Below are 48,187 nucleotides of genomic sequence, written 5' to 3'. Positions count from 1 at the left end.
TGGCAAAACTAACCTCGATGCATTTTTATGCATGGAAAAGCGGTTTAAAAACAGGAATGTACTATTTAAGAACAAAATCTGCCGTAGATGCCATTAAATTTACACTTAAAAGTGAAAATAAAGAAGCACCACAGCCAGAAAAAGTAGCTGTAGCCGCTGCGCAAGTTATGGAAGCTCAAGCTGTTAAAGCAGAGCCAAAACCAGAACCTGTTGCAGTAGAAGGAACTGCGCTTACTCCAGAAGAACTTCGTGCAATTATAGCACAATCTAAAGAAGCGCAAGGAGATGATTGTTTAATGTGTGGGTCTTAGACCTCGGTTTATATAAGGTAAAAGGGGAAGTTTTCTTTACAGATGCTTCCCTTTTTTATTATTTTTGGACGAATTCTCGAAATAAATCGAGAGTTGGTTATTATACCAATATGACAGTGTTTTTTTTATAAATCCAAGGGGAGCATAAAATAATCACTGTTTTTATTCTTTTGCGCAAATTGTAAATATACATTATGATGAACTGGGAGCAACTCCTGTCCTTAAAGCGACAAGGAGATAAAAATAAGAGATTACGTAAAGAGCAAGATGAGACCCGATTAGGTTTTGAAGTAGATTATGATCGTATAATATTCTCCTCGGCATTCAGGAGCTTACAAGATAAAACACAAGTTATTCCCCTATCCAAAACTAGTTTTGTGCATACCCGATTAACTCATAGTCTGGAGGTTTCTGTGGTGGGACGTTCTTTGGGCAGAGTAGTAGGAAAACAAATTTTGGAAAAACACCCGCATCTGGCAGCAGTTTATGGATATAAGTTTAATGATTTTGGAGCTATAGTAGCTGCAGCGGCATTAGCACACGATATAGGAAACCCCCCTTTTGGACACTCTGGAGAAAAAGCCATAGGAGAGTATTTTAAAACAGGTAGAGGTAACCGGTATAAAGAACAATTAACAGCAAAACAGTATCAAGATTTAATTGATTTTGAAGGAAACGCCAACGGGTTTAAAATCCTTACTGAATCCCGAAAAGGAATCGAAGGAGGTCTGCGATTATCTTATGCTACACTAGGAGCTTTTATGAAATACCCAAAAGAGTCCTTACCCAAAAAACCAACAAAACATATAGCACATAAAAAATTTGGGTATTTTCAAAATGATATTTCTTTTTTTAAAGAAGTAGCAGAAGAAGTTGGATTGTTATCATATAAAATAGGGAATGAGTATACTTATAGCCGACATCCATTAACCTTTTTGGTAGAAGCGGCAGATGATATATGTTATACTATTATTGATTTTGAAGACGGGATTAATCTGGGATGGATCGAAGAGGAGTATGCTCTCGAATATTTGATTAAACTGGTTAAAGACTCTATCAATACCTCAAAATATAATAATTTGGTTACTACAGCAGATAGGCTGAGTTATCTTAGATCTTTGGCTATAAATACGTTAATACAAGAAGCAGCAAGTGTTTTTATCGCAAATGAAAAAGAAATATTATCAGGTACTTTTAATATTGCATTAATAGATAAAAGTAAATACGAAGCACAGATTAATGATATTATCAAAATAAGTATCGATAAGATTTATCAAAGTAAAGAAGTTACCGAAAAAGAAATTGCAGGATATGAGATTCTTGCAACTCTTTTGGATAGATATTGTGTAGCTACAGATAATTTTAATGAGGATATAAGCTCTAATTATGATAAGTTAATTCTTAGGGCAGAAGGAAGTAATTTTGATTATAAAAATGAAGATTTATATACCCGCCTTATTGGTATATGTAATTATGTAGCGAGCTTAACAGATGGCAATGCACTACTAAAATTTCAAAAAATACGAGGGTTACAGATATAAAAGATTACATCTCTGGTTTTGTAAAAGCCGATCAAATACCAATTGGTATTTGATCGGCTTTTTTTATTATATTTGTATAAATCAAATTGAAGATGGAGACCACCTCAGAGTATATTCTTGAAAAAGTATCACCAATTTTTAATAAAAAAGGATATGTAGGAACAACTCTTTCTGATATTACCAAAGCAACAAATCTAACAAAAGGAGCACTATATTGTAATTTTAAAAATAAAGAAGAGTTAGCATTGCAATCTTTTAAATTAAATGTAAGAAAAGCAATATGGCCTTTACAAATTGAATTAGAGAAAGAAACGAATACAATTAAGAAATTATCTGTATTAACAAATTATTACCGCAACTATTTTTATTTGGCAAAAAAAATAGGAGGTTGCCCTGTTTTAAATGTTGGAGTAGATGCCAAATATAACAACCCGAGATTATGGGATGCTTCCAAAAAAGTAGTGGAAAGGTTAATTTCTGGATTGGCAACAATAATTGAAGACGGAATTGAAAATAAAGAAATACGAAGTAATATAGATGCAAAAGTCTATGCTCAGAATTTTTTTGCGATCATAGAAGGAGGTATTTTTATGGCTCTTTTACAAGATGATGTAATTTGCCTGAATAATGTTTTAGATGTAATTGATGCTATTGTTGTAAATACGCTTAAAGCTTAATTTTTTTTGCTCAAACAAATACCAATCGGTATTTGTTTGGGCAAAAAAACAGATAGATGCTAAGGAATCATAAGAGTAGGATATCTTTTTTTATCATTATTTGAACACTATTTTTTTAATTTATATGCTAAAAAATGAAAGTAATAAATATACATGAAAGAATTATTAGCCAACCCAAGGCAAGGTTAGAAGAGTTGTTAGAAACTCTGTCTTCAAAAAACGATATGGTTTTGGCAACAAACAAGTGGTCTCCAATGATCTTGGATAAAGGGCTTCAAGTTGGATCAAAAGGAGGTCATGGTCCAATAGGGTATAATGTTCAAAAATATGAAAAAGGAAAATGTATTAAATTTAAGTTCACCAAACCCAAAGGATTTGATGGTTTTCACGAATTTAAAATAATAGAAATAGATAAAAACATCACAAAAATCAAACATATAATTAATATGAATGTTGATGGTTTTGCTTATTTAAAATGGATAATTGCTATTAGATGGCTGCATGATTGTTACATAGAAGACGCTTTTGATAAGGTAGAAAATCATTTTACATTGCATAATAAGGAAAGCACTTGGAGTATTTGGGTGAAAATTTTAAGAATGATATTAAAACCCAAGAAAAAAAAACTAACATTTTAAAATTAACAACATAATAAAAACTATAAATGAGATTAATTATTTTACAATCTATTGTATGTAATTTTTATGTGTATACTCAAGGAACCAATGGGAAATATTTTTTTCCTCAGGTGTTTTTTGATGAAGAAGATGCTAAAAATCGTTTACAAGAGGGCAATTCTACTATACGAGGAGTCTTGTTTCATGCAGAAGGTTCTATTATTACCAAAACAAAATATTATGGAAAAAAGCAAACAGTAGTTTTGTTTCCGTATACCAGCTATTTTTCAGAATGGTATAATCTCAAATATCAAAACCCCAGAGCGAATATTATTTTGCGCCCGGAAGTGTTTAGATATAGGCTAGAGGCCCAAACAGATGAGTATGGTAACTTTACTTTTAATAAAATGAAACCCGGTAAATATTATCTGGAATCTTCTATTGATTATATAGCCACAGGTGTTGGTCACGAAAGAGTAGCGACTATATATTATAATGCATATTGGTCTCAACCAATTTATGAATCTTATTATTATAACTATGATGTAACTAAGATAGCCAACAAAAGGTACTAAGATACAAAGTGGTGTGTTATAGATGTTAAAATACAATCCTTATTTCTTTTTGTATTTTTCTGTTATTTCATCAAAAGTTAAAGTAAGCTCATCATTTAAGATGTTAAACTTTGAAGTGTTTATTGTGTTTTCCCCATTTTCAATAAAATTAAGGGTTAATTGATTACCAGACTCTAACCATGAACCAGCAAATTCACCATCACTTACACAGTTACTGGATATTTCAACAAAAGTTTTTTCTGTATAGGTATTGTCAGATTTGAATTCTATAGTAGATGTTTTTTCGCAATTATCTAGAGTATTGGGAGAGGTGTTGTTATTTTCCTTTCTATAAGTAAGTTCCCAGACACCGATTAAATTAGACGTTTCTTCCTTTGATGTGTCATCGTCTTTATTACAGGCTATAAAAATAGTAGCAAAGACAAGAATAAGTAGATTTAGTTTTTTCATAATAATAAAGGTATTAAGGATAAAATTTCAGGAAAACATTTATAACCTGAGTCGATTAATATTTAGCGGGTTTTTAACAGCAAAAAAGATAAATTTTTAGTAAATTAAAGTACTGAATTTCAATTTTTTAATCTAAAAACCTATCTGTGATACTGCACTTTAAAATTACAGAAATATTTTGTGTTATTAACGAATTTTGTAAGGAATATGACCAAATAGCTGATAAGTCACTGCTTGGCAACCCAGCAAAACGCCCATCAGTAATATCTATGAGCGAAATTATAACTATTACAGTATTTTTTATCTGGGAGATTTAGAACTTTTAAACACTTCTATATCTACTATGTCCAAGAACACATGAAAGAGGAATTTTCTAAAACAATTTCCTATAATAGATTCACAGAACTGAAGTAAAGAAACCTGATGCCTATGACTCTGTTTTTGAAGACTTGCCGTTTGGGGGATTGTACCGGGATTTCTTTTGTAGATTCAACCCCTATCAGAGTTTACAAAAACAAACGTATTAAACGTAATAAAGTATTTAAAGGGATAGCCAATATAGGGAAGTCTACAATGGGATGGTTTTACGGGTTCAAGCTTCATATTATTATCATTAATGATAAAGGTGATATCCTGAATTTTACTATTACACAGGCTAGTGAAGATGATAGAGCTCCATTAAAACAAGAACGGTTTTTAGATAAAATATTCAGAAAACTATTTTCCCATAAAGGATATTTGGGGAGATTGAAAATAAATTAGTTCTCATTTCTAGTAATGTTAACTAGAAGAGTACTATGGATTAAACAGAAAATTATTCTGTTTAAAAGGACTCCGGGTCAAGTAATACCAATTATACTTTGGATTTACCGTAAAAGAAAGTAATGATTTTTTTCTTTTTATGAATTAGAAAATTAAAGCATAGTCTTAGTTACGGTTTCATTTTATGATGAAATAGAAAGGGAAAAAGGGTGTTTTATTGCGGTAAACTTAAAATGTAAATGGTATAATTACTGAAATTTCAGAAAATAGGAGGTTTGCAGATATAACAAAAACGAGGCTGTCTAAAAAGTAATTTTTGATAAAATTAAGCTGAATTATTTGTAGTATTTTCTAAAAAAAACTTTATTTCTTTCAGTAAAACCTTCTTTTAGAGTCGGTTTTTTGAAGTATTCATAATAAAAAAAGAGGGTGTCTGACTTTTTAGACACCCTCGTTTTTATTGGATAAAGAAAAGTGACTTATATTTTTTTGTAAGTATCTACATAAATATTTTTTGTAACAGTGCCATTTTGATTTATATCCTCTCTTGCAAATTCAATTTTTAAAGTAGTAGAATTTATTTCCAGAACGGTATATGTTTCAGGAACATCTGAACTATAGGTCGTGGTAAGTTGGTTGCCATTTAGATTCCAGTCAAATACAGATTCCCTATCCAGCTTACAAGTGTTTGTAGTTTGTCCATTGATAGTGGTTGTGTTAGTGAAAAAAGCAGCACTTTTTCCTTTGTGATCAGCGCTAAACTCCATAGTATCCATCAAATCACATTTATCTGATTCCAATAAGACTCCGTTTTCTGTAGAACTTAGATAATACCATTTTCCTATTAGCTTAGTTTCGTTTATGTTAGCAGATGTACTTGGTTCAATATCAGGTTTTCCGACATAGGTAAATGTTTCAATATAAACTGAAGTCTTTTCATTACCCTGATCGTCTTTGTAAGTTTCCTTTGATTCAAGTTTTAATATGGTTTTACTTAACTCTATTATTGTGTAAAAGTCTTCGTAATTCCTATTAGCATTTCCTAAAATAGAAGTAGAAAATTTGTTGCCAGATAGTTCCCAAGTGTAATCTGTACTCGTATAAGATTTACATACCCCATTGTTTTCAACATTCTCAATAAATATTGCTAATTTATTTCCATCCTCTGCTATAGAAAATTGTGAAATATCTTTATCCTCACAAGTATCTAATTTAATTTCTTTCCCATCTTCTTCAATTTTAGTTAATTGCCATTTGCCGATAAGATTTGTTTCTGTAATTTCAACTGTGTCAGAAGCATCGTCATCTTTTGAACAAGAAATAAAAATTGTAGCGACAAGTAGGATAAATAGGCTTAGTTTTTTCATAATAGTATTGATTTATATTTTGTTTATATATCGTTTATGTTTTGTTTCGATAAAATGTTACTCTTAATTTTGATAATTTTATATAAAAAATTCAATCCCTAATTAAGGATTTGATTCTCTGCAGATTAACTAGAAAAATATTTTAGGAAACATACCTTGTGAGCTTGCCCCAAGGTTATGGATTAAAAACTTGTTTTCGATTTTCTTTGTAGAAAGATTAATAACAAAAAAAGGTGCTATATTTTTCAGGCGCCTTCAAAATTATATTTTAGATAAGGTTATACCAGTTCTGATTTAAAAATACTCAAATAAAATACAGGTATTTTTTGTTTAGGCAAAAAAGAAAATGCAAGCATAGTCAAGGCTATGATTAAATTTTATTTTGAAGCATAAACTAAAAAGAGCAAATTTTAGGGGGTAATTTTAAATCAGAAATGGTATTTTATATTCTTTTGTAAGTATATGTATCTATGTACTTTTCTCCTCCATCTTCACCAGAAAATTGAATTTTTAAAATAGAAGAATTTATTTCCAGAATGGTAGATGTCTCAGAATCCTCTGATGGTCCAAATGATTTTGTAAGTTGATCTCCAGCTAAACTCCAGCTAAACAAAGAATCACCATCTATTTCACAGGTAGTTGTAGTTTGTCCGTTAGTAGTAGTTGTATTAGTGTAAAAAGTGTTGTTTTTTCCTTTGTGATCAGCACTAAACTCGATAGTATCCATTAAATCGCATTCATCTGGTTGATCGGCAACGCCGTTTTCTGTAGAGCCTGTATATTGCCATTTTCCAATAAGATTTGCTTCAGTAATGCTGTTGTTATCATCGTCACTGGTGCAAGAGGCAAGGATTGTAGAAATAAATAGGATAAGTAAAAATAGTTTTTTCATGATTATGATTTTGTAGGTTATTTTTCCGCAAAAAAACTACTTTAAAACCTTATGTCAAAATACTTCTTAAATAACTTTATGAATATAATTCTTGCTGAATTACTTTTAAAATTCCTTCTGTAGAAATACCACAGATATTATGTAATTCATTAACTGTACCATGATGGATAAAGATATCGGGTATGCCTAAGATTATGATTTTGCTCTTAAAATGATGTTGATTGGCATATTCAATAACAGAACTTCCAAAACCACCTTTGATAACTCCATCCTCTACAGTGATAATTGTTGAGTATTGTTGTAGTATTTGTTTTAGAGCGGTAGTGTCTAATGGTTTGATAAAACAAAAATGATAATGCCCTATTTCTTCTTCTATTTGTTTTAATGCATAGGTAACATCATGAGCAATAGTACCAGTAGAAAGTACAGCAATTTTAGATCCTGTTTTTAAAGAGGCAGCTTTTCCTAGTTCAATTTTTTTCATTGGCACTTCCCAATCAACAATATGGCCTCTGCCTCTTGGGTATCGTATGGCAATAGGATAATCTAAGCCTAAAGATGCAGTATATAACAAGTGCCTTAATTCGATTTCATCGATAGGTGCAGCAATGCTAATGTTTGGAATACAATTTAAGTAGGCTATATCAAAAACACCATGATGTGTAGCACCGTCTTCTCCTACCAAACCAGCTCGATCTATGCAAAAAATCACAGGTAGATTTTGTAAAGCTACATCGTGAATTACCTGATCGTAGGCACGTTGTAAAAAAGTAGAATAAATAGTACAAAAAGGAATCAGTCCTTGTGTCGCCATTCCTGCAGCCAGAGTTACCGCGTGTTGTTCTGCTATCCCTACATCAAATGCCCGGTCCGGCATTTCTTGCATCATATATTTTAGAGAACTCCCCGTAGGCATTGCCGGGGTAATACCTACGATCTTTTTGTTTTTTCTTGCTAACTCTAAAATAGTATATCCAAAAACATCTTGAAATTTAGCAGGCAGACCTGTGTTATCTTTAGAGATTAAATCTCCTGTAGCAGCATCAAATTTACCAGGTGCATGGTACTTTACCTGATTTTCTTCTGCTTGTTTTAATCCTTTCCCTTTAGTGGTGATAATATGCAAAAGCTTGGGGCCTTTAATAGATTTTAAATTCTCTAATGTGTTAAGTAACATTGGTAAATCATGACCATCAACAGGGCCAAAATAGTTAAAATTTAAAGCCTCTATAATGTTGTTGGTTCTGGGTTTAACCCCAACTTTGGCTTTGGTTAGGTATTCTTTAAGTGCTCCAACACTTGGATCGATCCCTATTGCATTGTCATTAAGAATAACGAGCATATTTGCATCAGTTACCCCGGCATGGTTAAGTCCTTCAAAAGCCATTCCACTAGCGATAGAAGCATCTCCTATTACAGCAATGTGTTGCTTTTGTAAATCCCCTTTTAGTTTAGAGGCAAGTGCCATGCCTAATATTGCAGATATAGAAGTTGAAGAGTGTCCTACACCAAAAGTATCGTATTTACTTTCTTCTCTTTTAGGAAACCCACTTATACCATTTAGCTGGCGATTGGTATGAAATATATCTTTTCTTCCGGTAAGGATTTTATGAGGATATGCCTGATGTCCTACATCCCAAACCAAAAGATCATTAGGAGTATCAAAAATATAATGAAGTGCAATAGTGAGTTCTATAACGCCAAGACTTGCACCAAGATGCCCCTCTTTGGTAGCAACAATATTAATTACAAAATCCCGAAGCTCCTTTGCTAGCTCAAGTAATTGATCCGGAGATAATTCTCTAAGATCCGAGGGGTATTGGATGTTGGATAATAACTTGTTTTGCATTCAAAATTAATTGATACACAAAATTACAACTTTAAAATATTATTCTTCTATTTTAAATACTATTGGTAGACTGTAAATTGTTCTTACAGGTTTACCGTTATATATTCCCGGAATTAGTTTTGGTATTTTTTGAATTACTTCTTTGGCTTCTCTTTCAAGTTCAGTATGGGGAGCTCTTACTTTTATGTCTTTAATTATTCCTTCTTTATCAATTTCATACTGTACATAGATTCTTTGCATCCCTCGTAGCCCAATATCTTTTCCTATTTGAGTATTAAAATGTTTAGAAACAATTTTTTTTATTTGTTTAAAATAATTTTCTGATGTTCTTTTCTCTTTTTTAGTTCCACTTAACGCAGGAAATGTGTCAAGCAGATGTGCAGGAACAGGGTTATTAAAGTTTGTTATTTTATTTGAAGTAAACAGATTACCCATTACAATTTCACCATCAACCTCAATTTCTTCAATAGGCTCAAAAATTTCTAGTTTTTCAGGAGGAGTTTCTGTTTTCTTTTTTGTGTTACAAACAGGTGTATTTCTGCTACATTTTTTTTGTGGGCTATTGGGGCGAATAATAACATCTTTCTTTGAATTTATGGTTTCTTTTATTTCTATGGTTTCAATTTTTTGTTGTTTTCCTTCATGATTCGTGCAGTTAACCAAAGTGGTTCCCATAGCAATTAGTAGTGCTAATAAAAATGACCTTCTAAAAGTATGTTTAGTTTTTATGATTTGAATCGGAATTGAAATGTGTATAGTATCTAGTTGTGTTTTTTTAAAATGACCACATATCTTTTGGTGTTGTTTGTTCCTAAGAAATTCGTGTATTTGTATAGAGGACATTTTTGTAAAGTCAACTACTGTTTTTGCGCAAGAATTACAAAACCTGCCTTTCTCTGAAGGGTTCATGGTATTCCAATCTTCATGACAAGGTTTTGGAATGGATATTTTGTAGAATTTTTCCATAAATCAAAAGTTAGTTTTTATTGATAATCAAGTTTCCTGCCAATTTGCTTAAGTTTGTGTATAAGCTTAAGTTGTAGATATGCTAGATCCATTAGATGATTCTTATTATATGAAAAAAGCCTTGCAGGAAGCAGCATTGGCGTATGAAAAAGATGAGGTTCCGATAGGGGCGATTATTGTTGTTGCAGACAGGATTATTGCCCGGGCACATAATCTTACCGAACTATTAAACGATGTTACCGCACATGCCGAAATGCAAGCCATAACAGCTGCAGCAAATTATCTTGGAGGAAAATACCTTAAAGAATGTACCCTGTACGTAACTCTGGAACCATGCCAGATGTGCGCCGGAGCTTTATATTGGAGTCAAATTAAAAAAATAGTATATGGTGCTGTTGATGAAAAGAGGGGGTGTGGTACAATGGGAACAAAGTTGCATCCAAAAACAGAAATAAAAGGAGGTGTTTTAGAAGAAGAATGTAAAGAAATAATAACTCGTTTTTTTGTAGAGAAACGCAATACAAATTAAAAATATGATTCTTGATAAATGAAAAATACCATTGCAGAGAGAATACAGGATTTTTTAAAGGAATTTCCGCCTTTTGATAGCCTGCAAGGAGAAGACTTGTTATCTATTTCGAGTCAGATTAGAGTTTTGTATGTACAGAAAGGAGAATATGTTTTTAAACAAGATAATCCTTGTAATGACGAGTTTTATATAGTTAGGGAAGGAGCTGTTGGACTGTATCGAAATTTTGATACAGATCAAAGCCTGGTAGATATATGTGATGCTGGTGATCTGTTTGGACTTAGAGTTATAATTATTAAAAAAGAATATAGAATGTCTGCAATAGCAGATGAAGAATCTATTGTTTATGCAATCCCGACGCAAGTATTTGAGCCTTTTATTGAAAAAAACAAAGAAGTAAATAAATTTCTTTTAGAAACCTTTGCCGCACATGCCAGAAATTATTTTACAGAAACGGATAAAGGGCAACGTATAGATAATACAATTTCTATAGAGGCAGCAAAAGATCTTTCGGCATTACGCAGTATTTCTTATTTAAAAAAGCCTGTAACTTGCTTGCCAAAAGATACTGTTAGGGATATTGCCGAAAGGATGACCAGTAATAAGGTAAGTTGTATTGTAATCATTGACAAGGATAAATGCCCTGTAGGAATAATAACAGACAGGGATTTAAGAGCAAAAGTTGCTACAGGAATATTTGCTGTTACATCTTCTGTGGATCAGATCATGGTATCCCCTGTAGTTACATATCCCAAAACAATGACAATTGCAGAGGCTCAAATAGCTTTAATAAAACACGATGTTAGCCATCTTTGTATTACCAAAGACGGAACCCAAAACTCAAAATTAAAAGGTATTCTTTCAGATCATGATCTTTTGGTTTCTTTTGGTAATAACCCTTCTGTGTTAATCAAAGAAATAAAGCGTATCAAAAAAATCCAGAAGCTCAGGTATATTCGTAAGCAGGTAGAAAAGCTTTTGAAAACTTATTTAGAGCAAGATATCCCTACAATTCATATTATAAATATTATTTCTGAAATAAATGATGCATTAACAATTCGAATAATAGATTTAGCAATAAAAAAAATGGTGTTTCCGCCCCCGGTCCCCTTTTGTTTTTTGGTTTTGGGAAGCCAGGGTAGAAGAGAGCAGTTGCTTTTAACAGATCAGGACAATGCTATTGTTTTTGAAAATGTGCCAGAACAGGATTACGAACCTGTACAACAGTATTTTATAGAATTAGCTGGCGAAATTACCAAAGGGCTACATTCTATTGGTTATGAATACTGCCCTGCCGAGATGATGGCTAGTAATTCGAGATGGTGTATGTCGTTGTCCAAGTGGGAAATACAATTCAAGGATTGGATGATAACCCCTACTGAAGAAGGAACTTTATTGTCTTCTATCTTTTTTGATTTTCAGTATATATACGGGGATGTATCTATGGCAGATAAACTATCCCAAGTTGTATTTGAAGGAGTTAATAAAAGCAATAGGTTTTTGGCATTATTAGGAGTTAGTGCTATTCAAAAACCATCTCCTTTAGGGTTTTTTAAACAATTTTTGGTAGAACAGAACGGGGATCATAAAGATACTTTTGATATAAAAATAAGAGCAATGATGGTTTTGATTGATGCTGCCAGGATCTTAGTGCTTTTTCATAATGTGAAAGGAGTAAACAATACTTTGTTACGATATGATAAACTTGCTGAAATAGAGCCTAACAACAGAGAGCTTTTTGAAAGTTGTGCAAAGGCATTTAGAGTTCTTATTAAATTTAGAACCAGACAAGGATTGATTAATCATGATTCGGGCAGGTTTATAAAATTAAATACGCTAAGTAAAAATGATAAATTACGACTTAAAAGGTGTTTTAGGCCAGTAAGAGATATACAAGAATTATTACGTGTTCGTTTTCAACTTAAGAACTTGATATAAATGCAATTTTGGTTTAAAAAAAATAAAGATTATCCTCTTTTTTGGCAAAAATATGGGAACCTTTTTAGTGAAAAGAAACAAAAACAAACGTTTCAGGATATCCGTTTTATTGCTTTTGATACAGAGACTACAGGATTTGATTATACCCACGATCGCATTTTATCTATTGGGGCAATAGCTATTAAAAATAATGCAATAGAGGTGTCAGACCAATTAGAGATATATTTGGATCAGGAAGTGTTTAATAAAGATACTGTACAGATTCATGGAATTCGTAAAAACAATGGCTTGTCCAAAGTACTAGAAAAAAAAGCTCTTGAGCTTTTTATAGAATATATTGGGGATGCTATTCTTATCGCGCATCATGCAGAGTTTGATAAAAAAATGATTAATAAAGCTTTGTCCAGACATGACTTGGGAATATTGAAAAACAAGATATTGGACACAGGTGTCCTTTTTAAGAAAACCAAACACCAAGTCTACCTTGTGGATAAATACAATATACATTATAGTTTAGATGAGCTATGTAATGATCTTAAAATATCCAAAAGCGACAGGCATACAGCATCCGGGGATGCTTTTATTACAGCAATGGCTTTTTTAAAAATTTTGCCCAGATTTAATAAAGGAAAAAAAATGGAGATCAATGATTTGTTTAAGGTAAGGTAATACTGGTTAAAAACAAAAAAACACTACCAAGTGTAGTGCTTTCAAAACTTAGAAATGATATGTTTTAGTCATGAATTACGCGTACTTTTGCAGCAATAATTCCTTTTCTTCCTTCTTGTTCTTCATAGGTAACCTTATCTCCTTCATTTAACGCTTCTCCATTTAATCCAGAGGCATGAACGAAGATGTCTTTTCCTGTTTCGTTGTTGGTAATAAATCCGTACCCTTTTGATTCGTTAAAAAACTTTACTATTCCTTCCATTGTAATAAAATAAAAAATTTGAATACTAAAGTTAATTTTAAATTTTTTACGATCTGTTATTAAAATGTGAATATTTTAAGGATTTATGGCTTGTTATTTTCTTTTTCGTAGTCTCTCATTTTATTAAGGTTTTCTTCGGTAAGCATATAATCTTTTACATTTTTGTTTTTCCATCGGTGATATATAAACAGAGGCATCAATATAAATGCAGAAACTAAAATACCGACCCCTACCAGCTTGTCTCCTGTTGCATGATTCCCGATGTTTTTATAATAATACCCGATACAAATTAAAAGAAGAATTGCTACAAAAAGTATTTTGATAAAGTATTTCATAATATTTTTATTTATTGAGTAATCTTGTACTTGAGCAGTACTTTTTATTGTGTAAAATTAATTAACTTTCGGCGGTAGGATGTTAAAAGTTTTGATTTAGAAATAAACCCAAAATATTTTCCATTTCTGATTACAGGAAGATTCCATGCTCCTGTATCTTGAAACTTTTTCATAACTGTTTTTACATTGTCTTCTTCATAAACAATAACAACGGGGGTCTCGGACATTAATTTTTTTACTTTAATTTTGTGGTACAAGGTAATATCAAACATAATGTCTCTTATATCATCCAAAGCAACCATACCAATCAAATGATCAAAAGCATCTGTAACAGGAAAAAGGTTTCTGTTGGACTTTGCTACTGCTTCGCTCAAAAGCTGTTTTAAGGTGTACTCTGGTTTTACAGACACAAAATTGGTTTCAATACAATCCTCCAGGCTCATAAGGGTCAATACCGTTTGATCTTTATCATGAGTTAATAGTTTTCCTTGTTTTGCTAACTCGCGGGTATAGATATTATGCTCGATTCTATTTTTAGAAATAATAAAGGATATTGCAGTAGTGATCATAAGTGGTACAAATAGCTCATAGCTAGAGGTAATCTCTGCAATAAGAAATATAGAGGTTAGTGGTGCATGCAGCACTCCTGCAATAAGCCCGGCCATTCCCAATAATGTAAAATTAGCTTCAGAAACTTCAAAACCTATTCCCAGGTTATTAATTACTTTAGAAACTACATTACCTAGTGCACTGCCCATTACCATTGTAGGGATAAATATACCTCCATACCCTCCTGCGGCAAATGTAGCAGTCATGGCAACAGCTTTAAAAATGGTAATACCGGTTAATAAAGCAATAACGACCCAGATATTATGTGTCATATTATCAAATGGTGTTTTGCCTATAGCCTTTATATGATCCCCATGTAACAGGTCGTTAATAAACCCAAGCCCTTCACCATACAGGGGAGGGATAAAATATAGCATGATCCCAATAGCAAGTCCGCCAATTAGTAACCGGTATATTTTTTTAGAAAAACGGCTAAAAAAATGCAGTATTCCAAAATACATTTTAGTAAAATAGATAGAGGCAACTGCAGTTCCTACTCCCAGAATGATGTAAAAAGGAGTGTCATAAATGTCGAATTTTTCTAAAACATTAAATCTGAATAAAACTTCGTCCCCCAAAAAGAAATAGGAGGTAATAATAGAGGATACAGATGCAAACAGAAGAGGTAACAGAGATGTTAATGTAAGATCCAGACTAAATACTTCTACAGCAAACACCAAACCAGCCAAAGGGGATTTGAATACTGCAGAAATTGCACCGGCAGAGGCACAGCCAATAAGTAATACCCGGGTTTTTCGGTTAACATGAAACAAGGTGCTAAAGCTGGAACTAAGAGCAGATCCAGAACTAATTGCAGGTCCCAAAAGCCCTACCGAACCCCCAAAACCAACTGTAATAGGGGCTAGTATAAGAGGTAAGTATCCATGTATAGATTTTATGCTTCCGTTTTTTTTAGAAAGAGCATGTAAAATTAAAGGAATAGCAGATTCCACATTTTCTTTAAATAAGTATTTTGTGAGTAAATAGACTATCCATAGACCTATTATAGGGATAATAAAATAAAAAGAAGTTTGCCAAGAAATAATATCACTCTGTAATACCACCTGAATCAGGTGGGTGATGTTTTTTAACAACAAAGAAACCAAACCAGCGGTAAAGCCAACAAGAATACTTAGGATAAGAATAAAATTCTTATCTGAAATATGGCGATACCGCCATTTAAGAATACGATAAAGTAATGTCTTTTTTTTAGAGGACATGTATACTTTTCTTAAGTAGTTTAAAGGTAGTAAAAATCCCGCTTATGGCGGGATTAATATTATACATCAAGTTTTATATGTAATTCTTTGAGTTGTTCTGTGTCAATAGTAGCTGGTGCATCGATCATTACATCCCGTCCACTATTATTTTTTGGGAACGCTATAAAATCTCGTATAGTTTCCTGACCGCCAAGGATAGAAACCAATCTGTCAAATCCAAATGCGATACCTCCATGCGGGGGAGCACCATATTGAAAAGCATCCATTAAAAACCCAAATTGTGCTTTTGCTTCTTCTGGGGTAAACCCTAAGTGATCAAACATTAATGCTTGTGTGGCTTTATCATGTATACGAATAGAGCCTCCCCCAATTTCATTTCCGTTTAAAACAAGATCATAAGCATTAGCACGTACCTCTCCAGGGTTGGTGTCCAACAGGACAATATCTTCTGGTTTAGGTGAGGTAAAGGGATGGTGCATTGCATGGTATCGTTTTGTGTCCTCGTCCCATTCTAACAAAGGAAAATCAAGAACCCATAATGGGGCAAATTCTTCTGGGTTTCTAAGTCCCAGTCGTTCTGCCAATTCCATTCTAAGGGCACTTAATTGAGCTCTTACTTTATTTGCAGAACCAGAAAGCACACAGATTAAGTCTCCCGGATTGGCTTCGGTGGTTTTTGCCCACTTGGCCAAATCTTCCTGATCATAAAACTTATCAACAGAAGACTTATAAGTTCCATCTTCATTACATTTTACATATACCATTCCCAAAGCTCCAACCTGTGGTCGTTTAACCCAATCAATAAGACTGTCTATTTCTTTTCTGGTATAAGAACCCCCGTTAGGAACCGCAATACCTACTACCAACTCAGCATCATTAAATACTTTAAAATCTTTATGCTGTGCAACTTCATTAAGTTCGCCAAATTTCATCCCAAATCTAATATCAGGTTTGTCATTGCCATAAGTTTTTATAGCCTGATCATAAGTCATTCTGGGAAAATTTGCAATATCGATTCCTTTTATTTCAGACAATAAATGGCGGGTAAGCCCTTCAAACACATTTAAAATATCTTCTTGCTCAACAAATGCCATTTCACAATCTATTTGTGTAAACTCTGGTTGTCTGTCGGCTCTTAAATCTTCGTCTCTAAAACATTTTACAATCTGAAAATATTTGTCCATTCCGCCAACCATAAGCAATTGTTTAAAAGTTTGCGGGGATTGGGGCAATGCATAAAACTGCCCTTCGTTCATTCTGGAAGGAACAACAAAATCTCTGGCACCTTCTGGAGTGGATTTAATTAAATAGGGAGTTTCTACTTCGACAAAATCTTTTGCAGATAAGTAGTTTCTAACCAACATTCCTACCTTGTGGCGAAACATCAGATTATTTTTTACAGGGTTACGTCTAATATCCAAATAACGATATTTCATTCGTATATCTTCGCCTCCATCTGTTTCATCTTCAATAGTAAAAGGAGGTGTTTGTGCTTCATTCAGGATAGTAAGTTCTGAAACTAAAACCTCAATATCCCCGGTTGGCATATTGGGATTTTTGGATTCACGCTCGATAACTGTTCCTTTAACTTGTATAACAAACTCTCTTCCCAGTTTTTTAGAGTTTTCTAAAAGTTCTTTAGCAGTACGTTCTTCGTCAAAAACTAATTGAGTAATACCATAACGATCTCTGATCACTACCCAATTTAAAGAACCTAAATCTTTTATTCTTTGAACCCATCCGGCAAGAGTTACTTCTGTATGGATATTTGCGGCTCGTAATTCGCCACAAGAATGACTTCTGTACATAGTTACATATTAAGGCTGCAAAAATAAGAAGTTTTATGGATTAGTTGATGTTTGGTTGTTGATTACTTAAAAAATAAATTCAATTTCTGTGCGCCCAATTTCAAAGTTAAAATGATATTATATAAGCTTGCCTGAAAATAAGTTTTTTTTAGGGGTATAAATGAGCGGGATTTGATTTTATTTAAGGATCGACAAATCATTGTGATTTTTGTAGTTTTTTTTATTTTTTATTGCGAACAATTGTTAGTTTTAACATTTTTATATCAAAATCTTTTAATAGATTTAACCAAACATTTAAACAGATCATTATGAAAAAACACACACATTATAGCAAGATAAAGATTTTGCTACTCTTAATTTTTGCTCCGGTTGTGCTGCTCGCTCAGGAGACTATCACAGGTAAGGTGGTCATCGAGGGTACCGGACAGGGAGCAGCTTTTATGAATGTTGTAGAAGAAGGAACAAATAATGGTACTTCTAGTGATATTGATGGTAATTTTAGCATTACTGTAAATAAATTGCCGGTTAGACTTAAAATATTTGCCTTGGGGTTTGCAGAAAAAATAGTACCTGTGGCAACTGCAGGAGATATCACTGTGCAGGTAAAAGAATCTACAGAATCTTTAGAAGAAGTTGTGGTAACGGGTTTGGCAACATCGGTAAAAAGAAGTAATGCAGCAAATGCTGTGGCTTCTATTTCATCTGAGGATTTAGCAGGATTAACACCACCCCAAACTCTGGATGGAGCTCTGGCAGGAAAATTTGCGGGAGCATTGATTACCAAAAGTTCTGGTGCACCAGGAGGAGGAATATCGGTAAAACTTAGAGGAGTTACTTCTATTAACGGTAATTCTCAGCCATTATATATTGTAGATGGAGTATATGTAAACAACAATAGTATTTCTGGTGCCGGATTAAATGCAGTATCCGGTGCGGCTAGTGGAGGTAATGCTTCTAATCAGGATAACCCGTCAAACAGGATTGCAGATATTAACCCGGATGATATAGAAAGTGTAGAAGTACTTAAAGGAGCATCTGCAGCAGCGATTTATGGGGCAAGAGCAGCAGCAGGGGTAATAATTATCACGACCAAAAAAGGACAACAAGGAAAAACCAAGGTTTCTTTTTCTCAGGATGCCGGGTTTAATACTATCCTTAATTTAAGGGGGCAACGAAATTACACAGAGCAAAAGGCATTTGATTTCTTTTTTAGTCCAAATCCAGGGGATCCTGTTGCTGAACAACAATCTAGAGATGCAGCTAATGCTCAGGTAGATTTGTTTCGTAGTGCAAGGGACTCAGGGAAACTTGTTGACTATGAAAAAGAAATTTTTGGAGAAAAAGGGTTTATCTCAAATACCAGTGTAAATGTTTCAGGAGGGTCTGAGAATACCCAATACTATGCAGCGTTTTCTAATAATGAAGAAAAAGGGATTGTTAAAAACACAGGATATAACAGAAAGTCCATGCGTTTAAATATTAACCATAGTTTTTTGGATAATAAAGCAAAACTATCTTTATCCAGTAATTACATTGATTCCCAATCCGACAGGGGGTTTTTTAACAATGATAATACCGGTACAACGATTGGGGTAGCATTAACCTCTACACTACCGTGGGCACAACTACAACCAGACGCGCTGGGAGTATATCCCGATAACCCGTTTGGTGCGTCAAATCCTTTGCAAACAAGAGATTTGGTAACAAACAGAGAAGATGTGAACAGATTTATAGTAGGGGGTACATTAGATATGCAGCTTTATGAAACAGAAAAATCCAATTTAAAACTTATATTAGGAGGAGGAGTGGATTACTATGAATTGGTAACTACTGCTATTTTTCCTAAAACCTTACAATTTCAAAAACCGCCAAGAGGATTAAACGGATTATCTGCCCTGGGAACAACAGAAAATAAGGACGCCAATTATTCTGCATTTTTAGTACACAATTTTACAACGGCTAGTGACCTTAATTTTAGAACACAAGCAGGACTTACAAAGCAAACTTTTAGCCGAAATACAGTTAGTAACATTGCGTCTAATTTAATTGCTTTTGAAACCAATTTGGATCAGGGAGCAAATGTAAGTGTATCCCAGTTTAGACAAGAACAAGAAGATCAGGGCTTTTTTGTGCAGGAAGAATTAAATTATCAGGATAAGATAATTGCAACTATTGGGGTTAGAGGGGATAAATCCACTAATAATGGGGATGCCAATGAGTTCTTTTATTATCCAAAAGCTTCTGCAGCGGTAAACTTGCATACTTTTGATTTTTGGAAAATCCCGGTTGTGAACCAATTTAAAATTAGAGCTGCGTATGGTGAAGCAGGAAATTTTGCGCCAAACGGGGCATTGTTTACTACCTATACAAATGCATTGATCGATGGTATAGCCGGTATAGTAGTACCTGTAAACCCACTAGCTTTGGGTAATCCAGATATTAGCCCAGAAAAACAAAAAGAACTTGAAGTTGGTTTTGATGCCAGTTTTTTGAATAGCAAAGTTAATTTAGAATTTTCATATTACAACAAAAGTGTAGACGATCTGATTTTACGATCTAATGTAGAGCCTTCTTCCGGATATACTTTGAAATTTTCTAATGCAGGTAATCTAGAAAACAGAGGGGTTGAGATTGGATTAAATGCAGATATATTCGAAAATGATAATTTTTCGTGGAACACAGGGGCTATATTTTTTACTAATACCTCTGAGGTAACTAAATTAGAGGTAGATCCATTTAACTTGGGTGGTTTTGGTACCGGTTTAGGAACTTTTAGAATTGAAGAAGGAAAAAGCGCAACTCAAATAGTTGGAACCAATGTAAATGGAGATTTGGTAGTTTTGGGAAATGCCGAGCCGGATTTTCAGGTAACTTTTACAAATAATTTACAATATAAAGATTTTACCTTGTCTTTTTTATGGCACTGGAAACAAGGAGGAGATAATATAAATTTAACAAGCCTTCTAACAGATTTTGGGGGAACAAGCGCAGATTATGATGATATTGATATAGATCCTGCAGGAGTAACACCAAATGGGCCATATAGAATTGGGGCTTTTAGAGGAGGAAATGCTACTCCGTTTGTAGAAGACGCTTCCTATTTACGTTTAAGAGAGGTTGGACTTTATTATACCTTACCAACTAAATTTTTGGAGCAGGTATTTAAAGGACATATATCTAATTTTAAGATTGGGTTCTCAGGGAATAACTTGATTAATATATTTGATTATAACAGTTACGATCCCGAGGTTTCAAATTTTGGGTCTAACGGGTTATCCACAGGGGTTGAAGTAACACCATTTCCTTCATCAAAACGTTATTTATTTCACCTGGCAGTCGATTTTTAATATAAAACATAAGAAAATGAAAATAATAAAGATTTTTTTAATAACGATCCTGTCTTCTGTGTTCGTATTATCATGCGATATTGAAGATGGACGAGATTTGAATGGCCCTAGTACAGAATCTATATCCAGTGATTTATCCAAAGGAGAATTACAAGAAACTATTGGAGGCGTACTAGCAGATATGAGACGTCAGTTAGGAACGCAGGTAGATGGACAGGCAGTAGCAGGAAGAGAATACTGGAGGTTTCAAAGTTCGGATCCAAGATGGACAGCAGATTTACTTACAGGAACATTAGATAATAATGCTTTTTATACTACTAATACCTATGCTGCCCGATATGGAACTATTAAAGATGCTAACCTTTTATTAGAAGGGTTGACGAATACGACAGAAACATTTTCTGATGCAGAAAAAGCAAGTATTAGGGGGTTTGTGAATACCATAAAAGCGCATGAGCTATTGATGGTGTTAAACCAACAGTACAAAAATGGGATACGGGTAGATGTGTCTAATCCAAATGCATTAGGGCCTTTTTTAAGTTACGAGGATTCCCTTACTGCTATTTTTACTCTGTTAACCAGTGCAGCTTCAGACTTATCTAATGGTGGAGGAAAGTTTCCTTTTAATCTTCCTTCTGGTTTTTCAATAGCAAATACTCCTGCGGATTTTTTAAAATTTAATAAAGCACTAACAGCAAGGGTAGAAACATACCGGGGCAATTATAGTTCGGCAAAAACATTACTAGAAAATTCTTTTATGGATAATAATATAGGTGCTGACTTGCAAAAAGGAGTTTATTTTACCTTCTCATTAACAGGTGCAGATGTTGCTAATCCATTGTTTTTTGCAAAAAATGCAACAGGAGGAAATGCCAGAATAGCACATCCTTCTTTTATTACCGATGCAGAAACTGGTGATGCAAGATTGAATAAAGTTTCTTTTAGAGAAGCTCCTAACTCTTCGGGGGTGGTAGTTCCTAATCCATTAACACAATCTAACTTAACAGGATCTCATGATGTATTTATCTATAAGAGCAATACAGACCCTGTTGCAGTAATAAGAAACGAAGAGCTAATCCTATTGTATGCAGAGGCTAATCATGTTTCTGATCCTGCTGCTGCCGTAACAGCTATAAATGTAATAAGAGCCGCAGCAAGTTTGCCTGCTTATACCGGTGCTACTGCACCTGCAGATCTGGTAAATGAAATCTTAAAACAAAGACGATACTCTCTTTATGCAGAAGGGGGACATAGATGGATTGATTTAAGAAGATTTAATAAATTAGGAGAATTACCTATTGATAGAACAGGTGATGCTACATTCGAGAAGTTTCCTACTCCTGCAAACGAAAATTAATGTATTTAATATAGTATAGAAAACGCCGCATCTTTGCGGCGTTTTTTTATAATGTTCCTCTTTTGTTTATTCTCTTTGGTCTGGAATCAAAATCATCATCTGGATTTTGTGGGATTCCTGATTTGTTGCTAATACCATATTTACCTTGAATTTACTGCAATAAATTATCTTTTCTGCCTGTGCTTCAAAATAAAAATTAGCCATGGCTATGCCGATAGCTCTGTACAAGTGTTATGCTCAACTTTTTTTTCTTTACATAAACAAAAAGACCTCACGGGTTTGATCCTGTGAGGTCTGCAATTTTATTTTATATTGTTGTTATTTTCCTGGAAATTCTGCTTTTCTTTTTTCCAAAAACGCGGTAGTTCCTTCTTTAAAATCTTCTGTTCCAAAGCAATTGCCAAATTGTTCTATTTCTGCTTCAAAACCATTTACACCGTCTTCATAGCCTGCGTTTACAGCTTTAATAGCTGCCCCAATAGCTACAGAAGAATTTTTCATTATTTTGGTTGCCAATTTTTCAGCAAATGATACTATTTCTTCCTGAGCAGTTATATGATTTACCAAACCATATTGTAATGCTTGGTTAGCATCAATCATACCTGCTGTCATAATCATTTCCATTGCACGTCCCTTGCCTACCAATTGTGGCAACCGTTGTGTTCCTCCATATCCCGGAATAACTCCCAAAGAAACCTCTGGCAATCCCATTTTAGCATTATTACTGGCAATTCTAAAATGTGCTGCCATTGCTAACTCTAATCCTCCACCCAATGCAAAACCGTTTATGGCCGCAATAACCGGGGTAGAAAGATTTGCTACAAAATCAAAAAGCAATTCTTGCCCTTTTGCTGCTAGTTTTGCGCCCTCAGACACAGAAAAGCCAGCAAATTCGCTTATATCTGCTCCAGCTACAAATGCTTTTTCGCCGCTTCCTGTAATAATAATAACTTTGGTATCGGGATCTATATCTGCTGCTCTAAAAGCAGCATGCAGTTCTTGTATAGTTTCTTTATTAAGTGCGTTTAATTTTAACGGGCGATTGATCGTAATCGTAGTTATTCCGTTATTTTGAGAGGTTAGAATGTTTGTATACATTATATAACGTGTGTTTATATCTTTATAGCTAAGCAAAACTTTCTTAAAAAGTTATTCTTTTGGAAATTTAACCTTAAAAACAGTTCCTTTTCCTTTTTGTGATGTAAAAGTAATACTTCCTTTATAAGTTTCTACAATATTTTTTACCATTCCCAATCCTAGTCCCATACCACTGGTTTTGGTGGTAAATTTTGGCTCAAAAACTTTCTTTTTATTGTCCTCAGATATTCCAATTCCATTATCTGCTACTGTAATGACCACTTCTTTATTTTCTGAAAAAACATCGACAATAATTTTTGGAGTTCGATTTTCAGGAATTGCCTGTATAGCATTTTTTACCAGGTTAGTTACTACCCTGATAAGCTGTGTTCTGTCAAATTTAGCGATGATTTCTTCTTTTTCTGATGGAAAAACAATATAATCTTCATTAAAGATATCTAATGCCAAACCAACTATTTTGATAACATCCAAAGTTTCATTTTTTTGTGCCGGCATTTGTGCAAAATTTGAAAATGCCGAGGCAATAGAACTCATTGTATCGATCTGTTGTATCAAAGTATTACTATATTCTTGCACTTTTTGAAATATATTAGGATCATTAGGATCAAATTTTCTTTGAAAACTTTGTACTGTTAGCCGCATTGGTGTTAAAGGATTTTTGATCTCATGTGCAACCTGCTTCGCCATCTCTCTCCATGCCGCCTCTCTTTCACTTTTGGCAAGCATTGCAGCACTTTGTTCGAGTTCATCGATCATACTGTTATATGCATTTACCAAAGAGTAAATTTCTTCGCTGGCATCCCCAATATCAATTCGTTTATTCCTCTTGTCCAACCTTGTTTGATCTATAGTTTCAGAAATTGTTTTTAAAGACCGGGTAATATATTTTGATAAAAAGTATGCTAGTATAATTGCAACAAGAAGCATTAACAGGTATACCTGCCCCAAACGCCTTAAAAACTCTATTAATTCTCTTGTTATCAAATCATCATCTTCAAGATAAGGCAGATGCAGGATTCCCAAAGGTTTGGATCTGGTATCTGTAATATAGGTATAAGAGGTTAAAAATCTTTCTCCGTTTTTTTCAGATTTCACCAAATACTTTTTATCATAAAGGGAAGCCAATGTATCCAAAATTAACGGACTAAGCTGTATATCTGTGGTATCTTTAAAAAATGTGCTTTCAGACTTGACCAATAATTCTCCAGAAAGGCCATATATATTTATTGGCAAAGAATGTTCTTCAGATATTTGATAAATTCGTTGTCTTTCTCTGAATATTAAAGGAAGGTTTTCTTGATTTACAGGATAGGTAGTGCTTTTTAAAGCATTATTAATTGCAATTTGAATTCTTTCTTCTTTTCGCTCCAATCGTTCCCTGTGATACTCTTCTGCTTCTTCTTTATATTGATAGATAGTAACCGCAGCAATCAATATGGATGCAAGAAACACCAATGCTGTCATAGAGATAAAGATACGGGTACGAAGAGAAAGTTTTAATAGCCTCATAATTATTTTTGAACCCTAAATATAGCAAATATCACACCAAAATAGTTGTGAAAAGAAATCTGTGAAACCATTGAATTTACTAAATTTACCTAGCTTTTAGGTTATGGACAATATTACACTACTTTCTGTACAAAATCTTTGTATCTCTTTTTTATCTGAAGGAAAAGAGACCCAGGTTCTCAAAGATATAACTTTTGATCTTCATAAAAACGAAATATTGGGAGTGGTTGGGGAGTCAGGAAGTGGAAAGTCTGTGACTTCTTTGGCTATTTTGGGGCTATTGCCTGATAAAATTGCTAAAATTACAAAGGGAGATATTATGTATAATAATTTTTCTTTGCCAGAGCTTGACAAAAAAAAATACCAATCGATTAGGGGTAATGAGATTGCCATGATCTTTCAAGAGCCTATGAGTTCTTTAAACCCCTCTATGAAATGTGGCGCACAAGTGTCTGAAATTCTTTTTAGGCACACAACCATGTCTGTAAATGAGGTAAAAAAAGAAATCCTTTCTTTATTTGAAAAAGTAAAGCTTCCGGATCCTGACCGCATATATAAATCTTATCCACATCAATTAAGCGGAGGTCAAAAACAACGGGTAATGATTGCAATGGCGATCGCTTGTAAACCAAAACTATTAATTGCCGATGAACCCACGACTGCATTAGATGTTACTGTGCAAAAAGAAATTATAGAATTGCTGAAAGGATTACAAAAAGAATATGAAATGAGTATTCTTTTTATATCTCATGATCTGTCTCTGGTATCTGAAATTGCAGATCAGGTATTAGTAATGTATCAAGGAAAAATAATAGAATATGGTAATCCGCAAAAAATATTCAATACTCCAGAAAAAGAATACACCAAAGCATTGATTAGTGCAAGGCCACCAATGCACATCCGGTATAAAAAACTACCTGTTATTGCAGATTTTTTAGAAGAAAAAAACCTGAATAAAGAAATTATTACTAAAAAAGACCGGGAACAAAACCATAAAATTTTATATAGTAAACCTCCATTATTAGAGGTTGTTAATGTTAAGAAAAGTTACTTTTCTAAAGTAGGATTGTTTAAAAAATCAGAATTTAAGGCTATTGATGATGTAAGTTTTAAGCTTTATGAAGGAGAAACACTAGGGCTGGTAGGAGAATCAGGATGTGGTAAATCGACCTTAGGCAATAGTATTTTGCAATTAGACAAGGCTAGTAGCGGAAAAATTATATATAAAGGCAGGGATATCACACAATTATCTTCTTTTGAAACACGAAATTTAAGAAAAGAAATTCAGTTAATATTTCAGGATCCTTTTGCTTCTTTAAATCCCAAATTAACTATTGGTAAGGCAATTATGGAGCCCATGCAAGCTCATAGATTATATGGTAATGATACACAGAGAAAACACAAAACGATCGAGTTACTGGAACGTGTTGGCCTTGTTCCAGAACATTTTAATCGTTACCCGCATGAGTTTAGCGGGGGGCAACGACAACGTGTTGGGATTGCCAGGACTATTGCTATACAGCCAAAACTTATTATTTGTGATGAGTCTGTAAGTGCTTTGGATATATCTGTACAGGCACAGGTATTAAATCTTCTTAACGAGTTAAAAGATAATTTTGGGTTCACATATATTTTTATATCTCATGATCTGGCTGTAGTAAAATATATGTCTGACCAGTTGCTGGTAATGAACAAAGGAAAAATTGAAGAGTATGGCGATGCAGATAAAATCTACGAAAACCCCGAAAAAGAGTATACAAAAAAGCTTATAGCAGCTATTCCAAAAGGAAGATAAATAACAAAAAAAACCTGTTAAGCTTATCAGTTAACAGGTTTCATTCATCGCGACTTGGGGATGTTGCGATTTAATTAACAATAAAAATCACATCAGCAAAAATACTTTTTTAGCTATATAAGCACAATTAGAAATCAACTCTATTGTAGGCTTTATTGATCTCTGTAAGTTATTTATACGCTTTTTCATAATAGGGGGAATTGTGTGGGTTAATATTTTTTTTCTAATTTATAAAACTAATTTTATAAGGTCTCATTTTTTATCGGGTTACTAATATGCAAATTATTTTCAACAAAAACGTTTAAATACACATAAAATAGACAAAATACACATAATTTTAACATTAAAATCAAAAAAACAGCTTTTTGGCGTTAAAGTAAAGCTTTAAGCAGCTTAACAACCTTTTATCTAGTAGTCTTTTTCCTTCAAAAAAGAAGTTACTGCTTTGAATTTTAATAAACGTTACTTTTGCTTATTTATTATCTGTAGAGTATTAATTATTATTCGTTAGGATATATATAGAATTAGATATAAATCAATCCAATATCATTTCAGGTATATTTCCTTCAATTATAAGATTGCCTTCGGTAGCATTTTTAATATCCTCGACACTTACTCCCGGAGCTCTTTCAATAAGTTTAAAACCTTTGTCAATTACTTCCAAAAAAGCTAAATTAGTAACTATCTTTTTTACACAACCTACCCCCGTAAGTGGAAGCGAACATTTTTTTAGTAATTTGGATTCTCCTGCTTTATTAGTGTGCATCATTGCTACAATAATATTTTCGGCACTAGCAACAAGATCCATTGCTCCGCCCATTCCCTTAACCATTTTCCCGGGTATTTTCCAATTGGCAATATCTCCTTCCTCAGACACTTCCATTGCTCCCAGAACTGTTAAATCCACATGTTGACCTCTAATCATACCAAAACTCATTGCTGAATCAAAAAATGATGCTCCTGGCATTGTGGTAATGGTTTGTTTACCGGCGTTTATAATATCTGGATCTTCTTCTCCTTCAAAAGGAAATGGTCCCATCCCCAAAACCCCATTTTCACTTTGAAACTCTACTTCAATACCTTGTGGAATATAATTTGCTACCAGAGTAGGTATCCCAATCCCCAGATTAACAAAATATCCGTTTTGTAATTCTTTAGCAATACGTTTCGCTATTCCGTCTTTATCTAACATAATTTGTCTCCTTATAATCTTATATGTAAAATGATTGGTTGATTGGCTTTATTGAACATATACTAATAATAGAGCCAAAAACGTTGTGGTTTTTGCTCTCAAAGTATACGTATTTCAATCTTATAAATGGCTGCTAATCTAAGTTGGGTTGCGGTGTCATTCTTAAATAAGGCTTAATTTCTTTATGCCCTTTAGGAAATAGTTCAGGGATTTCCTCGTTGGTCACGGATGGAGCAATAACGCAATCTTCTCCTTGGTTCCAGTTTGCCGGGGTAGCTACTTTATGATAGGCTGTTAATTGAAGCGAATCAATAACCCGCAATAATTCATCAAAGTTTCTTCCGGTAGATGCAGGGTATGTTATTGTAAGTTTTATTTTTTTGTCTGGTCCAATTATAAAAACAGAGCGTACGGTTAATTTACTATCTGCATTTGGGTGGATCATATCGTACAATTCGGATACTTTTTTATCATCATCTGCAATTATAGGAAAGTTAACTGTTGTGTTTTGCGTTTCATTAATATCCTTAATCCATCCATAATGAGACTCTAAACCATCTACACTTAAGGCAGCTACTTTTACATTACGTTTATTAAATTCGTTTGTGTATTTTGCTACTGTTCCTAATTCTGTAGTACATACAGGTGTATAATCTGCTGGGTGCGAAAACAGGATTCCCCATTTATCTCCTAACCAGTTATGAAAATTTATTTCTCCTTCTGTAGTTTTTGCTATAAAGTTTGGAGCTTCATCCCCTAATCGTAATACTGCCATAATTTGTGTGTGCTTTGTGTGTTTTTAAAAAAATGTATTATTGTTTTTTACGAACTGTTCTTTGCTCGATTCTTTTTTCGTAGTTTTTTCCTTGAAAAATCCTTTGCACAAATATTCCAGGGATATGTATATGATCGGGATTTAATGTTCCGGCCGGAACTAATTCTTCAACTTCGGCTACAGTTATTTTTGCTGCCCCGCACATACATGGATTAAAATTTCTGGCGGTTCCTTTAAAAATTAAATTTCCTGCCTCATCTCCTTTCCAGGCTTTTACAAATGCAAAATCGGCTTTGAATGCATGTTCCAGTACATACATCTTACCATTAAACTCTCTGGTTTCTTTTCCTTCTGCTACTTCGGTACCATATCCGGCAGGTGTGTAAAATGCCGGAAATCCTCCTTGTGCAGCTCTGCATCTTTCTGCAAGAGTGCCTTGCGGGATTAGCTCTACATCCAGTTCTCCACTAAGCATTTGTCGTTCAAACTCATCGTTTTCCCCAACATAAGAAGAGATCATCTTTTTGATTTGTTTTTTTTGAAGAAGAAGCCCCAACCCAAAATCATCGACTCCTGCATTATTAGAAATACAGGTAAGTCCTTTGATATTAGATTTTACAAGTTCTGTGATAGCATTTTCCGGGATGCCGCATAATCCAAATCCCCCAAGCATAAAGGTCATATCATCTTCAATACCAACCAAAGCTTCGGTAACACCTTGTACCGTTTTACGAATCATATTATACTATTTTATAAACTAAAAGTAGTAAAAAATAATACGATATGTTTTGAAATGGGATAGTTTTATCAAATAATTTAATAGACAGAAGCCTTTTGTTTAAAGACTAAATTCATCTATGTTTTCATCTTGAGAACTATTTTGTCTAAAAGCTCTGCAATCTACTTCGATAGTTAGATTTTCTGGTCTGGCAAATGCGTCTTTAGAAATATCCAATGTTTTATCTGTATAACATTTTTTCATAAACAATCCCCAAACAGGTAATGCCATTGTAGCTCCCTGACCAAATGTTGTGGTTTGGAAATGTGTTGCCCGATCATCTCCTCCTACCCATACTCCTGTACAAAGGTTAGGGACAATACCCATAAACCAACCATCACTTTGATTTTGTGTTGTTCCCGTTTTACCAGCTATTGGGTTGGTAAACTGATAAGGGTGCCCTGTAACCACATTTTTAATATCGTATCTTGAGGAAGGCCCGGTACGTAATCGTACACCCGATCCGGATTGGGTAACCCCCTCCATCAAATTAATAGTTACATAGGCTGCTTCTTTACTGATAACGTCTTTGGTTTCTGGTACAAATTGATATAAAATTGTTCCGTTTTTATCTTCAATACTTGTAATTGTTACCGGCTTGGTATAAATGCCTTGATTAGCAAAAGTACTGTAGGCTCCTACCATTTCTGATAGTTTTAAATCTACAGACCCCAACGCTATGGATGCAACTTCAAGAATATCTGATTCTACTCCCATTTTTTTTGCTAACCGAACAATCGGTTCTGGACCTATTCTATCCATTAACCGTGCAGAGATTGTATTTACAGATTTTGCCAACGCCTCTTTAAGGTTCATATACCCTGTGTAATCTCCGTCACTATTTTTGGGTGTCCAACCATTATCAATTACCCCATGGGATCCCGCAGGAATAGTAATCTGAGATTTTGGCAATGTATCACAAGGCGACAATTTAAGCTGGTCTATTGCAGTTGCATATACAAAAGGCTTAAAGGTAGATCCTACTTGGCGAGCTCCTTGATATACATGATCGTATTGAAAATGCTTGTAATTGATTCCTCCTACCCAAGCTTTTATATGTCCTGTTTGTGGCTCTACAGACATTAATCCAGAGCGTAAAAACTTTTTGTAATATAGTATAGAGTCTTTGGGGGTCATGATTGTATCAATTTCTCCTTTCCAACTAAATATGCTCATTTCGGTTTTTACGTCAAAAGATTTTCTTATTTCTTTTTCACTTTTGCCTTGACTAAGCATAATTTTTCTTCTTGCAGAAGATCGAATACTTCTATCCAATATTTTTTCTATTTCGGTTTTTGTTATATCCCTGAATGGTGTGGTTTTATTTTTCTTTTCTTGCTTATCAAATTCTTTTTGAAGATTTGACAGATGTTCTTCAACCGCTTCTTCTGCATATTTTTGCATTCTTGAATCTATAGTTACATTAATTTTTAATCCATCTCTATAGATATCAAAATATTCTGATTCGCCTTCTTCGTTTTTTTGTTTTGGATTGTTTTTTACCCAATCAGACATCCAGCTTCTAACGTATTCTCTAAAATATGTAGCTGTTCCATCATTATGCCCTTCAGGAGAATAATCTAATTTAAGGGGTAACTGTTTTAGACTATCTCTTTCTTTTTCTGTAAGGTATTCGTATTTTTCCATTTGGCTAAGAACAACATCTCTTCTGTCCTTTACCATGTCTGGTCTTCGTAATGGATTAAACAATGATGAGTTTTTTAGCATTCCCACCAATACTGCTGCTTCTTCCTTATTAAGGTCTTTTGGGTTTTTTCTGAAATAAATTCTGGATGCAGAACTTATCCCAATTGCCTGATTTAAGAAATCATATTTATTAAGGTACATTGTTATGATTTCTTTTTTGGTATATTGTCTTTCGAGGCGTATAGCGATAACCCATTCCTGGATTTTTTGTAAATATCTTTCTATTTTATTTTTCGACCCTCCTGTAAATAATTGCTTTGCCAACTGCTGTGATATGGTGCTGGCCCCCCCCTTGGTGCCTAAAAAAACAAATGCTCTTAAAGTCCCTCTGGCGTCAATACCCGAATGCTCATAAAATCTGGCATCTTCTGTTGCTATCAGCGCATTTACCAAATGCTCTGGCAAATCTTCATAACTAATAGGGGTACGGTTTTCTTTGAAAAAGGTTCCTATTTGAACCCCGTCTGAGGAGATAATTTGGGTAGCAAGATCATTTTGCGGGTTTTCCAACTCTTCAAATTTTGGCATCTCACCAAAAACTCCCCAACTAGCCAAAAGAAACAACATTGCTATTAAAAAAATTCCTGTGGCAAATAGTATCCAGAATCCTTTTATAAATTTTAAGGTATAATTAGCAGGAGTCTTTGCTCTATTTTTTCTTGCTTTAGGTTTTGCTTTTGCCATATTTTAGCTATTTAAATCTAATGGTTTATGGTTTACAGAAATAAAATCTTTTCTTTTAGGTGTTTTTTATGCTATTAAAGAATACCTGCCTTAAGGGTTTTGTGCGTTTTCTATTCTGAACCCGACATCTGTAATCCCTTCTAAGGATGATACTCCTTCTACCTCTCCATTCTTTCTCATTGCATGCTGCAAAGTTATTGTATAATTTCCTTTTTCTTTAAATTTTACATTTTCTTTATACCACAGTTTATTTTCTTTAAGATCAGAAAAACCTGTTCCCAACCATTTCCCGTCCGGAGTAGCAAAACGATACTCTAAAGTATCTGTAACCACCTTACCATTAGGAAATTGTATTTGGCTGATTAAAAACAAATTACTGTATTTGTAATCGTTGGTGTTGCGTATATTGATAAACAAGTTATAGGTTTTTGCTGTATCTAATTCTGGAAGTGTAAAACTTATTTTTTCGTTCATTTCCCATGCACCAGAAACATTTTGATAGGCATCAAAAACCTGTTTGTCATCACATGACATTAAAATTGTTACAATAAATGGTACTAAAAAAAACTTAAGTTTTGTCATTATTTCTGTTACGAGACCTACGTTTCTTATTGCGTTGATTATTTGATTTTTTGTTTCCAGAATCCCCACTTTTTGGTTTGCTTGAAGCTATTACTTTCTTTTCAGAAGCTTTGTTTTTTGGTTTATTTACTACTATTTGTTTTTCTGAAGTCCGGTTTCTTGGTTTGTTTGATACAACAGTTTCCTTTTCTGAAGTATCTCCATTTTTGTTTTTTCTCCTGTTACGACTTCTTCTTTTGTTATGTTTGGGTTGATCAAATCGTGTTAAACTATCTTGCCCTACAACGTTTTCAAATTCTGTTTTAGTATCTTCTGTAAGTTCTAAAGCAAATTCTTCTAAGCTGGGTACTTTTTCATTATTAGCATTTATAGCTATTATTTCATTAACATCCTCTACAGCGATTTTGTGCCAATTCATCCACTCTCCTTCGTATGCATACCACAATAACCCTTTAAAAATATCGATTTTTTGAAATACTGCTATTCCTTTTTCTGTTCTAAGTTTTATATCTGTTTTAGGAAAACTACTAAGTGCATCTATATAAGCATCTAGTTCATAATTAAGACAGCACTTTAATTTTCCGCATTGACCTGCTAATTTTTGTGGGTTTAAAGACAGCTGTTGGTATCTTGCCGCACTTGTGTTTACCGATCTGAAATCGGTAAGCCAGGTAGAGCAACATAACTCTCTTCCGCAAGAACCAATTCCCCCAAGTCTGGCAGCTTCTTGTCTAAAACCTACTTGCCTCATTTCTATTCTTGTACTAAACTCATGGGCAAATTCTTTTATTAACTGCCTAAAGTCTACACGTTCTTCTGCTGTATAATAAAAAGTAGCTTTGGATCCGTCTCCTTGAAACTCGATATCAGAAATTTTCATTTGCAGATTTAACCTTATAGCTATCTCTCGTGCCCGAACTTTCATGCTATCTTCTTGGTTACGAGAATTTTGCCAAAGATCAATATCTTTTTGAGTTGCTTTTCTATAAATTTTCTTTACTTCTTCACTATCAATCTCTACCTTCTTTTTTTTCATTTGAATACGAACCAACTCCCCGGTAAGGCTAACAATACCAACATCATGCCCTGGAGAACATTCTGTAGCAACCACATCTCCTATTGCCAGCGAAAGGTTTTCGGTATTTTTAAAGAAGTGTTTCCTTCCGTTCTTGAATCGTATTTCTACACAAGAAAAAGGCTCTGCACCACTTGGAAGAGACATATTGGATAACCAATCAAAAACTGTTAATTTATTACACCCATCGGTACCACAGGTACCATTATTTTTACAGCCTTTCGGTTGCCCGTCTTTTGCGGAGGAACAACTGTTACACCCCATATTTTCTATCTATATTGAAATTTGTTTGCAAATTTTTTAAACCGCAACAAATCGGATTCTTACTATAATTAGTAACAAATTTTTTGCTACCTAATATCTTAATCGTTAAAGATACTATGAAATGAGGATAAAAAAAATTATCTACTGAGTATCTTTAGTTTTCTTGCTTTACTTTTTGTATTTTAACGCTTCAGAGCGTCCTTTTTTAAATATTTTATTACTGTTTCCTTTTCCTTTGCGCAATGCCTTTTGTTCTTCGTGTGGGAGTCTGTTTATCTCCATGCATTCTGTCGAGCAACAGTTCTCTAAAGCTTTGGCGCATTCTTCGCATTGAATAAATAATAAGTGGCATGCTTCGTTTTGGCAATTTACATGAGTATCACAAGGCCTTCCGCATTGATGACAGCTAGCTATTATATCCTCTGTTATCCGCTCTGCGCGCCGGTGATCAAAAACAAAGTTTTTACCCAAAAATTTATTCTCCAAACCTTGTGCTTCTACTTGTCTTGCATACTCAATGATACCTCCTTCTAATTGAAATACATTTTTAAACCCTTTATGTTTATAATATGCACTTGCCTTTTCACACCGTATACCACCAGTACAATACATTACCAGTTTTTTGTCTTCTTTATGGTCTTTAAGATTTTCTTCTATAATATCCAAAGAGTCTCTAAAAGTATCTACATCCGGAGTAACTGCTCCTTTAAAATGACCTATCTCGCTTTCATAATGATTACGCATATCCACCAATACAGTATCGGGATCTTCAATAAGCTCATTAAATTTTTGAGCGTCCACATGTACCCCTTTATTGGTAACATCAAAAGTAGTGTCGTTTAACCCATCTGCAACAATTTTGCTGCGAATTTTCACTTTTAGTTTTAAGAACGATTTTGTGTCTTGTTCTCTGGCAATGTTAAGACGAACATTTTCCAGGAAAGAAATACTGTCCAAATGTTTTTTAAACGCTTCAAAATTAGGTGCCGGAACAGATAATTGTGCATTAATACCCTCTTTGGCAACATAAATTCGCCCAAGAACCTCAAGTTCATCCCAATGTATAAAAAGATGGTTCCTGAAAACCTGTGTATTACCTATATGTGCATATTTATAGAAAGATAGCGTAAGCCGGTCGGTACCAGCTTCATCAATAAGAACTGCTCTTTCCTTTGCACTTAATTTATTGTACAGTTGCATGCTATACCTCTATTTTAAGTTAAAAGAAATTTGTTTAATTGCGCAAAAGTACAAATAGCAGACAGATATCCAAATATTGATGTTAAAATAAAAAAATGCCTTGAAAGTTATTTCAAGGCATTTTTTGGGCTAATTCGTTATTATTTTTATTTAACAATTAAAAAATATAATAACGAAGCTAGCCTCCCTCTACCATACAATTACTAATCTTAGTAATTGTACACCCATCAAGGTTATGTCGGGTGACTCTTTTAAGAAATTTCATCTTTTGTCTTTCTCCAACTTTTTAGTTCATATTGCTTTTACATAATAGATGATAAAAATCAAATAAGGTTGCGTTACAGGTCATTATTTAACATACACGAATTATGAAAATAAAACATGATATTTTGTGCAAAACACAGTCTTAGCAGATTGCCTGAGGCTGTTGTCTGCATGATATTCAGCAAAAACTTTCTCTTTCATTTTGGAGGCGAGCTTTTCAGAATTAAAACCCACAGTGTAGATTAAATAATCCCGTTTTGTTGTTGATAATGATTTTATAATCCCTACCCCAACTACAAAAAGAAATAGTATTTTAGCCAAAAGTTAATATCAATGTCAAATCCCGATATATTTGAACAACAAATGAGTACAGAGAAAGACGAAAAGTTAAAAGTATTAAAACTTACCCTGGATAAATTAGATAAAGCTTACGGCAAAGGAACAGTAATGAAAATGGGGGATAAAGCTGTTCAGGAAGTAGAAGTTATTTCTACAGGATCTCTAGGTTTAGACCTGGCACTAGGTGTTGGTGGATATCCAAGAGGTCGAGTAATTGAAATATACGGTCCTGAATCTTCTGGTAAAACGACACTAACTTTACATGCAATTGCGCAAGCACAAAAAGCAGGCGGTATTGCTGCTTTTATTGATGCAGAACACGCTTTTGATCGTTTTTATGCAGAAAAATTAGGAGTGGATATTGATAATTTGATTATTTCTCAACCAGATCATGGAGAACAAGCTTTAGAAATTGCTGATAACTTGATTAGGTCTGGTGCTATTGATATTATTGTTATAGATTCTGTAGCGGCATTAACTCCCAAAAGTGAGATCGAAGGAGAAATGGGAGATTCTAAAATGGGACTGCACGCAAGATTGATGTCCCAAGCACTTCGAAAATTAACCAGCTCTATTAGCAAGACCAATTGCACCGTAATTTTTATTAACCAACTTCGTGATAAAATTGGGGTAATGTTTGGAAGTCCGGAAACTACTACCGGAGGTAATGCATTAAAATTTTACGCATCGGTGCGGTTAGATATTCGTCGTTCTACACAAATTAAAGATAGTAATAGTGAAGTTACAGGAAATAAAACCAGAGTAAAAGTGGTGAAAAATAAAGTAGCTCCACCTTTTAGAACCGCAGAATTTGATATTATGTATGGCGAAGGGATCTCTAAAAATGGTGAAATAATCGATATTGGTGTAGATTATGAAATCATCAAGAAAAGTGGTTCTTGGTTTAGTTATCAAGACACCAAGCTTGGTCAGGGGCGTGATGCTGTAAAAACATTGCTTAATGATAATCCTGAGCTTATGGAAGAACTTGAAGAAAAAATTAAAGCTGCCATAAAAATTGCAAAAGAATAAATTTTTATTTTTAAGGTATAAAAAAATCCCGAAACTTCGGGATTTTTTTATACCTTAAAAGCAACCATATCCATATTTCAGCATCTATGATAAACAGATGAATTGTATGATTTCTCAAAACCCCAAAATTATGAGAAGGATAAAAATAATTTTTGCGTTTTTTTTTATTATCACCTTTATTGGATGCTCTGATGATGATGAAACTAGGTTTTTTTATGAATTAGTTACTGTTCATGAAGCAACACTGCCGGATCAGTTTAATAGAGGAGAAACGTATACGATTAATGTATCTTACTTTAGACCAACAGATTGTCATTCTTTTTCTGGTTTTGATTACACCAAATTAGGAAATGAACGAACAGTATCTGTTGTTAATCTGGTAGTAAGTGAAGGTAATTGTAAAGAGCTGGAAAAAAAAGATCTGGTTAAGGTATCTTTTGATTTTTTTGTAGGTCAGGAAAATTCTTATGTATTTAGATTTTGGCAAGGACGAAATGAAAATGGTGATAACCAGTTTTTAACTATAGAAGTACCTGTAATATAAGTTTTTATTATCATCCTAAAAAAGTAATTAGTGGGCTTGGACCAACTCATAAAAAAATGTAAGAAAAAAAATCCTCAGGCACAAGAGCAATTGTACAGGTTATTTAGTAGCAAACTGTTTTCAATTTGTTTAAAATATTCTAATGATTATTCTAGTGCTGAAGATACTTTACAGGATGCCTTTATTACCATTTTTGATAAAATAAATCAATATAAAAACCAAGGTTCTTTTGAAGGTTGGCTAAAACGGGTAACTATTAATACTGCTTTACAAAAATATAGAAAACAAAAGGTTTTTGATATTATTAATGAAGAACAAATTGAAGAAATAGAAATAGAAGTCAATGAAGAAGAGATTTCACTAGATTATCTTTTAAAAATCATTCAGCAATTACCAGAGCGGTATCGATTGGTTTTTAATCTTTATGTGCTGGATGGCTATTCACACAAAGAAGTTGCCGAAATGCTGGATATATCTATTGGGACTTCCAAATCAAATCTGGCAAGAGCCAGAAATATTTTGAAAGAAAAACTAGAACACAGCCAAGAACCATATTTTCAGTCAATTGAAGGACAAAGATGAATGATAAAAAGAATATAGACAGGTTATTTCAAGAAAAGTTTAAGGACTTTGATGTAAGCCCTGATGAAGTAGTTTGGGAAAAAATAAAAGCTCGTCAAAATAAAAAGGAAAAAAGATTGTTTTTATTGCCTTTTTGGTACAGAGCTTCTGGTGTTGCAGCTTTAATAGCGATACTGTTTGGTTTGAGCTACTCATTAAACAATACTTCAAAACAAAATAGTATTGTAACTAATACAGATAACCAAAAAGCAACCGAGCAGCATCCTCAAAATAGTAATCTTAAAATTCCTTCTGAAAAAAATGCCACAGAGGATATTACAGTAGTTTCTAAAGAAAAAGAAATCAAAAAAATCGACAAAAGACATGGAAAGAATAACCCCGATCATAAAAGGACTGTTCAAAACCTGCCCTCTGAATCTACTTTTGTAAAAGAAAACAGAATAACTACTATTTCTGGTGCTTCTAAGCCTGAAAAAAACGACCATTATATAACAAAAACGAAGGGAAATACCACTAACGAAAATAAAATTGCGAAGCATATACCTACGGCAACAATAAATACGGATTTGACCAAACAGAAACCAACAACAAAAAATCCTATTGTAACAGACTATCAAAATCAAGGAGTTGTATTTGAAAGAGAATTGTCCCCCGTTTTTATAGATCCTAATGAAAAAAGCAATGTAATTGCTACAAAAAATATTGTAAACAACGGTAACAATGTTTCAGGATCAAAAGAAGATATTCCTGCAAAAGAAAATTTTGATACTCAAGATATCAGTAACAAGAAGTCCTTATTTGATGCCATAAAGGAAGAACAAGAAGATAAAATTGTTACAGAAAGCTCCTCTGCCAAAAAATGGAATATCTCTCCTAATATAGCCCCGGTATATTATAATTCTATTGGTAATGGATCTTCAATTGATTCGCAATTTGCAGACAACAATAAAAATGGAGAAATAAACATGAGTTATGGGGTACAGGTTTCTTATGCTATCAATAAAAAACTTAAGGTTCGTTCTGGAGTTAATAAAGTAGATTTAAGTTATAATACCAAAGACATAGGTTTTGTTCCTTCGGCAACTGGTCAAAACTTGCAAAGTGTAAAGTACAACTCCATCGCTACTGCAATTTTTATTTCGGATATAGGAAACAGACCAGAAAACATTTCTGAATCTTCAGACATTAACAGAAACGCAATAGATCAAACGCAAAATATAGGATTGCTTAATCAAAGTATTGCATATATAGAAGTTCCCATGGAAATGAAATACGCTTTGATAGATAAAAAATTTGGGGTAAACATGATTGGTGGTATTAGTACATTGTTTTTGCAAAACAATGAAATATCTATAGAAGCAGGGGATTTTGAGACCCCTATAGGAGAAGCAAACAATCTTAATAAAGTAAGTTTTAGTGGAAATATTGGTTTAGGTGTAGATTATAAATTATCAGATCATTTAGAAATTAATCTGGAACCTATTTTTAAGTACCAGTTTAATGCATTTAATGAAACTGCAAATACATTTAAGCCTTATTATTTTGGAGTATACACAGGTGTAAGCATCAAGTTTTAAATATATAAGCTTTTTAGTTGGTTAGGTAGTTATTGCTGCTTTACTTAGCGAGCAATGATGAGCAAAGCCGTTTCTGGGGAGAAACGGCTTTAGTTTTTTAGCCCGGATTATTTGTCAAGATCTTTCTTCAGGTTTTTAAAAATAATATCCCATGTTTTTTCTTTTAACTCCTTTTTATTTTCTTGTGTTAGTCCTTTGGTTGAAATTTCTTTAAGAATACGAGCCCTCATAATCCCGGGGCTACCACTAAAAAAAGTATATGAAAACCTCTTTTTGTTATCTAAAAACACTAAAGGTAAAACAGGTATTTGATGATCTATTGCTAGTCTAAAAGCTCCGTCTTTAAAAACATCCAAAACGATAGATTCATCATCGGGAACTCCTCCTTCCGGAAAAATACAAATACTAGTTCCTTTATTTAATCTGGCTTGTGCACGATCAAAAACTTCTTTTCTGCTACGTTGGTTGTTGCGATCTACCAAAATACAAGTTCGTTTATAGAAAAACCCAAAGATTGGAATTTTTGCCAACTCCTTTTTTCCTACAAATACAAAAGGGTTTTTAACACTGTATAACATTAGCATTATATCTGTCATAGAGGTGTGGTTAGCAACAAACATATAACTTTTGTGCCGGTCTGTTTTGGATTCTTTGGCAATACTTGGCAAAAATCCGGACCCATACAAAACAATTGTAGCCCAAAATCTAGCCATCACAAAAAATTGAGGATACCATGATTCTTTAGAAGAAAATACCAAAAGGGCAGGAAACATTATAATTATGGGAAGTCCCATAATGATATAGAACCAAATACGCCATAATAGGATTAGTATATTTTTAAGTGCGTGCATATCTTCAAAAATACACAATTGGTTTGAGGTATGTGAACAAAAAAATTACCTTTGCTAACAAATTATAAAAATTATCATGTCTAGAATTCTAACAGGAATACAAAGCACAGGAACTCCACATTTAGGAAACTTATTAGGGGCAATTATTCCGGCAATCCAAATGGCCAATGAGCCACAAAACGAGTCTTTTTTGTTTATTGCCAATATGCACTCTCTTACACAGATCAAAGATGCCAAAGCATTAAGAGAAAACACCTGTTCTACTGCTGCTGCCTGGTTAGCTTTTGGGCTAGATATTGAAAAGACTGTTTTTTATCGTCAAAGTGATATCCCCCAGGTAACAGAGCTATCCTGGTATTTAAGTTGTTTTTTTCCATATCAACGATTAACACTGGCACATTCTTTTAAAGATAAAGCAGATAGGTTAGAAGATGTAAATGCGGGATTATTTACCTACCCTATGCTAATGGCTGCCGATATACTGTTGTACGATGCCGAAATTATTCCTGTAGGCAAGGATCAGTTACAACATATAGAAATAACCAGAGATGTAGCCTCTCGTATACACAATCAAGTAGGCGATATATTTGTACTGCCCGAAGGTCAGGTAAGAAAAGAAACCATGTATGTGCCAGGAACAGACGGTAGTAAAATGAGCAAATCAAAAGGAAACATTATTAACCTGTTTTTGCCCGATAAACAATTGCGTAAACAGATAATGACTATTGCTACAGATAGCATACCTCTTGAAGAGCCAAAAGACCCAAATACCTGTAATGTATTTGCACTATATAAATTAATTGCTACTCCAGAACAACAAGACCAAATGCGGGATAACTATCTTGGGGGTAATTATGGATATGGGCATGCCAAACAAGCTTTGTATGAATTATTGGTCGAAAAATTTTCTGTAGAGCGCGAGCGCTATAATTATTATATGAGCAATCTTAATGAAATAGACGAGGCATTAGCTATAGGAGCCAAAAAAGCAACCATAATTGCAAATGGTGTATTAGAAAGAGTTAGACAAAAGATTGGATATTAATCCCTCATTAAAGGGTGTGATTTTTTGGGAGTTGCCCCCGATCACAAAATATATTTTTAGAGAACATATACTCTGTGGCTTTCCGCGCAAGGTTGTTGATTCTCTTTAGCTATCCAAAAAGCAATATCAAAATTTAATCAAGAACAGTATATATTCATTTACACTACAAGATTATTTGCGCTTTTTACAGAGAAAGCTTAAATAATATATTAACAAATTGTAAACTATATAGCTCTAATTAGCATTTTTTGCAATATAATAATACCTTTAAAAAGTCAAAATATATATATTAAAACCCTCTTTTTTACTACTTAATGCATTTGTGCGTTATCTTTTTTTTGAACATTTCTTTTTGTTTAAAAATCAAATAGTTATCGTTTTGTTTTTTTATTTTTAACATGCAAAAACAAAAATGTTGATAACTATTTTAATGTTTGTTTTGTCCAGTGTTTATAGTGTCTAACAGAGATAATAAGGAAAAAACCTTTATGATCCTGATTTTTTACCGTAACCATGTTTGTTATTTTATTTTTAAATTAAACTTATAAACTTTATATGGATAAAGTTTCAAATTACCCCCTCTCTTGATTATATAATAGCTATATACATATACCTGTTTGGGTTTATATTATAGTTACATATATAAATAGTTTTGTAATAATGTAAAATAAGAGTTAAAGGTGTATAAACTAATCATATTCTTATATAATGAACAAAGAAGAACTATATCGTTATATGCTGGCATACAAAAATGAAAATCTTTTTAATAAAGAAGAGCAAAGCAATTTTATTAGGTTATTAGAAACTTTAAAACCCGATAATTACACTGAAGAAAAAAGAGTATTAAACAATAAATAAGATGATGACCGAAGAAAAATTATATGAAAGATTAATGGCTTACAAAAAAGAGCATGGAATAACCCAAGAAATGTATCAACATTATAAATGGGCTATAGAAACTATTAGAAAACAACAGCAAATCAAAGATCACGAAAAAAAAGAACAGATATAACCTCTAATCATAAAGTATTGTAGTGATTGAAGCTTTTTTGATTGAAGTGAAAACAGTTGGTTTTTATTCATCCCGAAGGCTTTTTTATATTTTACTGTAGAGCTACAAAGTAATTAAAAGATAAAATCAAGAATAAAAAAGAAGCATTTTACAAGTCAATTGAAAAAAGTTTATAGAGGTCAGCAGATAAATCTTGTTTAAAGTATAAACCGGATTTATAGTGATTTATGTAAATTTAACTTGATCCCTTTGAATGGTTTTTGTAGCAATAACAAAAGAAACCATATCTATAAGCCGGGTTGTAGATACAGGGGTTCTCGAAACTTTTTTACTGTGCTGCACTACACAAAAGCACAACCTGACATTTTTAATACATTTATAAAGATAGATCAGGTAGCTGTCACTAATATCTATTTGTTTAAATTAATAATATAGCTTTTACGGTTTGCCATAAAAAAGTTTCGAATTTTCTTCTTAATTTAATCCCTCATTCAGGGTATAATTACCAGAGGCTTGCCTCAAAAACAAAATATGTTTTCGAAAACATACCTAGTGAGCTCGCTCCAAGATTGTTGATTATACCCAAAAAACTCTAAAGCCGGATAACCATACATATAAGAGAAGTAAAAAAATATTATAAAACTTAATTTTTATGATGACCGAAGAAAAATTATACGAGAGATTAATGGATTATAAAAAAAAGCATGGAGTAACACAGGAAATGTTACAACACTATCATTGGGCAGTAGAAGTAATTCGACAACAACTGGCTGACAAAGAGCGTAATCAGAAAAATATAGAGGATTAAAAACTGTCAAAATAAATTGTCCTTTATAATTAATTACATCCAAATCCAATCACAGCCGTCAATGAACAAATAATAAAATTCAGCTTTCTGGAAAAGGTTTCGAAGTAAGTAGAAACCTTTTCTGTTACATAAGCTTTGTTTTTTTAATCCCAGACCCATAATTTATACCAAATTAATGATGAAATGTCATATAAAAAATGAATAAGTTTGGATGCGACATTTTATGGTTAAATTGGTATTGTATAACATCTGCATTACAAACATATCAAGGTTGATATTTGTTAACTACATATAACCCCATTATTATCTTCACAAAATTTTGCATAACAACATAATACCTTTTTTAACTTTGAAACACTGCATATAAATTGACATAAAACAAATTATTGTTGACATACCCTTGTCACTAACACAGATTATTTTTGTTTATGTTAAACCCGGATTATGCAATAGAACTTCGTGATGAGAATTTGAGATACCATAAATACAATGATTTTCTTAGTTTTTGCATAGCTGTTTACCCTGAGTTTATCCTGAGTTTATCGAAAGGCTAAGGTTAAATTAAAAAATCAAGTGTAATGGTTGTATTTGCAGTAGATTAAAGGTGTAATAAATTTTCTGTTGCATAATTCGGGCAATGTCATTAAGTTAAGAATTTAAACTATGGATTTAAAGTTTGTTAATGGTGGATTCCGGCTTACGCTGGAATCCATGATAGAAGTAAAGGGGTATTTTGCTTTTACAGATATTTAATCCTCAAAAAGACACGGCTTAAATGACATTGATAATCTGGGTTAAAATGATATAATAGGCAATAAATTATGGCAGAGTTATTTAAAAACATTTATACACATAAGTTTTTTGAAGAATTTATAGCTACTATTCAAAAAGTAGTTCCGGGCTTTGATGCTTTTTCCTTTTCTAATAAAATTTTTGACGATCAATGGCAACATAAAGAGTTAAAACAACGTATGAGACATATTACAAATGTCTTGCAAGAACATTTATCGTCTGATTACTGTATTAATGCAGATATTATTTTAAAAGTAATTGAACAGCTTAAAAAAGACGGTAAAAAAGAAAATAGCATAGAATATATGTTTTTACCTGATTTTATTGAAGTTTATGGTATGCAACATTACGAAATCTCTGTTAAAGCAATAGAAAAAATCACCCAGTTTACCAGTTGTGAGTTTGCTATTCGTCCTTTTATTATAAAATTTCCAAAAAAAGGGATGGATCAAATGATAAAATGGGCAACACACAAGCATCCCATGGTAAGAAGATTATCAACAGAAGGCTGTAGACCGCGTTTGCCTTGGGCTATAGCAATTAGCTTTTTAAAAAAAGACCCTTTGCCTATTGTCCCTATTCTTGAGCATCTTAAAAAAGATGAATCAGAATCGGTTAGAAGAAGCGTGGCGAATAACTTAAACGATATAGCAAAAGATAATCCCGATATCGTTATATCGCTTGCCAAAAAATGGTATGGAAAATCCAATGAAATCGATTGGGTAGTCAAGCATGCATGCAGAACACTCTTAAAGCAAGGAAACAAACAGATAATGGAACTATTTGGTTTTGAAACAGTATCACAAATAAAGATATCCAATTTTCAAATTCTTACTCCAAAGGTCAAGATAGGCCAAACATTAGAGTTTACTTTTCAGCTAAACAATACCGGTAATGTACCATCCAAATTACGCTTAGAATATGGACTGTATTATCAAAAAGCGAATAGAAGTTTGTCGAAAAAAGTTTTTAAAATAAGTGAAAAACTGTATCCCGAAAAATCAAAAACCAATATTGTTAGAAAACAATCGTTTAAAATAATAACTACCAGAAAATTTTATACAGGACTACATCAGGTATCTATAATAGTTAACGGAAATGAATTTGAAAAATACGATTTTATACTTACTTCATAAACCTCTTTAGCCTTTTTTAGCTTTTAAAATCCCCATTATAGGGGATTGAAATTTTTGTTTTCATTCAATAGTTTTATATGCACAATTTAAAATATAAATTAGAAAAAAAAGTAAAGCATATACAAGACAATAAAATTTATTTGTAGGGACTCTATAAAACTTTGTTTGAGCCACATTGCAGAGTTTGATTTTTTGAGGTTTACCCGGAAATAAAAGAAAAGGTTTCTGCGCAGTGCCCACGAGTTTGCATCAAAGTAATTTACGGCAGTATAACTTTGAAACAAAAAACTAAACATAAAAAACTATTTTTTGAAACAATATAATTACATGAAAAAAGCAAAATTCTATTTCAAATTAACCGCTGAAGGAAGATTGGCAAATGTGTTTTTCTTTCCCGAGCAAGAAAAATCAACTATATTTCTTGAAACAGATCAAGGAAGAAAAGAATGGGTAAATGAAGAGTTCGAATTATTAGTAGAAGATCCTTTTGAATATGGATTACAAGTATTTGGCGTGAGCGGTACCGAATGGAATGCAGAACTAAAACTTATCATAGATAACGAAAAAAAAGAGTTTATTAAATGGAGTGGTGTAACCGGAGATACCAGAAGAAACATTTCTGAAAGAACTAAACCCATCAAAAAACTTCCTTAAAAACAAATCATGAAAAATACATTCATAATCCTTGCTGTAAACCTGATAACCAATTCTGTCCTTGCACAATTTAGTGTGATCCAGAATGGAGATGGGGAAACGGCTTTTCAACTTTTTGGCTCAAATGTTGTTGCTATTAATGCTGAACAAACAGCAATTGGATTTTCTGTCCAACCTGAAAAAATAACAAATAATCAACGTAACTATTGGACGATAACATCCTCTGCCAATGCAAAAAATGGAACTGCCTCTGTTTTTAAGGGAGGAGAGTTTCAGCTTAGTGGTAAAATAGGTGCAAATATTATATTTGATAAAACCAAATATCCCGAAATTGGTTCTACAGAGGAAATAAATTTGGTATACAATTTTATAGGACTTGAAGGAATTTATTCCAGACACAACATCTTTGACGCAACAAAAGAACTTAAAGAGCAATTGGATGTGCAAACAAATTTAGGTTTTAGAATAAATTATGGATGGAATTTTGAAAATGTTAAAATTAATACTTCCGTTTTTGAAATTTTAGGAGAATTTACATCCGGAATCTCAGGATCTGTTGGAATTAAAGACAATTCGGATATTATAAGCCAGGTTGAAATAGTAACTACAACACAAACTTTTACAGAAGGGACTACCACACGAACTGTTTCTAGTACTAATGATGCTTTTGATAGTACTGATATAAGCAGAAGTGATTATTTTGCAAGAATTAATTTTGATTTTGGAAAACACCTTTTTAACAAAAGGGTTTTGGCTAATCTACATGCTACTTACGCTGTAGATGAAAACATTGAACCTGTTATAAATCCTTCTTTTGGGCTATTTATAACTACCAAAGGATCTCCTTTGGAAGCTATTGCCGGAATACAAATACAAACAAGAGACTGGGCAAATACCCGCAACTCCAATAAAAATAGATGGGAAAGATCTGTCATTGTTCTAACTGTGGGTTTTCCTTTTAATTAAATCAATAACCTTGGTGAAGCTCACAGGTATACTCTTGGAAATATATTTTGTTTTTAAAGTAAGTTTAGGGCTGTTTCAAAACCTTTAATGAGGTAATGTTATTAAGTTAACAACTTAAAATATTGATTTGTAATTCATTAACGGTGTGCTCCAACGTAGGTGGAATCCATAATGGGAGTAAAGGGGTATTTTGCTTTTACAGATATTTAATCTTCAAAAAGATACAGCTTAACTTAACGACATTGCTTAATGAGGTTAAAAAAGCCATAACAATTTATATGCAATAAGAAATTTTAAGGAGCTATCCTGTCAAAATCCTTACTGAATAAATCTTTGGGAGAAATTTCAAAATACTGACAAATTTTAAAAAGTGTCGTAAAAGAAATATCTCTTTTTCCTTGTTCTATTCTGCCAAAATGAATTCCTGTATCATTAAGGGCATTTTCTTGAGTTACTCCTTTCTTTGATCGTAACTCTTTTATTCGCTTAGCTAGTATATTAAGCAGCTCTTTTTTATCATTTTCTTCCACAACGGAAAATTCAGTTTAATAAAATACAATTTCAATTACCATTCAGTTATTTTTATTATATTTACTATATAACGAGTTTTATATGAAAAAAGAAGAATTATATCAATACATGCTGGCTTACTCGCAAGAGCATGAGTTTAGCTCTAAAAACCAAAGTAATTTTATTACAATAATGGAAACATTAAAATCAGGTGATACAAATACTTTGTTATCAAAAACTTCTGATTCTTAAGTGTTTTTATGCTGCAGAGTTTAAAAATCAATCTTAATGAACAGAGAAAAAGCTTTATAATAAATCACGGTATAGCAAGAGGAATAACAAGTATTTAGATTCTAAACCTTACCAAAAAAAAAACTGACAAGATTAATTCATTCTAATCATTTATATCTTTATGGCTATGCACTTTTTTAGTATAGATAAATTTAAGTATAGTTTTGTATTCTAAATCCGGATCTTCATACTCTATCGTAATTTCTAATTTTCCATTTTTTAAAACTACATCAGATTTTGTAAATATCAGGATATTGTTTTTATTATACGTAAAATAAAATATCCCGTTAGACCCTTCTTTCCATATTCCTTTAGTTTCTTCGGTATCCATTATACACTCTCCACCTGTACCAAAATCATCATAATAACTTTGTTCTATAAACTTACCATTTTCAAAAATATTTAAGGTAGTCATTTTATCACAAGAAGAAAGAGGAAATTCCTTAAGTAGATCACTATTTCCATCATTACTAAACTCTTGCTCAAGTTGCCATATACCTACAATTGTGTTTTTAGAAGTATTAGAGTCGTTATTTTTACACGAATACGTTCCAAATAATATCAAGAGCACAATATAAACAAGTAGAAGTCTCTTCATACAATGTGTTTCCAATTACGTAAGCAAAAATCAGGAAAATACTTTTGATTAACAAATATTTAACTCTTTAATATGCTTTTTGGCGAATAAAATAGTTATTTGTCGATGCGACTAGAGGTTTTATTAGTCAATTACCACAGAAGTGTTAAAAACCGTTGTTGAAGGTTTAAAAGGAGAATTTTATAAAAACCAAACCAGGGAGAATATAAATAAACTTATGAAAAGAGGCTAAATATACTATGTTGTGATTCATGTCATTTACACTTTAAATTTACCATAATAAATTATCTTTTTCAATTGGGTTTCAAAATAAAAATTAACTACAGCTATCGGCATAGTTTTGTATAAATACATATATTGTTGATTAGGCTATTATAAACCAGAGTATGTGTAATACCATTTTAACTTTGAAATAGCACTAATAAATTATTTCTTTTTCATCTGTT

44 protein-coding genes and 2 pseudogenes are annotated in these 48,187 nt (G+C 33.1%); 24 read left to right on the top strand and 22 right to left on the bottom strand.

What is annotated here, in order from left to right:
- From ACZIYX_RS16955 to ACZIYX_RS16935, 5 genes and pseudogenes are all read left to right on the top strand, one after another.
- Window positions 1–311 (top strand): annotated as a pseudogene (locus ACZIYX_RS16955) (ribonucleoside-diphosphate reductase subunit alpha); the annotation flags it as partial.
- Between the two features lie 197 nt (window positions 312–508).
- Window positions 509–1,852 (top strand): dGTP triphosphohydrolase, encoded by a 1,344-nt coding sequence (gene dgt, locus ACZIYX_RS16950; protein WP_462683442.1) that lies wholly within the window; start codon window positions 509–511, stop codon window positions 1,850–1,852.
- 92 nt (window positions 1,853–1,944) lie between these two features.
- Complete coding sequence (locus tag ACZIYX_RS16945) at window positions 1,945–2,529, top strand: TetR/AcrR family transcriptional regulator (protein WP_462683439.1); 585 nt, start codon at window positions 1,945–1,947, stop codon at window positions 2,527–2,529.
- A gap of 134 nt (window positions 2,530–2,663) precedes the next feature.
- Window positions 2,664–3,167 carry a hypothetical protein gene (locus ACZIYX_RS16940; protein ID WP_462683438.1) on the top strand — a complete coding sequence of 168 codons (504 nt, stop codon included), beginning with the start codon at window positions 2,664–2,666 and terminating at the stop codon, window positions 3,165–3,167.
- Between the two features lie 26 nt (window positions 3,168–3,193).
- A complete protein-coding gene (locus ACZIYX_RS16935; RefSeq protein ID WP_462683437.1) occupies window positions 3,194–3,721 on the top strand; it encodes a hypothetical protein in 528 nt (175 codons plus the stop codon).
- Window positions 3,722–3,760: 39 nt separating this feature from the next.
- On the opposite strand, the gene ACZIYX_RS16930 is transcribed toward ACZIYX_RS16935, so the two are convergent.
- Complete coding sequence (locus ACZIYX_RS16930) at window positions 3,761–4,171, bottom strand: lipocalin family protein (RefSeq protein ID WP_462683436.1); 411 nt, start codon at window positions 4,169–4,171, stop codon at window positions 3,761–3,763.
- 146 nt (window positions 4,172–4,317) lie between these two features.
- Between ACZIYX_RS16930 and ACZIYX_RS16925 the strand changes: the two are divergent.
- Window positions 4,318–4,918, top strand: a pseudogene (locus tag ACZIYX_RS16925) (IS982 family transposase); the annotation flags it as partial.
- 494 nt (window positions 4,919–5,412) lie between these two features.
- On the opposite strand, the gene ACZIYX_RS16920 reads toward ACZIYX_RS16925, so the two are convergent.
- The 4 genes from ACZIYX_RS16920 to ACZIYX_RS16905 form a co-directional block, all read right to left on the bottom strand.
- Window positions 5,413–6,300, bottom strand: a complete 888-nt coding sequence (locus ACZIYX_RS16920) for a lipocalin-like domain-containing protein (RefSeq protein WP_462683435.1) — start codon at window positions 6,298–6,300, stop codon at window positions 5,413–5,415.
- A 442-nt stretch (window positions 6,301–6,742) separates the two neighbouring features.
- Window positions 6,743–7,192, bottom strand: coding sequence for a lipocalin-like domain-containing protein (locus ACZIYX_RS16915; protein WP_462683434.1), 450 nt, complete (start codon window positions 7,190–7,192; stop codon window positions 6,743–6,745).
- A gap of 76 nt (window positions 7,193–7,268) precedes the next feature.
- On the bottom strand, window positions 7,269–9,041 hold the full coding sequence (locus ACZIYX_RS16910) for a 1-deoxy-D-xylulose-5-phosphate synthase (RefSeq protein WP_462683433.1): 1,773 nt from the start codon (window positions 9,039–9,041) through the stop codon (window positions 7,269–7,271).
- Between the two features lie 39 nt (window positions 9,042–9,080).
- Window positions 9,081–10,007 carry an energy transducer TonB gene (locus ACZIYX_RS16905; RefSeq protein WP_462683432.1) on the bottom strand — a complete coding sequence of 309 codons (927 nt, stop codon included), beginning with the start codon at window positions 10,005–10,007 and terminating at the stop codon, window positions 9,081–9,083.
- Window positions 10,008–10,086: 79 nt separating this feature from the next.
- On the opposite strand from ACZIYX_RS16905, the gene ACZIYX_RS16900 reads away from it, so the two are divergent.
- The 3 genes from ACZIYX_RS16900 to ACZIYX_RS16890 are packed head-to-tail and all read left to right on the top strand — an operon-like array spanning window position 10,087 to window position 13,143.
- Window positions 10,087–10,536, top strand: coding sequence for a nucleoside deaminase (locus ACZIYX_RS16900; protein ID WP_462683431.1), 450 nt, complete (start codon window positions 10,087–10,089; stop codon window positions 10,534–10,536).
- An 18-nt stretch (window positions 10,537–10,554) separates the two neighbouring features.
- The gene (locus ACZIYX_RS16895) at window positions 10,555–12,474 is read left to right on the top strand and encodes a DUF294 nucleotidyltransferase-like domain-containing protein (RefSeq protein ID WP_462683430.1); all 1,920 of its coding nucleotides are present in this window, start codon (window positions 10,555–10,557) and stop codon (window positions 12,472–12,474) included.
- The gene (locus ACZIYX_RS16890; RefSeq protein ID WP_462683429.1) at window positions 12,475–13,143 is read left to right on the top strand and encodes a 3'-5' exonuclease; all 669 of its coding nucleotides are present in this window, start codon (window positions 12,475–12,477) and stop codon (window positions 13,141–13,143) included.
- Window positions 13,144–13,207: 64 nt separating this feature from the next.
- Here ACZIYX_RS16890 and ACZIYX_RS16885 read toward each other — a convergent pair whose 3' ends face one another.
- The 4 genes from ACZIYX_RS16885 to aspS form a co-directional block, all read right to left on the bottom strand.
- On the bottom strand, window positions 13,208–13,405 hold the full coding sequence (locus tag ACZIYX_RS16885) for a cold-shock protein (RefSeq protein WP_462683428.1): 198 nt from the start codon (window positions 13,403–13,405) through the stop codon (window positions 13,208–13,210).
- Window positions 13,406–13,488: 83 nt separating this feature from the next.
- Window positions 13,489–13,740 (bottom strand): hypothetical protein, encoded by a 252-nt coding sequence (locus ACZIYX_RS16880; RefSeq protein ID WP_462683427.1) that lies wholly within the window; start codon window positions 13,738–13,740, stop codon window positions 13,489–13,491.
- A gap of 44 nt (window positions 13,741–13,784) precedes the next feature.
- On the bottom strand, window positions 13,785–15,569 hold the full coding sequence (locus ACZIYX_RS16875; protein ID WP_462683426.1) for a chloride channel protein: 1,785 nt from the start codon (window positions 15,567–15,569) through the stop codon (window positions 13,785–13,787).
- A 59-nt stretch (window positions 15,570–15,628) separates the two neighbouring features.
- Window positions 15,629–17,377 (bottom strand): aspartate--tRNA ligase, encoded by a 1,749-nt coding sequence (gene aspS, locus ACZIYX_RS16870; RefSeq protein ID WP_462683425.1) that lies wholly within the window; start codon window positions 17,375–17,377, stop codon window positions 15,629–15,631.
- A gap of 308 nt (window positions 17,378–17,685) precedes the next feature.
- Between aspS and ACZIYX_RS16865 the strand changes: the two genes are divergently transcribed.
- On the top strand, window positions 17,686–20,724 hold the full coding sequence (locus ACZIYX_RS16865; RefSeq protein ID WP_462683424.1) for a SusC/RagA family TonB-linked outer membrane protein: 3,039 nt from the start codon (window positions 17,686–17,688) through the stop codon (window positions 20,722–20,724).
- Between the two features lie 16 nt (window positions 20,725–20,740).
- Window positions 20,741–22,081 (top strand): RagB/SusD family nutrient uptake outer membrane protein, encoded by a 1,341-nt coding sequence (locus tag ACZIYX_RS16860; protein ID WP_462683423.1) that lies wholly within the window; start codon window positions 20,741–20,743, stop codon window positions 22,079–22,081.
- Between the two features lie 66 nt (window positions 22,082–22,147).
- On the opposite strand, the gene ACZIYX_RS16855 is transcribed toward ACZIYX_RS16860, so the two are convergent.
- From ACZIYX_RS16855 to ACZIYX_RS16845, 3 genes are all read right to left on the bottom strand, one after another.
- The gene (locus tag ACZIYX_RS16855) at window positions 22,148–22,309 is read right to left on the bottom strand and encodes a hypothetical protein (protein ID WP_462683422.1); all 162 of its coding nucleotides are present in this window, start codon (window positions 22,307–22,309) and stop codon (window positions 22,148–22,150) included.
- 90 nt (window positions 22,310–22,399) lie between these two features.
- Window positions 22,400–23,182, bottom strand: a complete 783-nt coding sequence (locus ACZIYX_RS16850; protein WP_462683441.1) for an enoyl-CoA hydratase/isomerase family protein — start codon at window positions 23,180–23,182, stop codon at window positions 22,400–22,402.
- Window positions 23,183–23,230: 48 nt separating this feature from the next.
- A complete protein-coding gene (locus tag ACZIYX_RS16845) occupies window positions 23,231–24,688 on the bottom strand; it encodes a sensor histidine kinase (protein WP_462683421.1) in 1,458 nt (485 codons plus the stop codon).
- Between the two features lie 103 nt (window positions 24,689–24,791).
- On the opposite strand from ACZIYX_RS16845, the gene ACZIYX_RS16840 reads away from it, so the two are divergent.
- Window positions 24,792–26,483 (top strand): ABC transporter ATP-binding protein, encoded by a 1,692-nt coding sequence (locus ACZIYX_RS16840; RefSeq protein WP_462683420.1) that lies wholly within the window; start codon window positions 24,792–24,794, stop codon window positions 26,481–26,483.
- A 535-nt stretch (window positions 26,484–27,018) separates the two neighbouring features.
- Here ACZIYX_RS16840 and ACZIYX_RS16835 read toward each other — a convergent pair.
- The 7 genes from ACZIYX_RS16835 to trhO all read right to left on the bottom strand — a co-directional run bounded on the left by ACZIYX_RS16835 (window position 27,019) and on the right by trhO (window position 34,740).
- Window positions 27,019–27,675, bottom strand: coding sequence for a CoA transferase subunit B (locus ACZIYX_RS16835; protein WP_462683419.1), 657 nt, complete (start codon window positions 27,673–27,675; stop codon window positions 27,019–27,021).
- A gap of 133 nt (window positions 27,676–27,808) precedes the next feature.
- The gene (locus tag ACZIYX_RS16830; RefSeq protein WP_462683418.1) at window positions 27,809–28,450 is read right to left on the bottom strand and encodes a peroxiredoxin; all 642 of its coding nucleotides are present in this window, start codon (window positions 28,448–28,450) and stop codon (window positions 27,809–27,811) included.
- Between the two features lie 37 nt (window positions 28,451–28,487).
- Complete coding sequence (locus ACZIYX_RS16825; RefSeq protein ID WP_462683417.1) at window positions 28,488–29,189, bottom strand: CoA transferase subunit A; 702 nt, start codon at window positions 29,187–29,189, stop codon at window positions 28,488–28,490.
- A gap of 99 nt (window positions 29,190–29,288) precedes the next feature.
- On the bottom strand, window positions 29,289–31,619 hold the full coding sequence (locus ACZIYX_RS16820) for a penicillin-binding protein 1A (RefSeq protein ID WP_462683416.1): 2,331 nt from the start codon (window positions 31,617–31,619) through the stop codon (window positions 29,289–29,291).
- Window positions 31,620–31,709: 90 nt separating this feature from the next.
- Window positions 31,710–32,201 (bottom strand): gliding motility lipoprotein GldH, encoded by a 492-nt coding sequence (locus ACZIYX_RS16815; protein ID WP_462683415.1) that lies wholly within the window; start codon window positions 32,199–32,201, stop codon window positions 31,710–31,712.
- Window positions 32,188–33,540 (bottom strand): PSP1 domain-containing protein, encoded by a 1,353-nt coding sequence (locus ACZIYX_RS16810; RefSeq protein WP_462683414.1) that lies wholly within the window; start codon window positions 33,538–33,540, stop codon window positions 32,188–32,190. The genes ACZIYX_RS16815 and ACZIYX_RS16810 overlap by 14 nt, the downstream gene beginning before the upstream one ends.
- Before the next feature lie 168 nt (window positions 33,541–33,708).
- Window positions 33,709–34,740, bottom strand: a complete 1,032-nt coding sequence (gene trhO / locus ACZIYX_RS16805; RefSeq protein ID WP_462683413.1) for an oxygen-dependent tRNA uridine(34) hydroxylase TrhO — start codon at window positions 34,738–34,740, stop codon at window positions 33,709–33,711.
- A gap of 627 nt (window positions 34,741–35,367) precedes the next feature.
- Here trhO and recA point away from each other — a divergent pair.
- The 4 genes from recA (at window position 35,368) to ACZIYX_RS16785 (ending at window position 39,078) form a co-directional block, all read left to right on the top strand.
- Window positions 35,368–36,375: a recombinase RecA gene (gene recA, locus ACZIYX_RS16800; RefSeq protein WP_462683440.1), complete on the top strand. Its 1,008-nt coding sequence runs from the start codon at window positions 35,368–35,370 to the stop codon at window positions 36,373–36,375.
- A gap of 130 nt (window positions 36,376–36,505) precedes the next feature.
- On the top strand, window positions 36,506–36,919 hold the full coding sequence (locus ACZIYX_RS16795; RefSeq protein WP_462683412.1) for a hypothetical protein: 414 nt from the start codon (window positions 36,506–36,508) through the stop codon (window positions 36,917–36,919).
- A gap of 30 nt (window positions 36,920–36,949) precedes the next feature.
- Window positions 36,950–37,501: an RNA polymerase sigma factor gene (locus tag ACZIYX_RS16790; RefSeq protein WP_462683411.1), complete on the top strand. Its 552-nt coding sequence runs from the start codon at window positions 36,950–36,952 to the stop codon at window positions 37,499–37,501.
- Entirely contained in the window at window positions 37,498–39,078 is a 1,581-nt protein-coding gene (locus tag ACZIYX_RS16785; protein WP_462683410.1) for a hypothetical protein, read from the top strand. Before ACZIYX_RS16790 ends, ACZIYX_RS16785 begins: the two co-directional genes overlap by 4 nt.
- Before the next feature lie 107 nt (window positions 39,079–39,185).
- On the opposite strand, the gene ACZIYX_RS16780 is transcribed toward ACZIYX_RS16785, so the two are convergent.
- Window positions 39,186–39,929, bottom strand: a complete 744-nt coding sequence (locus ACZIYX_RS16780; RefSeq protein ID WP_462683409.1) for a lysophospholipid acyltransferase family protein — start codon at window positions 39,927–39,929, stop codon at window positions 39,186–39,188.
- Between the two features lie 76 nt (window positions 39,930–40,005).
- Between ACZIYX_RS16780 and trpS the strand changes: the two genes are divergently transcribed.
- From trpS to ACZIYX_RS16745, 7 genes are all read left to right on the top strand, one after another.
- The gene (gene trpS / locus ACZIYX_RS16775; protein WP_462683408.1) at window positions 40,006–40,974 is read left to right on the top strand and encodes a tryptophan--tRNA ligase; all 969 of its coding nucleotides are present in this window, start codon (window positions 40,006–40,008) and stop codon (window positions 40,972–40,974) included.
- A 708-nt stretch (window positions 40,975–41,682) separates the two neighbouring features.
- Window positions 41,683–41,832, top strand: a complete 150-nt coding sequence (locus ACZIYX_RS16770; RefSeq protein ID WP_462683407.1) for a hypothetical protein — start codon at window positions 41,683–41,685, stop codon at window positions 41,830–41,832.
- Window position 41,833: 1 nt separating this feature from the next.
- The gene (locus tag ACZIYX_RS16765) at window positions 41,834–41,986 is read left to right on the top strand and encodes a hypothetical protein (RefSeq protein WP_462683406.1); all 153 of its coding nucleotides are present in this window, start codon (window positions 41,834–41,836) and stop codon (window positions 41,984–41,986) included.
- 652 nt (window positions 41,987–42,638) lie between these two features.
- Window positions 42,639–42,794 (top strand): hypothetical protein, encoded by a 156-nt coding sequence (locus ACZIYX_RS16760; RefSeq protein ID WP_462683405.1) that lies wholly within the window; start codon window positions 42,639–42,641, stop codon window positions 42,792–42,794.
- Window positions 42,795–43,615: 821 nt separating this feature from the next.
- Window positions 43,616–44,722 carry a DNA alkylation repair protein gene (locus tag ACZIYX_RS16755; RefSeq protein WP_462683404.1) on the top strand — a complete coding sequence of 369 codons (1,107 nt, stop codon included), beginning with the start codon at window positions 43,616–43,618 and terminating at the stop codon, window positions 44,720–44,722.
- Window positions 44,723–45,049: 327 nt separating this feature from the next.
- Window positions 45,050–45,376 carry a hypothetical protein gene (locus ACZIYX_RS16750; protein ID WP_462683403.1) on the top strand — a complete coding sequence of 109 codons (327 nt, stop codon included), beginning with the start codon at window positions 45,050–45,052 and terminating at the stop codon, window positions 45,374–45,376.
- A gap of 9 nt (window positions 45,377–45,385) precedes the next feature.
- Entirely contained in the window at window positions 45,386–46,342 is a 957-nt protein-coding gene (locus ACZIYX_RS16745) for a hypothetical protein (protein WP_462683402.1), read from the top strand.
- Window positions 46,343–46,635: 293 nt separating this feature from the next.
- Here ACZIYX_RS16745 and ACZIYX_RS16740 read toward each other — a convergent pair whose 3' ends face one another.
- On the bottom strand, window positions 46,636–46,872 hold the full coding sequence (locus ACZIYX_RS16740; RefSeq protein WP_462683401.1) for a helix-turn-helix domain-containing protein: 237 nt from the start codon (window positions 46,870–46,872) through the stop codon (window positions 46,636–46,638).
- Window positions 46,873–46,954: 82 nt separating this feature from the next.
- Here ACZIYX_RS16740 and ACZIYX_RS16735 point away from each other — a divergent pair, with 82 nt between their 5' ends.
- Window positions 46,955–47,104, top strand: coding sequence for a hypothetical protein (locus ACZIYX_RS16735; protein ID WP_462683400.1), 150 nt, complete (start codon window positions 46,955–46,957; stop codon window positions 47,102–47,104).
- 142 nt (window positions 47,105–47,246) lie between these two features.
- On the opposite strand, the gene ACZIYX_RS16730 is transcribed toward ACZIYX_RS16735, so the two are convergent.
- Complete coding sequence (locus tag ACZIYX_RS16730) at window positions 47,247–47,741, bottom strand: hypothetical protein (RefSeq protein ID WP_462683399.1); 495 nt, start codon at window positions 47,739–47,741, stop codon at window positions 47,247–47,249.
- Window positions 47,742–48,187 lie beyond the last annotated feature (446 nt).

This window comes from Aquimarina sp. (genome assembly GCF_977115655.1).
This window is presented reverse-complemented; position numbering and strand designations above follow the sequence as displayed.

Bases quoted from the DNA above. Each gene is read 5' to 3' on its own strand.
- ACZIYX_RS16915 (WP_462683434.1), bottom strand. From the start codon at position 7,192: ATGAAAAAACTATTTTTACTTATCCTATTTATTTCTACAATCCTTGCC.
- ACZIYX_RS16735 (WP_462683400.1), top strand. From the start codon at position 46,955: ATGAAAAAAGAAGAATTATATCAATACATGCTGGCTTACTCGCAAGAG.
- ACZIYX_RS16795 (WP_462683412.1), top strand. From the start codon at position 36,506: ATGAGAAGGATAAAAATAATTTTTGCGTTTTTTTTTATTATCACCTTT.
- ACZIYX_RS16930 (WP_462683436.1), bottom strand. From the start codon at position 4,171: ATGAAAAAACTAAATCTACTTATTCTTGTCTTTGCTACTATTTTTATA.
- trhO (WP_462683413.1), bottom strand. From the start codon at position 34,740: ATGCAACTGTACAATAAATTAAGTGCAAAGGAAAGAGCAGTTCTTATT.
- ACZIYX_RS16765 (WP_462683406.1), top strand. From the start codon at position 41,834: ATGATGACCGAAGAAAAATTATATGAAAGATTAATGGCTTACAAAAAA.
- ACZIYX_RS16935 (WP_462683437.1), top strand. From the start codon at position 3,194: ATGAGATTAATTATTTTACAATCTATTGTATGTAATTTTTATGTGTAT.
- ACZIYX_RS16730 (WP_462683399.1), bottom strand. From the start codon at position 47,741: ATGAAGAGACTTCTACTTGTTTATATTGTGCTCTTGATATTATTTGGA.
- ACZIYX_RS16815 (WP_462683415.1), bottom strand. From the start codon at position 32,201: ATGACAAAACTTAAGTTTTTTTTAGTACCATTTATTGTAACAATTTTA.
- ACZIYX_RS16845 (WP_462683421.1), bottom strand. From the start codon at position 24,688: ATGAGGCTATTAAAACTTTCTCTTCGTACCCGTATCTTTATCTCTATG.
- ACZIYX_RS16900 (WP_462683431.1), top strand. From the start codon at position 10,087: ATGCTAGATCCATTAGATGATTCTTATTATATGAAAAAAGCCTTGCAG.
- ACZIYX_RS16880 (WP_462683427.1), bottom strand. From the start codon at position 13,740: ATGAAATACTTTATCAAAATACTTTTTGTAGCAATTCTTCTTTTAATT.
- ACZIYX_RS16945 (WP_462683439.1), top strand. From the start codon at position 1,945: ATGGAGACCACCTCAGAGTATATTCTTGAAAAAGTATCACCAATTTTT.
- ACZIYX_RS16885 (WP_462683428.1), bottom strand. From the start codon at position 13,405: ATGGAAGGAATAGTAAAGTTTTTTAACGAATCAAAAGGGTACGGATTT.
- ACZIYX_RS16785 (WP_462683410.1), top strand. From the start codon at position 37,498: ATGAATGATAAAAAGAATATAGACAGGTTATTTCAAGAAAAGTTTAAG.
- ACZIYX_RS16750 (WP_462683403.1), top strand. From the start codon at position 45,050: ATGAAAAAAGCAAAATTCTATTTCAAATTAACCGCTGAAGGAAGATTG.
- ACZIYX_RS16895 (WP_462683430.1), top strand. From the start codon at position 10,555: ATGAAAAATACCATTGCAGAGAGAATACAGGATTTTTTAAAGGAATTT.
- ACZIYX_RS16920 (WP_462683435.1), bottom strand. From the start codon at position 6,300: ATGAAAAAACTAAGCCTATTTATCCTACTTGTCGCTACAATTTTTATT.
- ACZIYX_RS16820 (WP_462683416.1), bottom strand. From the start codon at position 31,619: ATGGCAAAAGCAAAACCTAAAGCAAGAAAAAATAGAGCAAAGACTCCT.
- ACZIYX_RS16835 (WP_462683419.1), bottom strand. From the start codon at position 27,675: ATGTTAGATAAAGACGGAATAGCGAAACGTATTGCTAAAGAATTACAA.
- ACZIYX_RS16875 (WP_462683426.1), bottom strand. From the start codon at position 15,569: ATGTCCTCTAAAAAAAAGACATTACTTTATCGTATTCTTAAATGGCGG.
- ACZIYX_RS16755 (WP_462683404.1), top strand. From the start codon at position 43,616: ATGGCAGAGTTATTTAAAAACATTTATACACATAAGTTTTTTGAAGAA.
- ACZIYX_RS16910 (WP_462683433.1), bottom strand. From the start codon at position 9,041: ATGCAAAACAAGTTATTATCCAACATCCAATACCCCTCGGATCTTAGA.
- ACZIYX_RS16745 (WP_462683402.1), top strand. From the start codon at position 45,386: ATGAAAAATACATTCATAATCCTTGCTGTAAACCTGATAACCAATTCT.
- ACZIYX_RS16865 (WP_462683424.1), top strand. From the start codon at position 17,686: ATGAAAAAACACACACATTATAGCAAGATAAAGATTTTGCTACTCTTA.
- ACZIYX_RS16760 (WP_462683405.1), top strand. From the start codon at position 42,639: ATGATGACCGAAGAAAAATTATACGAGAGATTAATGGATTATAAAAAA.
- trpS (WP_462683408.1), top strand. From the start codon at position 40,006: ATGTCTAGAATTCTAACAGGAATACAAAGCACAGGAACTCCACATTTA.
- ACZIYX_RS16840 (WP_462683420.1), top strand. From the start codon at position 24,792: ATGGACAATATTACACTACTTTCTGTACAAAATCTTTGTATCTCTTTT.
- ACZIYX_RS16810 (WP_462683414.1), bottom strand. From the start codon at position 33,540: ATGGGGTGTAACAGTTGTTCCTCCGCAAAAGACGGGCAACCGAAAGGC.
- ACZIYX_RS16905 (WP_462683432.1), bottom strand. From the start codon at position 10,007: ATGGAAAAATTCTACAAAATATCCATTCCAAAACCTTGTCATGAAGAT.
- ACZIYX_RS16780 (WP_462683409.1), bottom strand. From the start codon at position 39,929: ATGCACGCACTTAAAAATATACTAATCCTATTATGGCGTATTTGGTTC.
- ACZIYX_RS16770 (WP_462683407.1), top strand. From the start codon at position 41,683: ATGAACAAAGAAGAACTATATCGTTATATGCTGGCATACAAAAATGAA.
- aspS (WP_462683425.1), bottom strand. From the start codon at position 17,377: ATGTACAGAAGTCATTCTTGTGGCGAATTACGAGCCGCAAATATCCAT.
- recA (WP_462683440.1), top strand. From the start codon at position 35,368: ATGAGTACAGAGAAAGACGAAAAGTTAAAAGTATTAAAACTTACCCTG.
- ACZIYX_RS16860 (WP_462683423.1), top strand. From the start codon at position 20,741: ATGAAAATAATAAAGATTTTTTTAATAACGATCCTGTCTTCTGTGTTC.
- ACZIYX_RS16825 (WP_462683417.1), bottom strand. From the start codon at position 29,189: ATGATTCGTAAAACGGTACAAGGTGTTACCGAAGCTTTGGTTGGTATT.
- dgt (WP_462683442.1), top strand. From the start codon at position 509: ATGAACTGGGAGCAACTCCTGTCCTTAAAGCGACAAGGAGATAAAAAT.
- ACZIYX_RS16890 (WP_462683429.1), top strand. From the start codon at position 12,475: ATGCAATTTTGGTTTAAAAAAAATAAAGATTATCCTCTTTTTTGGCAA.
- ACZIYX_RS16830 (WP_462683418.1), bottom strand. From the start codon at position 28,450: ATGGCAGTATTACGATTAGGGGATGAAGCTCCAAACTTTATAGCAAAA.
- ACZIYX_RS16940 (WP_462683438.1), top strand. From the start codon at position 2,664: ATGAAAGTAATAAATATACATGAAAGAATTATTAGCCAACCCAAGGCA.